Raw genomic sequence first — 57,341 nt, 5'->3', positions numbered from 1 at the left:
CGCGAATTCCGATGGTGAGCTTGCGAACCACTGGTGCAACGTTCTCACCGACCTCAATCGAAACCGGATCTCCAAGGTGCCGCAGGGCGGTTCTTGGAAAGACATCCCGCCGGAACTGCTCCCTGACCGTTTTCGCCGCGTGCGCCTGACCGACTACGCGACACTCTATGGTCGGCTGCACGAGGCTTCGCCTGCCTACACCATTTCTGCCGGCTTCGGGAACGTTACTTCTGGCTGCTTCACGCATCCGCTGCATGATAGACCCCTCTCGGTCAGAGAAGGCGCGCGTCTTCAGGGTTTCCCGGACAGCTTCGAATTCACGGGGCCGCGCGGGAAGCAATACAAGCAGGTTGGCAACGCTGTCCCGCCGTTCTTCATGGCCAAGCTCATTCCGCACCTGCTGCATGGCGCCGAAGGGGTGAAGGCGAGGATTGATAAAGACGCGCTGGCTCAGGGCAAGAAGCTACCTAAGATGGTCAAGCGCTTCATGGGCAAGAAGAACGAGTCTGAGCGTGCCCGAGACGGCTACGGCGCCGGAACGTACTGGCCAGTTGGCTGGGGCGAGCCGATTGCGGCCGACGCTGTCGCTGCCAATGGATATCGATTGAGCGAGATGCCGCTACGGTTTCGTCGCGATGAATGGCGCGCTTCGCGCGACAAGTTCGCCGATCAGGATCTTGTTGCCGTATTCGAGGAGCAGCAGCGCCGCGGCATCGTACCCGCCGGTGTGGTTGCGTTGCCCCTGACTCGGGAAGGCGCTGTTGACGCTATCGATCGGGCCATCGTCCAGCTTCTCGCCATCGTCGGATCGAAGCCGGGGCAGATCGAACTAGACATTCCCGTCCGCTATCTCCGGGCCCGCCTGAAGCTTCTACACGACCAGCTTTCCGAACGGCGCGTCTCGAGCCTTCCGCCGCTGGCAATGCCGGAGGTTGGCGCTGCCGTTCTCCTTGGAAGCGACGAGGGGACGTTCCGCCTTGCGCGGCTGACCTTCGAGGACACGGACATGTCGGATGCGTCGCTCAGGGCTCCGCATCTTGTGCTCCACCCCGAGCCGCCACGCCAGAAGGCCAGGGGCAAGTCTGCGGAGGACGAACTGCGCTACCGATAGGGTATCGGGGCAGGCTTCGGTTGGGGATCTGAAGGTGGGGGCGAAAGAAGATTGAGAAGTTTCGAGGCGGAATGCATCGAAAGGTATTTTCTGGCTCCGGGCAGCACCGGTCCGATCGGCAGCGTCTACGTCGCCGATGACGATCTCCTTGACATCTTCGGGGTGACCGATCTCGATGTGGCTCGCAAGCGGCTCATTCAAAACCTTCCGCACATCGACATCCTCAAGGCTCGCTTTTCCGGCGAAATGGCACCCCTGAAGGGCAAAGCGCCGGACTATGTGAGGATCCTGGTATTCCTCTGCTGGATGCAGACGACCAGGATGAGGCATGAGGAGGATCGAGATTTCCGCGACGACCTTCTTGCAAAGCAGCTTAACGAGCACTTCACCGGGTTCCCGATGAACGGCCTCGACCTGATGTGGTTTCACCTGAAGGAGTTCCTCTGGCGGGAACACCACATTGATCTTGCTCTGCCCGAACACGTTCCCAGCCACATCAGCCGGATTGGTCGCACGCTTCAGATGGCCTTTCCAACTTGGCGGCACAAGAATGAATTGCGAAGGGTAAGGGATCTCATTCCTCCGGGGAATCTTCTCGATCCCCTCACCGTTGCCAACAGGTTTCAGACATCGAAGATGCGCGGCGAGACGATGCAGTCGTTCGTGTACAACTTCGCGAAATTCGATGAGGCGCGGAAACGCGGCGTGCGCGAATATGTGGGAACACCCTTCTGGCAGGCCTGGTACTCGATCGTGGCCGACCTGGCTGCGCTCGAGCACATCGAGGTTGCAGAGGGCGATTTCGGGGAACATGAGCTTTTCAGGGTCTCGCCGCTCGGTGTCCGCGTGGCGATTTCAACCCCGGAGGAGGCGCTTACTTTCATTCCCAAGGCTGTTGAAAAGCTCGTCCGGAGCGGGATCGTTTTCCTGGAAAATCTAGGCTTCGGTAGATACCGGGCAGGAAAAGCGGAATCCAACTTCCTCCTGATGAAGAGATCGAAGCTCTCTGAATGCGACTCCGATGCCATCCGATCCGTTGCCGGACTGAACGCCGACTGGGTTGTGGCGAGCTTCAAAAACCAGCTCGGAGGCGGGGTCCAGGCGGCAGGCGCGCCGAGGGAGTTCGGCTGGCGGGACGGCATCAGCGTTGGCGGGGTTGGCGGCGCCTACCTTGGACGCACACCTTTGGCTCCGATTATCTCAGGCCCGGTTCCGGCGGCCATCCGGGTCGAGAAGAACGGCAAGACGATCGACATGGCTCGGCGCGATGACGGCCTGTCGTTCAAGGACGGGATCCACTCGGGGCTGTTCGTTGCCCGCAGCCACCGGGAAAGCCGCGAAATCCTGCTCGTCCCGAGGGCGAACGAGGTCGGCGAAATCCGCCGTCTTTCCTTCGACTTCTCAAGGGAGATCTCCGAGGACGAGTTCCACCACGACACGGTGCCATCGACTGTCTCCACCGTCGAGGAGTGGAGCGGCAACCGTGTCCCCCCCTGCGATGCGCTGGTGACGATCGGCGAAGCGCTCTACGAACGGTCGGCACGGGGGCTTGCGGTCTCCGAAGCCATCGAAATCATCCTGAGAGGCATGCCGGAGGACGACCGTCCGTCCGAATGGGATCTCCTTCGCTCCTTCTCCGATGCCGGCTGGCTGGAGATGACCCTTCTGCGCCATTTCCCCGTGCGCCGGATACTTCAGAACCCGCTTATGGCCGAGAGCGTGGGGTCGGACCTCGTCAGGATCAGTGGCCCCACGCCGATCGCTGTGCTCGAACGACTCCATGCCGCAGGGGGAGCGGCCGGGGCCAAAGTCGAGACATGGAACGGCCTGTCGAAATGGTCGCTGCCCCGATATGCCGTCAGATGTCCGAACGAGCGCGTGCGCCGCGATTTCATCGAAAGGATGGCCATCGCTGAAAAGCCCACACCCAAATTGGCTGTCGCCGATGTAGGCGACCCCGACGGAGTGCACGGCTACGAGGTGATCGGCAGGCTGGACGAGGAACGCGGCTTCTTCGCTGTCCGCTATGACGACAAGGTTGAAGATGGTCTCTACCGACTCGAGAGGAAGGAATCGCGCAACCCCTTTCTCTACCGCTCTGTCATCGTCGGAAAGCCTGTGAAGACCTACGTCTCCCCGTCCGTGGCGATACTGTCCCACCATCTGCGCGCCGGCGGCCCATTGTTCTTCCAACCAGACGGCATCCTGCAGGCAAGGAGGCCCCGCGTCCTCCTGCCGTCGAGCTGGGCGAGATGGGCATCGGACAGGGTCCTGTGCAACGCCGCTCCAGGGACTTCCAAAGATGGGTGGCGATACCAGTATGCCATCGGGGCCTCCTCTCTTTCGGCTCTCTGCCGCCTCGTGTCCGTCACGGACAAAGAGCAGGACGACGGGGAAGAGGAAGCGCACGGCATCAGGTGGATCGACAGGTTTCTCGCATCGGCCTCCAACAGGGGTCGTGCGATCCATGACAGCAGAACACGGACGACGCGGATCGCACGCGTGATGGCCGAAAAGAGATAGAAGATGTCAGTATCAGGCAAGACGGTCTACAGGGTGAAGCAGGTGCTCGCGCACGACGTCGCGATCATCGTTGAAGTGAAGAATGGAGAAGCTCAAAGTGGCAAGCTGAAAGAAACCCGCGACAGCAGGATAGTGCTGCGCGGCGTAGGTTCCTTCTGGCTGGTCACGGGCGAGAAGGAACAGAAACTGATCGTGCAGAAGGACGATGTCTCCGTTCCGGCGTTCGCAGGCGGCATATCGACCATGGCGTCCAGAATCCGCGGCTCCGTCTTCGAGCTTCCGAAGCTCGGCAATGACATTTCAGGCCCGGGGAAGCTCGATGCCGTGGCGTTCGCGACCGTTACGAAGCTCGATGTCGGCTACAGCCCGCACGACGGCAGCTTTGGGGAAATGGTTTCCGCTCTTTCGGAAGGCTCGCTTCAGGTTCCGCTAGGCTCGTCTGTTTCAGCGATTGAGGTGCAGTCCGGGCGCTGGCTGACATCGGGGTTCGAAGCACACCACGCCTCGGGGCGCTACAAACTGGGCCAGCAGTCCTTGCGGTCGGTTGCCACGTCCGCGCTCAGGAACAGCCCCGAAACCATGAAGCTTGGGAACGGTCTTGTCGTGTTCGTCTCCCCACCCAAATGGTCGGAGCCGATGGACACGGATCTGCGGTCGGAGGAGGAGATCCGCGAGGCTGTGGAGCGTTGGCTCTCCAGGTCGAAGGAAGCGCTGAGCCTTCCCGGCGGCGCGGGTTCGATGCAGCCTGCAGAACTTCTCCGCCTGCTGGCCGCCAGAGCCATCAGCGATGAGGAGAAGGGTGATCTGGCATCGATAGCGGCGCGTCTGTCTGAGCGCAGCGAGCTCGCCGACATCCTGCCTGAAATCCTGGGACGCGATCCCGCGTACTTGAACAGGCTCGCAGGCTTCGAGCAGACGGAGAAGGCGCGCCTGCGATCCGAGCTGGAAGAGCGGATCCGCAAGGAGACGGAGGTGGAGAGCGCAAAGCTGGCGGCTCTTCGAATCGAAGTGTCGGACGCGGAATCGAAGCTGGCCACGTTCTCCCACCGGGAGGCGCTGCTCAGGGCCGAGACCGAGAAGCACGAGGAAACGCTGCGAAGCCTGCTCGCGAGCGCAGCGGAAGAAATAAGAAGCGAATCCTCCCGCGAAACTGCAGCCATCCGCGACGAAGTCACGCGCCTGCGGGATGACATAAGACATATCACTACCGCCGCTCCCGCGTCCGCAGAGCCAGTTGCCCCTGTGTCTGTTGTGGTCGAACAGACCAAGGAGGCGGTTCCGGCAGCCCCTCGGCTGCTGCCTCTCGCCTCGGAAGAGGAGAGGAAAGAAATCCTGTACGAGCTTGCAGTCGCAACAGGGCTGACGCTTGCCGATGTTGCCGCCGTCGTCGCGACATGCACAGATGTTGTCCCAGTGCTGCTCGGTCCCGATTCTGCTGCGGGTGCGGTCGACATTGCAACGGCTCTTGCCGGAGACGACGCCGCCATCGTCTTTTGCGACCCCACCAAGATCTCCCTGGCCGATCTCCTGAACGACGAGCATTCCGGTCTCAGGACGACCATCGAGAAGGCGAGGGAGCGTCCCGCGGTGCTGTTTGCCGCGGCCTTGTGCAGCATTACTAGCGGTCCATGCGAATACTGGCTTCCCCAGATGATCGAAATGAGGAGGGTCGGGCGTCTTCCGCGCAACCTTGCGTTCGTTGCAAGCGCGGGCGCCGACGGCCTCCGGGTTCCGATCCCTGATTCCACGTTGCGGCACCTGTTCCCGCTGAAGCCCTCGAAGACACCCCGTTCCGGATCCGCGAAGTTCCAGGGTTTCTGGCCGGTGACGAATCTGGATCAGGAGAGGGTCCGCCAAGCGGTTGCGATTCTCGTAGACCGCGAGGTGAAGAGTTCTGCCATGCAAACCGTGGCGCGGGCGCTCGCACGGACCCCGTCGTGGATCAAGGGAACCGAGGCAATCGACGTCTTCCTGAAGCAGGTGGACTGGCTCGCAGCGACTGCCGCGGGCAGCGAGCACGAATACGACGAATATTTCATAAATATGGAGGGCTGAAGAATGTTTGATCCGATTGGCGGCTTTAACCGAATGATCGACCAATTCCTAGCGTACCTGGACACGGCGTACCGGATCGATGATCCGCGCATGTCGGCGATGAGGAGGGAGCTTCTTTCCACGCCGGGCCAGCTCGCCCTCGACCCGATCTTCGAGGCCGTCGCACGCTACAAGCCCGTCAGCTATGGGCTGGAAGGGCTGATCGACGATCCTGAAGGCCGCCTGCCTCATTTCTCGCGGAAGGAGCGGCAGGCCTTCGCCGAACTCGCGCTCTCCGGCCTCTTTGATCGGAAGGATAAATCGAGCACCGAGTTCAAGGGCGCGTACGCTCCCTATCTCCATCAGGTGCAGATGCTGGAAAAAGGCGCAAGAGACGGAACGCCCGGCATCGTCACATCGGGAACGGGTTCCGGCAAGACGGAATCGTTCATGCTCCCAATCCTCGCCCAGCTCGCGAAGGAGGCGACGAAATGGCCCGCCCCGCTGCAGCCTGTCGATGACACCTGGCTGGACGAGGGCCAGAAGTTCCGGCTTCATCGCAGGAACGAGCATCCCGACAGGCCGAAGGCGGTCCGCGCGCTCATCCTGTATCCGCTGAACGCCCTCGTCGAGGATCAGATGGTGCGTCTCCGAAAAGCGCTCGATTCCGACGATGCGCAAGACGTGATGGCGCGCCACTTCAACGGGAACCGCATCTTCTTCGGAAGATACACGGGCAAGTCCCCAGCCAAGGGTTTCCTCGAGCATCCTCGCAAGAGCAAGGATCCGTCCTGGAAGGCGCGAAACAATCGCGAGCGGAAAGAACTGCGTACCGGTCTTCGGCGCTATCAGTCGATCCAGAACCGATTGGCTACTGATGTCGATCCGGATCTGCGTTACATCTTCCCCACGACTGACGGGGCCGAACTGATATCCCGCTGGGACATGCAGGATACCCCGCCGGACATCCTCGTCACCAACCAGTCGATCCTCAATGCGATGCTGGTTCGCGAATTCGACGATCCGATCCTGACCGACACGCGCGCGTGGCTGATGGAAAACGAAGACGCGCGCTTCTATCTCGTGCTCGACGAGCTGCACCTCATACGCGGATCCGCAGGTGCTGAAATGGCAGGAATGCTCAAGATCCTTCTCGAGCGGCTCGGCCTGACCGACCCGGTCCACGCCTACAAGCTTCGGGTTCTTGCATCTTCCGCATCGCTCCCGATGGACAAGGAGAACGCCGAAGCCAGCATCGCCTATCTCAAGAACATGTTCGGCGACGCGGGGACTGCGGGGACCGACGATCTCGACGCGGCCTGGAAAAACAGCGTCGTCACGGGCGAACCGATCGAGGTCAAGCGTCCCGAGAACATGCCTACCCGCGATAGCCTCTCTACCTTGGCACGCGCGTTGGACGCCGTCGACTACCGCCGCAATCCCCGCGATCTTGTCGACCACTTCCTCTCCGCTGCAGCGAGCATTCCCGGATCGGCCGGGAAGACCCCTGCGGCCATGCTGGAAGCGGCAACAGTCTGCGCTGCGGCGATGCTGGACTATGCGCTCCAGGATCCCGCCAAACTCGGCTCCAAACGCCCGCGCACGGTCGATGACATCGGAAATGTTCTGTTTGAGGCTGCGGATAGAGACGCGGTTCGAGGACTGTTGGCTCTCAGGGCCATCCCGGATCTTCCAGGGCCCGATCACAAAACCCCGGTTCTGTCAGCCGAACTCGTGCCCGACCCAGCCATCGTCGCATCGCTGCCGGGCTTCAGGATGCACTGCTTCGTCCGCAACATCGAAGGGCTGTTTGCATCGATTCACCGGGAGGATGACGGCACTGTCGTATGGGGAACCCCCAGCATCGAACGCGGACAAACCTATGACGGAGAAAGCGACGACGAGGGGCGCAAGCGTCTCTTCGAGTTGCTCTACTGCGAAGCATGCGGCGACCTATATCTGGGCGGCAAGCGGGGGGAACGCGTTCCCGGCTCATCGAGCAGAGTTTCGCTGCTTCCGGCGCCGCAGGAACTTGAAAAGCTCCCGGAGAGTGCTTCATCGCTCCGCTTCGAGGATGCCAGCTTTCTCGAATTCGCCCTGTTCTGGCCGAGTCTCGGTCAGCCTGAGACGGAAATCCGCACGGGGAGAACACCCTACGGATGGGCGAAGGGCTACCTCAACCCCCGGACCGGGGTGGTGAGCCAGAACGAGGAGCCGGGCGACGTTCCCGGATATCTCATGCTGTGGTCCGGCACCGACGGCTTCCATCAGCGCAAGATCGAGGACGACGGCACCGCGGTTCCGTTCTGCTGCGCCAAGTGCGGCACGGACTATTCCGGCCGATACCGACAGGCGAACTCAACGAGGCGCGAAGGCCGCCTGTCGCCGATCCGAAGCTTCAGAACAGGTTTTGCGAAGACCTCCCAGCTCCTCGCAACCGAACTGGTTGCGTCCCTGAAGGCTCAGGGTGGCGACGGCAAGCTGGTCGCCTTCTCAGACAGCCGCGAGGATGCGGCTAACCTCGCACTCGAGGTCGAGGTCCAGCATCAGCGCGATCTGCGGCGCGAGATCCTTATTGCCGCTGCGACGCGCATCGCCGCCGACCATACGTTCACTCCGGACGATGAAGCCGAGTACAAGCGGCTCAAGCAGGAAATCATCGAGCTGACGATGGCCGACAAGGAGACCGAGCATCTCCAGCAGCGCTACAAGGCTCTTCAGAAAAGGCAGGCCTCCGCCGGACAGCCGCCGAGCGTCCCGCTGACAGAACTCTTCGAGTTCGAGCGCTCCAAGGCGGGGAACCTCACGCGACCAATCCTGACCCAGCTTATGAAGCTCGGATCCACGCCCGTCGAGGGAGCGGACACCAAGCTCTCGCGCATCAACAAGCGCCACGCGTGGTACGAGTTCTTCGAAAGGGATGGAAGCGATCAGATATCGTGGAAGCACGATGTTCCTGAAGAACAGCTCAAGCTCATCCGCAAGGCGCGAGAAAAGGTTCAGGACGAGCAGCCACCGGATGCCACGGACCTGCTTTTCAGCAAGACCTACTTCGCGCTTGAGGAGACCGGACTTGGATGGCCGAGCTTCTACGGCCCCGAGGAATATACGCCTGAGAAGTCGCGCGACGATGCCATGCTCCGGATATTCGCCGATGCCTACCGGATTACGCCGAACAGATTTCAGGAGGATCCGCGCAACGCCTGGAGGAACGCCTTCGACATGCTCGGACGTGGCGACAACAAGCTCCGGCGACTGATGTCGCGACTCACGCAGCATCCGGAAAAGGAATGCGACGACTTCCTCGAAAAGCTCCGCACGACGCTGCGCCAGCCACGCGGCGACGGTTCGATCGACATCAGCATGCTCTATTTCCGTGCTGCCGATCCGGCCGCTGCCGCCTGGCGCTGCGTCCTCTGCGGGCGTGTACACCTTCATACGGGGTTCGGCAGATGCACGCGATGCGGAACGGCGCTGACCCGGCCCGAAGACCTGACCGCAGGCAAAATCGCCGGGGAGAACTTCCTCGGCCGCCGTGTGCAGCGTGCGATCACGAACGGCGAGGATCATTTCAGGCTCAAATGCGAGGAGCTGACGGGCCAGACAAGCGATCCGGCCGAACGCTTGCAGCAGTTCAAGGGCGTCTTCGTCAAGGAGGACGACGAGAGTGACGAGGACTTCCGCTGGCGAAAGCTTTTTGAAACTTCCGACCTCCTCTCCGTCACGACGACAATGGAAGTGGGCGTGGACATCGGTTCTCTGCAGGCGGTCTATCAGGGCAACATGCCGCCACAGCGCTTCAACTACCAGCAGCGCGTGGGCCGCGCCGGCCGCCGCGGGCAGGCGTTCTCGACCGTCCTGACCGTCTGCCGCAGCAAGAGCCACGACATCCACTATTTCCACAATCCGATCGAGATCACAGGATCGGCTCCGCCGCCGCCATTCATCACGACGGGTCTGAAGGACATCCCGTCGCGGCTTCTCCGCAAGTTCTGGCTGGTCGAGGCGTTCCGTCTGCTCTGCAGGGAGGCTGGGAACACATGGGCTGGCGACGATGTCGTTCCCGGCGACATTCACGGTGAATTCCTGTACTGCCGCGAATATTTCCGAGACGACATGGACTGGCGAGATCGGCTGGCTGACGCACTCCAACGGACCGAAGATCGGCGCACCCGTCTGGCAACGATCCTTGCAGACGCTTCCAAATGCAAGGTGGACGAGATCCTGAATGCGGTGTCAGTGCATACCGTCCTCGAGGACATCGAGAGCCTCCGGGAGGAGTTCAGCCAGCAGGCAGTGGGAATCGCGGCGGCGCTCGCAGAACGCGGGCTGGTTCCACTCTACGGGATGCCCACGAGGTCGCGAAATCTTTACGTGGAACTGAAAAAGGCCGGAAAGGGGAACTTCGAGGCCGAGTGGGACACAATCGACCGCGACCAGGACATGGCGATCTTCGACTTCGCCCCTGGAAGCGTCCGCACGCGTGAGAAGCTGCGCCACCTGTGCGTCGGATTCACAGGAAGCCTGCTTCCTCCAGACCAGTTCGCCTCCGATCTCACCGGCCCCGTAAGTCCGCTCTCCGACTGGAGGAAGGATGACTTCGACCTCAGGTTCTGCGGAAAATGCGGCGCATGGAGCAGGGGAACCGCACACACCACAAACTGCCCGTCATGCGACGAAGTTCTGTCCGACACTCCCATTCATTGCATCACGCCTGCGGCGTATCGGACCGTACTCGAGCCATCCGCCGAAAGCCTCAGGTCGAAGGTTGGCCAGCGCATGACCCTCGCCAGCCTGGGCAAGCCTGACGCGCAGAAGACGGATGCCAACCTCAGTGTCAACTTCGCTGAACAGTCCGAGATCTTCCTCGTCAACCCCGGCTTCCGGGACGACAACAACTTCACTGGGTTCGAAGTACAGGAGGCCATCGACAACGATGCCCAGCGCATATGGTGGTGGAGAGACAAGCCAATGCTGAAGTTGGCTGGACAGGCTATCGCAACGGATGTCCTCGCGGCCGACCAGGGAGGCCGCTACAGGGCCGTCGACGAGCCTCCGGTCAGCGCGTGGCTAGCCTCCACCAAGGTCACCAACTCGCTTCAGATCGGGCCCGTCAAGCTCAATCCGAACCTGCGCCTGCTCGACATGGACATCGGCCTGTCGATGAAGCGGCGCGAACCCAGTCGCACGAGCGTCCGTGCCGCTGCGATCTCCGCGACGGAGATACTCGTCCAGCGCGCCGCCCTGGACCTCGACATCGCCCCCGAGGAGTTCGACGCGCTCGCGCCGAACATCATGGTCTCGCCGAGCGGGGAACGCCTGCCGTATCTTCAGATATCGGACGCGCTTCCGAATGGCTCCGGCTTCTGCCGACACCTTCTGGGCGATAGCACTATCCCAGTCTCCGCCCTCATTCACAGCATCCTCGATAAGGAAGGAGAATGGCCGAGAACGGATGTCGCCGACGCAGAGCACATGAAGCGGTGCGGCTCCTCCTGCTATAGGTGCCTGCAACGGTACAACAACAGGAACTTCCACGGTCTGCTCGACTGGAGGCTTGGGCTTTCCTACCTGCGGGCGATGGTCGATCCCTGCTACGAGTGCGGGATCGACGGGGACTATGGCCACTTCGAACTCAGCGATTGGTCGGCGATGGCCATGGACCTTGCGCGGCAGACCAAGACGTTCATCCCTGGCAACACTGTATCGAGTGTCAAGGGGAGGCCGGACATTCCAATCTTCTCCCTCAATGAGCAAAACAGCCGATGGGGCGTTGTCATTCACCCCTTATGGAACAGGGAGCGGTTGTTCAACCTGCTGGGCCTCGACCAAAACCATGTTCCCGTCGACAGCTTCGAACTGTCGCGACGTCCGCTGTACGCCCTCGAGCGTGCCCGCGCCTAGGCGTGGTGACAGTTTCGTTGTTTATACTCTTCGATGGTCGAAACGATCTTCCTCACTATCGCTTCGACCGCCTCATGCTCCCAGAATCGAAGAATTGTCCAGCCGATCTCGGCAAGGTGCTCGCGCACCCGCCTGTCACGCGCGCGGTTGCGTTCGATCTTCTCCATCCAGAAGGCGGTGTTCTTCTTCACCGATGGCGGATGGATATCGCACCCGTGCCAGAAGCAGCCATCGAGAAAGACGGCGATTTTTAGTTTAGGCAGGGCGATGTCGCATGTGATACGCTTCATTCCGGGAACGGGATGATGAACTCGATAGCGAATCCCTTTCGCGTAGAGCTGCGATCTGATCGAAACCTCGAATAGATTGTCCCGCCCTCGCGTGCGCTGCATGCGTCGACGGACAGATGGCGTTGCCTCGAGATCCATGCGTTATCCATAGCCAATCTCGGTGGCGGGATGATGGCGGGGCGCGTGCGCGGAACACCGGCCACGTTGGACGCCGTCGTATGTCCATGGCGCAGTGCGTGCGCCTTCGGCAAGCGGACGAGAGACTGTGGCGCAGATACGCGGCGATTTGGGTGCCAACGCTGGCGTACGCGAATAGATTCCCGAGATCGCGCGAGTGATCGCGCGTGGAGTCCTTTGTGGTTGTTGCGCCACCCGAATCTTCGGACATGCTTCCCTAGGGTGCAGCGTGCGCCAGTCCCATCGGAGCAAGTGTCCGGCTCCTCCCCGCTCGACTGAGGACACTTACCTTTGCACGCGTTGTCGCGGGCACAAGGATAGCGACACTCCTCTCGCAAACACCCTCCGAAGCGCTACTTGTCCTCGTTGTCGAAAACCCGCCTTTTCAGCGCCTCCCTGCGTTTTCCCTGGGACACGACCTTGCGTCCGACCTGAGCCGGTTCGTAGCCAGCCCTTGAGAGCGCCTCGCCAAACGTTTCGTTGTAGTCGGCCGTATCTCTCAACCTCCCGTGGTCGCAGGGTTTGGCCGTCTCGTCCTTACCACCGCGTGGCATGTCTGCCCCCTTTCAAACAGTAGCTAACGAGTGAACAATCTTTTGCCTAGAGCTGGCGGTGCGGCGGGCGAGCGGCTGGGGGCGCGTAGCCCGGGATGAGCAGGCGGTCGCCTCCAGCAAGAGGTGCATGTAACCTCACACGGCCTTCGGAAGATTCATTGTCGCCGCCTCGTACGTTCGCGCGCCTCCCGCAATTCTTCGACAAGACGTTCCAACCTCCGGATCGAACCACCCGTCCAAAAGTTCGCCAAGGCGTCCAACTCGAATCCTTCAAGGGGAGTCGCCCAGCGCGGATCGTGACCCGTCTCGATGTACCGCCGCTGCAGGATTCGCGGAGCGATCAGTGGTAAATGATCGGCTCCTGGAAGGGGAAAACTAAGGATTCTGCACCTGTCCCGCAAAGCCGCCGGAATCGGCTCCAGCGAGTTCGCCGTCATCAGCCAAGACACGTGCGACAGATCGCAGTGGGCCTGAAGGTAGGGATCATGCCAGCGGCGCGATGTCTCAGGTTCGAACAGTCCGATCAGCACGTCGTGCACGTTCCCATTGCGGCGGCCTGTACCGATCTTCTCGATCTCATCGAGAATGACGACTGGTCCGGCGCATTCGTGTCGACACACGGCCATCACCGCAAGGCTAGGTTCGCCCGAGGACCATCTCCGGGCCGTTCCGCCGATGGCGCTATCGCTCAAGCCTCCACAAGAAATAAGTTCATAGGGCACGCCAAGTTCCTCCGTCAATCTCCTGGCGAATCGTGTCTTGCCACTTCCGGGTGCTCCGAGCAGGATGATCGGCCTCAGGTGCACATTTGGCCGACTACTGCTGAGGCCCTCAAGCACAGCGTCAACAACCGTCACCGCATAGGGGAATTCTGCGATCAGTCGCCTCCGAACAACGGGGAGCTCGGGCATACGGCGCAGTGGCAACGGGCGTTGTTTGAATTTCGCAAATTCCTTCGCCACTCTCTTTCCATCGACCGTCGTGTCATTACCGATGCCGCGGATAATGACCACCCCATCAGTCGCTTGCGTTTCGTGCCCTAGTGGCTCTTCCTCCCACGTTTCTACCGCAAGGCCTATCGGTGACGAATCCTTAACTTCCGGCTCATCGACCATTGATGACGTGATCAAATTTTTAAAGTGCAGTTCGTAGGCCTGAACTTCCGGCTCGAACCACTTCGCTGACCTTTGAACAGAGAGGCCTGCTCGTCGGCGCCAGTCGAGTACATGGGATTGTGCCGCCCAACCAAGCGAACGCCAAAGGAGGCCTCGGCTCTCCGCAGGAGATCGATCCCTAGAAGCGAGATGCGCGATTTCACCGGAGATTAGAGCTGTTGCTTGGCCGTCGCCAAAGAAGGCCCGATAGAACCGGCATCGCAGGCGGCACTCTTCGACCGGTAAACCTTGGGTATCATCGATGAGATCGAGAGCAGCCTCCACGGCAAGCACGCTGTCCTCACTCGGCTCTACGGCTAACTCATCCAGGCTAGTGGCGAGCAATGCGAGACCAGTCCGCTTGCGTTTTTTAACTCGACCTGCCAGTCGGCCGGAATATTCCCGGATGTCTTCAGTCAGGTCCTCGCGGAAGAACGCCATCCCTCGAAGCAGTTCCTCGGCGGTCGGCAAATGCAACCCGGCGATTGCCGCCTTTTGTCGGCGCTGAAAATGGCGGTCTACTGATGGCGGTTCATCTGTCACGGGACACCCTCTCGAACCTGGTCGTCGAGCACTGAGAAGCAGTTGCTGTGCTGCATGGAAGTGTCGTGCGGTGGAACATCCGATCGCGAGAAGGTTCCTTGCAGGCACTCTCTCTCGGATCGACGTCGCCGGTGTTGGAAATAATCGAAAACTGAGGGCTGTCGGTTGTCCCGTTCATACTCGTCCAGTTCCGGCCGGATGCCCAAGGCGATACCAACGGTTGACCGTACGCGCGATGCCGGCCTCTGTGTCCATATACATAAGCTGACTGGTCATGATTTCACGACCGTCGCCCTGAGAAGGATGGCCGAAGACGTACCCGGAGAGGCAGGCGGTCCTGCGCGAATACATTTGATGAGCTTCGAGGATGGGAGCGATGTGAAGGGCGAGTGCCCCGACCGACCCAGCTTCAACCGCACGTAGATCAGCGGAAAGCCTCTGCGCATCTTCCGCGCTTAAGTACGTGAACTTCATCGGAATCACTTCCTCCTGCGATTCGTGGCCTTAAACAGGCCGAGAGATTCTATCGATCCCATCGCTATTACTGGCGATGCAATCGCGTTTTTTTGCGATTCGCTCGCTATTGTCAACATTTATTTGCGAAGCGAAGCTTTTGGTGACACCAAGGCGGAATGAGGCCGCCGTCACGAATCCTTGCTGTCGCACGACTTATGCTCGGGCAAACTCAGTCCGAGGTGGCGGAGCATTCCGGTATAAGTCCTCGCACGATCTATATGATCGAAAAGGGTTCCGCCGGCATCGCGAGCGTCGAAAAGCTGGTTCGCCACTACGGGAAATGCGGCGTCGCGTTTCTTCAGCCGACTGGGGCAGAAGGATGGGGTATCCGAGCAAGCTTTGTGATCGGATCTTATGATGATGAGCGACCTGAGTAACTGACACTGCTGAGACCGCGAGTCTCAAAGCCCCTTCCTCCGGTCGGGGTCCAGAGCGGCTTCGCCGGAAATGACGGCCTGTCGGCCGACTTCTTTTGTCACTTTGACGACAAGACCTCGTCCGCTGCGAAGTAGGCTCCGCTCCTCGGCCTTGTCTTCTAAGCGGAATGCGTGCTGTTCGATCGCCTAGGGGCGATCGGCACGCATACTTCATTTAAATGGGGATTGACTGTCGACCTCTTCCTATCCTTTGAGCGAATTCGCCCGCCCTCCTGCATACAAAATCACAAACGTGGCATTTGCTCGCATTTCGACCTGCCGATCGCCCTTGCCCTGATGGCCGCCCTCGGCGCCATTCCCGCCGATGCGCTGTCGGATTTTGTCGTCGTCGGCGAGCTCAATCTCGACGGCACGATCGCCGCCATATCAGGCGCGCTGCCGGCTGCGATCGGCGCCAATGCGCTCGGCAAGGGGCTGATCTGCCCGGCCGAAAGCGGCGCCGAAGCCGCCTGGGCGGGCGCCGAAGTCGATATTCTCGCCCCGCGCAGCCTGATCGCCCTCGCCAATCATTTCCGCGGCACGCAGGTCCTGTCTCGGCCGGAAGCGTCGATCCGCGCCAATGCCGCAAACCTGCCGGATCTTGCCGAGATCAAGGGCCAGGAAAGCGCCAAGCGGGCGCTCGAGGTGGCCGCGGCCGGCGGTCATAATCTGCTGATGGTCGGTCCTCCGGGCTCCGGCAAGTCGATGCTGGCGGCAAGACTGCCGTCGATCCTGCCGCCGCTTTCGGCCGCCGAGCTGCTGGAGGTGTCGATGGTCCATTCGATCGCCGGCCAGCTCTCCGGCGGCAAGCTTTCCGATCGTAGGCCCTTCCGCACCCCGCATCATTCCGCCACCATGGCCGCCCTCGTCGGCGGCGGCCTGCGCGCCCGTCCGGGCGAAGCCTCGCTTGCCCATCACGGCGTGCTCTTTCTCGACGAGTTTCCCGAATTCACGCCGCAGGCGCTCGATGCGCTGCGCCAGCCGCTCGAAGGCGGCGAATGCGTCATTGCGCGCGCCAATCACCGCGTCTCCTATCCGGCGAAATTCCAGCTGATCGCGGCGATGAACCCCTGCCGCTGCGGCATGGCCGGCGAGCCCGGCCATACCTGTGCCCGCGGCCCGCGCTGCATGAGCGATTACCAGGCCCGCATCTCCGGCCCGTTGATGGATCGCATCGATATCCGCATCGACGTGCCGGCCGTCTCCGCTGCCGATCTGATCCGGCCGATGGCCGCCGAAACCAGCGCCGACGTCGCCCGCCGCGTCGCCCGCGCCCGCGAAATCCAACAGGAGCGCTTCGAAAGCACTGGCGCAAAGGGCATCGGCACGAATGCCCGCTGCTCCACCGCGATGATCGAGAAACTGGCCGAGCCCGATGCTAGCGGCCTGCAGCTGCTGCGCGACGCCGCCGAGAAGATGAAATTCTCCGCCCGCGGTTACCACCGCGTGCTGAAGGTCGCCCGCACACTGGCCGACCTCGACGGCAAGTCGACCGTCGGCCGCATCCATCTCGCGGAAGCGATCTCTTACAGGATCGCGGGTGAGAGGTTGACGGCGGCTGCGTAAAAAAAGGGGCAATTGTCGGATTGTTTGACAAGGCGGTTGCCAAAAGCCGCGAGCGCGTGCAGGCCGCCCTCGGCGCCATTCCCGCCGATGCCCTGTCGGACTTTGTCGTCGTCGGCGAACTCAACCTCGACGGAACGATCGCCGCCATCTCAGGCGCGCTGCCGGCTGCGATCGGCGCCAATGCGCTCGGCAAGGGGCTGATCTGCCCGGCCGAAAGCGGCGCCGAAGCCGCCTGGGCGGGTTCGGACGGCGATATCCTGGCACCCCGCAGCCTGATCGCCCTTGCCAATCATTTCCGCGGCACGCGGGTCCTATCTCGGCCGGAGGCGTCGATCCGCGCCAATGCCACAAACCTGCCGGATCTTGCCGAGATCAAGGGCCAGGAAAGCGCCAAGCGGGCGCTCGAGGTGGCGGCCGCCGGCGGCCATAACCTCTTAAGATCGGGGTCGATTAATTTGACTCTCAGCCGAGGGGTCCCCCCTGCTTGCCCTCTAAAACCCTCTACGCATCAAAATCCAATTTATATGAATTTGAGATTTTCATTTGGGAAGATCATGCCTGTGGTCCCATAGATCCAGTCTAAGGTGTTTGCCAGTTGCCTCGTAATGTCTCCAATCTTTCAGACGTTCAATACCTTCGCCTCGGGTCACACCATTCCGCGCCAGAAACGCCTCGACCTCATCCGGTGAGGGAGTGGAGCCGATGTCTACGTTAGGAAATTCGGAGATAAAACTGGTGTACGCAACTACCTCATTCTGAGTTGGATCAACCGTTAGCGCCTGTGCGACCCAGTGATAATAGTCGAAGATGTCGAAATCCCGTTGAGTGGAGAGAACGCTCTTGACCCGTTCATCAGAGACACCAATTGCCCTTAATTCCTGCTCGATGCTGGTGATGAATTCGCGCTTCTGTCTCGACGACAATCCAAGCATGCGGTTACTCATCGAAATCTGTTCTACGCCGATCCGACCAAATAGCTCGGCTATCCGTTGCAACTGAGTTACCGTAGCCTCGGCTTCGCGCAGTTTCTTTTCAAGAGCCGCCTGAACGCCGGTAGCGCCGAAAGTCAGGTTTGTTATGTCATCGAGCCTTGTGGCGAGAACCGTGAACACAAAGATCACTGCCACCGTGATAAACCGGCCCTCGTCTGCGCCTGTAAAAACGAGATACAGGAAGAATACAAAGAGGACCGCCGACGCAATAATGCTCCGGCTCGAACGGCGTCTTTCATCGCTCACCTTCAAATCGAATCAACATAATCACGGCAGTCTAGCGGGCATCGCCATCCACTTGATACGGTTCTACAACTTTTCTGTGCAATACTCTGTTTAACAAATGGAGATTCATATGAAGATCGTTGTGCTCGCGTTACTCGGTGTAGTTGCCGGTGGAACGTCCGACGCCTTTGCTGGCGATGTATTTGCGTGCCGGAAGATTGCTGACGGGAAAGACCGGCTCTACTGCTACGACGAACTATTTGGAGCGCCCTCGGGTTCTGCAAAGCAAAGTGCGGAAGGTGCCGAGATTTCGTGGACTGATCTTCAAGTCGATTACAACGAAATGAAGGGGAAAACCGTCACCACGAGCGGAAAATTCTTGTTCATGGGAGAGCAGGGACTGCTCTACGACCGTCAAATGGGAATGACAGCATTCTTCGTGAATGTGCAAAAACTTCCGCGCGATCAGCGTAGCCTTCTGTATTCGAACTGCGGAACTGGGTGTGACGTCCGCCTCACCGGAAAAGTTGAGGAGATCATGATGCAACGAAACCGCGACCAGGGTCACTCTCGACTGACGACGGCCGAATCGAGATCGACAACAACCGCGTGGAACGAACTGATCTACCACGGAACTTCTCATCCGACTGCGATTAGAGGCTCTGCGGTTTTGGATACACGTCACGGCGTAAAAAGAAGGGGCGCCGAAAGCGCCCCGATGCTCTGCAAGATAAATAACCGGAAAGTGACCCGCCAAAAGCCCTGCCTCAGCTCCCCAACCCCTCGAACAGCGCTGTCGAGAGATAGCGTTCGGCGAAGGAGGGGATGATGATGACGATGTTCTTGCCGGTGTTCTCGGGACGGATGCCGACCTTGATGGCGGCCGTTAGTGCCGCACCCGAGGAGATGCCGACCGGCACGCCTTCGAGCCGGGCGACCAGGCGCGCCTGTTCGAAAGCCTCGTCGTTGGTCACCGTGACGACCTCGTCATAGATGCCGGTATCGAGGATTTTTGGCGCGAAGCCGGCGCCGATGCCCTGGATCTTGTGCGGGCCGGGATTGCCGCCGGAGAGGATCGGCGAATCGGCCGGCTCGACGGCGATGATCTTGATCTCGGGCTTACGGCTTTTCAGCACCTGTCCGACGCCGGTGATCGTGCCGCCGGTGCCGATGCCGGAGACGACGATATCGACCGTGCCGTCGGTATCGTTCCAGATTTCCTCGGCCGTCGTCTTGCGGTGGATCTCGGGATTGGCAGGGTTTTCGAACTGCTGTGGAATGACGGCATCGGGAAGCGACGCCGCCAGTTCCTCGGCCTTGGCGATGGCGCCCTTCATGCCCTTTGGCCCCTCGGTCAGCACCAGCTCGGCGCCGAGCAGCGCCAGCATCTTGCGGCGCTCGACCGACATCGTCTCCGGCATGGTGAGGATCAGCCGATAGCCCTTGGCGGCGGCGGCAAAGGCGAGCGCGATGCCGGTATTGCCGGAGGTCGGCTCGATCAGCACCGTCTTGCCGGGGGTGATCTTGCCTTGCGCTTCGAGGCCCTCGATCATCGCGACGCCGATACGGTCCTTCACGGATGCGATCGGGTTGAAGAATTCGAGCTTGCCGATCAGGTTCGCCACGACGCCTTTTTCCCGCGCCAGCTTGTCGAAGCGCACGAGCGGCGTGTCGCCGATGGTCTCGGTGATCGAGGAATAGATGCGGCCGCGGCCGGGCTTGTGCGACATGGGTGCTCTCCCTTTGAAATCCTGCTCCTGAAATCGAGGGGGAGAATAGGGTCAAAGGCCCGTCTAGGCCAGACCGCGTTCGACTTGGAGAGGCGATCAGGAGAGAAAAAAACCTTTGAAAACCGTTTCTTGCCGAATGTTTATTTCAGGCCGCCCGCGTAGCGATGAAGGCGGCCGTGCCGGCGAGGATGCCGGCGGCAACCCGGTTCAGCGCCTGCAAGGCCCGCGGCTGCTTCAGCATCGTGCGAGCCCGCGAGGCAAGCAGCATATAGGGCACGAGCACGACGATCAGCACCACAAAGGTGGTGGTCAGCAGGAGCGCATAGTCGCGCAGGCCGATATTGCCGATATCGATCAGCGTCGGCACCAAGGCGACATAGAAGAGCATCGTCTTCGGATTGCCGAGCGTCACCAGCAGGCCGGAGAGGAAGGACATGCCGATATTGGTGGATTTCCGCGCCGCGATATCCTGCGGCAACAGCCCTGCCGTCCAGAGTTTCCACGCGATGTAGCCGAGATAGAGGACGCCGGCGATCTTGATGGCGATGAACACCTCGGTGAAGGTTTGCGCCACGAAGGCAAGGCCGAGAATGACCGCTGTCAGATAGGCCATGTCGCCGAGCACCAGGCCGAGGCCCATGAAGAAGGTCTCGCGGAAATTCGAGCCGAGCGCGCGTGCGACAATCGCAGTGATCCCCGGTCCCGGAATGGCTGCGGCGATGAACAGTGCTCCGGCATAGGTCAGCAAGGCGGCAAGGCTCATGATGCGCTCCCTTCTTTTTCCTCGCTGTTTTATATCCGGTGCCTGCAACCATCAATCCGCCGGCGTTGATGGATGAATCACCGGCAGAAATGCGTGGCCGTATCGGAAAGAATGCCCGGCCGCCGGCTGCCCATGACCTTGAAGAACCGCGAGCCTCCCGTATCTGTTGCGGGGAAGATCTTAGACGGGCACCCATCGTCACCTCGTCTTCATCAAAATGTCGTCGCCGCCGCCCTATCAGGTCCCCAATATCGCTTCGTCACCCCAAGGAGAAAACGGATGTCCCCCACACAGGCCGAGAAGACCAGACTTGCGCCCCTGAAGACCCCTTCGAATCTGCCGACCAATGCCATCACCGATATTTCGGCAGCACTCACCGCGCTGCTCGCCGATGTCTTCGCGCTCTATCTCAAGACCAAGAATTTCCACTGGCACATGTCCGGCCCGCATTTTCGCGATTATCATCTGTTGCTCGACGAACAGGCAGAGCAGATCTTCGCTATGACCGACGACATTGCCGAGCGTGCCCGTAAGATCGGCGGCACGACGCTGCGCTCCATCGGCCAGATCGCCCGCCAGCAGCGCATTTCGGACAATGACGCGGATTTCGTCACGCCCGAGGACATGTTGTCGGAACTGCGCGAGGACAATGCTCAGCTCGTTTCGCTGCTGCGCGAGGTGCATGACCTCTGCGACGAGCATAATGATGTCGCGAGCGCCAGCCTGATCGAGAACTGGATCGATGAGGCCGAGCGCCGCACCTGGTTCCTGTTCGAAACGACGCGCGGGCAGAAATAATATCGGCATCTCCCGGGCGTGCTTGCCATGCCCGGGACATGCCCGGTTCTCAGCTCTCCAGCGCCCGCGGCCGCAGCCACCGCGGCGTCCAGCCGAGATTCATGCCCGCTGCGGCAAGGAGAATGATCGCCGCACCTAATATCTGCATCGGCTGCAGCGCATGGCCGAAGGCCAGCCGGTCGACGAGGATCGCCGCGATCGGATAGATGAAGGAGAGGGCGCCGGTCAAATGCGTCGGCAGCCTCTGGATCGCGCCGTAAAGCAGCACATACATCAGCCCGGTATGGACGACGCCGACGGTCACCAGGATCGCCCAGGACCCAATATCGCCGGGCGGATGGGAAAGGTCCGTCATCGGCGCCAGCATCAGCATGCCGGTTGCGACCTGGATGAGCGCGATCAGATGCGGCGGCGTGCCTTTCAGCCATTTCGCGGCAAGGGCGGCGAGCGCGTAGAAGAAGGCCGCACCGAGCGCCATCAGGATGCCGAGGCCGTAGCTATCGAACGCAGCACCGCCCGCACCGGGTTTCGCCTGGACGATCGCCGTCATGCCGGCGAAGGCGAGCGCCAGCCAGAACAGCTTGGTGGCGGTGATCTTCTCGCCGAGAAAGAGCGCGCCGAGCACGAGCAGCATGAAAGGCTGGGTATTGTAGACCGTCGTCGCGATCGAGATCGTCGCATGCGAATAGGAGGCAAAGAGCAGCAGCCAGTTCAAGACGATGGCGATGCCGCCTAAAATGGCGATGCCGAAGGCGCGCAGCGTGATGATGCCGGGCCGCAGCAGCCCGAGCGCGCCGCAGATGACAAGCAAAGTGAGCGCGCCGAACAGGCAGCGCCAGAAGACCACGCCGCTGACAGGCTGGCCCGACATGACGACGAACCAGCCGATCGTCCCCGAGATCAGCATCGCTGCCGTCATTTCCACCGTGCCTCTTTTGATGTCGCTGCCCATGATTGTCCTCCATTTCGATGGCATAAGAATATTGCGACGAGGGGCGGTTTTATATAAGGATAAAAAGGAAGGTGGCCGATATCGCCTAATCATACGAGGAGAATGACTCGCTGTGGCTAATGATATGCAATCGCTCGACGAAATCGATCAGGCCATTCTGGAGGCGCTGGCCGGCAATGCGCGGATCTCGCTGAAAGAGCTGGCGCAGCAGGTCGGCCTCTCTTCGCCGAGTGCCGCCGAGCGCTTGCGCCGGCTGGAGGAGCGCGGCGTCATCAAGGCCTTCACCATCGATCTCGATCCCGCCGCCGTCGGTTATCCCCTGCAGGCGATCGTGCGCGTGCGTCCGCTGCCGGGGCAGCTGCATATCGTCGAGCGTATCATCCAGGAAATTCCGGAAATCATCGAATGCGACAAGGTGACGGGCGAGGATTGCTTCATTGCCCGCCTGGTCATCCGCTCCATGGCCGACCTCGACGGCATCCTCGACCGGGTCGCCGAAAGAGCGGAGACCAACACCGCGATGATCAAAGCCTCGCCCGTCAAGCGCCGCCTGCCACCGCTGTCACGCCGGAAATAGGAAGATCTAGAATTCCGCCATCGGCGACAGCATCGCCGGAAAATCCGGGGTGGCATCGCCGAGCCCGCGCAGCATCAGCCTCGTGCCGCTTTCCAACGATTTTGGAACACCCTCCCAGCCGAGCCTGTCGGGACGGAAAAGCACCTCGACGAAGGCGGGGGTGATTTCCAGTCCGGCGAGGATCGCGGCAAGCGACGGTATCTCCGCCGCCACGACGTCGAGAAGGCTGAAGCGGCCCGCCTCATCGATCTTCCAGGCGATCACCGCCTGTTTGTCTTCGAGGAAGCTGACACGGATATCGGGATCGAGCTGGGTATTGATCAGAAACATCGCCGCATTGCCTGTGACTGCCAGCGAGGTTGAAACCGGGCTGCGTCCTTTCAGCAGCGATTGCAGCAGGACAAGATCATCCGCATTCGTCGGCAATAGCGACCGGGCGGGTGCGGCGGAAGACGAAGGAGCCGGTGCCGCCCCCTCGTATCGGTGCTGCGGTATCGCGTGAAACCCATAGGGTTCGTAGAGCGACGGCTTGTCGGTATAGAGGATGACGGCTTCAAAGCCCTGCCGTTCGCACCAGTCGAGCGCTTTTACCGTGACGTCGCGATAGAGCCCGCGGCTGCGCCATGGTGGCCGCACTGCACCGGATTGCAGCCCGGCGGCATGGACGAGCCTGCCGTTGAGGACGAAGGGCAGCGCGAAAACTGAGATATTGGCCGCAAGTTCGCCCTCGGCATCGAACCAGCCGAAGGGCATGCTTGTGGGGTCGGGTCCGCCAAGCTGTTGCAGCGGCCCGATATCGATGCCGAAAATATCGTTGAGCAGGCGGACCAGCGCCGCCCAGCCGGCAGGGTCACCGAAATAGTCCTGCCGGAAGGTCAGGCCAGCGCTGTCGAGGCGCTCTGCCATCAGACGCCGGTGGAGCCGAAGCCGCCTGCGCCGCGCATCGTTTCGCTGGCCTCGGTGATCTCCGCCACCCGCGCCTGGGTTACCGGCGCGATCACCATCTGGGCGATGCGCATGCCGCGCGAAATGACGAAGGCTTCCTCGCCGAGATTGACGAGCAGCACCTTCACCTCGCCGCGATAGTCGCTGTCGACGGTGCCCGGCGAATTCAGGCAGGTGATGCCGTTTTTAAAGGCCAGGCCGGAGCGCGGCCGCACCTGTCCCTCGAAACCTTCGGGGATCTCGAAGATGAAGCCGGTCGGCACCAGCGCCCGCTTGCCGGGCAGAAGCGTCAGCGGCGCTGCCTCGTCGACAGCGGCACGCAGGTCCATGCCGGCCGCTCCCTTGCTTTCATAGGCGGGCAGGTCGAGGCCTTCGCCATTGGCTAAGCGGATGAGGTTCAGCATCGGGCGCGTATCGTGATGAATGATCATGGCCCATTACTTTGCGCCCTAAGGCCCGAGGTCAATTGCATTGCCGGGCTTTAATCGCTAGATACGCGGCAATTCCACAGGATTTACAAGTATGGCCGAAAGTCTCGCCGAGGCGGTCTCCCGCCGCCGCACATTCGCTATTATCGCCCACCCGGACGCGGGTAAGACGACGCTCACCGAAAAGCTGCTGCTGTTCGGCGGCGCCATTCAGCTTGCCGGCGAAGTCAAGGCGAAGAAGGATCGCATGCAGACGCGCTCCGACTGGATGAAGATCGAGCGCGAACGCGGCATCTCCGTCGTCACCTCGGTGATGACCTTCGAATATAACGACAATGTCTTCAACATCCTCGACACGCCGGGGCACGAGGATTTCGCCGACGACACCTATCGCACGCTGACCGCCGTCGATGCCGCCGTCATGGTCATCGATGCCGCCAAGGGTATCGAGCCGCGCACGCTGAAGCTTTTCGAAGTCTGCCGCATGCGCGATATCCCGATCATCACCTTCATCAACAAGATGGACCGCGAAAGCCGCGATCCCTTCGAGATCCTCGACGAGGTCGAAGAGAAGCTGGCGCTGGATACGGCGCCGATCACCTGGCCGATCGGCCGCTCGAAGACCTTTTGCGGCTCCTACAATATCGCCGCCAACACGGTGCGCGGTTCGGATACCGAAATCGAGGGAACGCCGGTCAATGGCCCGCAAAGCGTGGCCGGCAGGCTGCCGGAAAACGAGCGCCATGTCTTCATCGAGGAGACGGAGCTGGCGATCGAGGCCTGCCGTCCCTTCGACCGCCAAGCCTTCCTGGAAGGCCATATGACGCCGGTTTTCTTCGGCTCGGCGCTGCGCAATTACGGTGTTCGCGATCTCATCAACGCGCTCGGCGATTTTGCGCCGCCGCCGCGCGACCAGGTCGCCGATACCAGGACCGTGCACGCGACCGACGACAAAATGACGGCCTTCGTCTTCAAGATCCAGGCCAACATGGATCCCAACCACCGCGACCGCATCGCCTTTGCCCGCATCTGCTCCGGCAAGCTCGAGCGCGGCATGAAGGCAAGGCTTGCCCGCACCGGCAAGCAGCTCGGCCTGACGGCGCCGCAATTCTTCTTCGCCTCGCAGCGCCAGCTCGCCGACACCGCCTATGCCGGTGACGTCGTCGGCATTCCGAACCACGGGACGCTCCGGATCGGCGATACGCTGACCGAAGGTGAATCGCTGGTCTTCCAGGGTGTGCCGAACTTCTCGCCGGAAATCCTGCGCCGCGTGCGCCTGGAAGATGCGATGAAGGCGAAGAAGCTGAAGGAAGCCCTGCAGCAGATGGCCGAGGAAGGCGTCGTCCAGCTGTTTTCGCCGGAAGACGGCTCGCCGGCGATCGTCGGCGTCGTCGGCGCCCTGCAGCTCGACGTGTTGAAGGAGCGGCTGATGGCCGAATACGGCCTGCCGGTCTCCTTCGAAATGTCGCGTTTCTCCGTCTGCCGCTGGATCTCGGCCGATCAGCCGGCCGATCTGGAAAAATTCCTCACCGTCAAGCGCGGCGATATCGCCCGCGATCTCGATGGCGACCCGGTCTTCCTCGCCCAGGACGGTTTCTCGCTGCGTTACGAATCCGAGCGCCATCCGGCGATCAAGATGGTCGCGATCAAGGAATATCACGCCGCCAAGGCGGCGTGATCGCTAACCGCCAAGCCGCTCGGCCAGGAAGTCGACGACGGCGCGCACCGCCGGCAGCTGGCCGCGGCGGTGCGGCATCAGGATGGTCGTTTCGATGCTGCCGGCCGTCCATTCCGGCAGCACCCGCACCAGCCGCCCGTCTGCCAGCGCCTTGCGGCAGACGGATGTCGGCAGGCAGGTAATGCCGAGCCCCGACATGGCCATTTCCATCAAGACATAAGGCTCATCCGCAGCCATGACGGATTGTAGCGCAACGAGAACCTCGTCGCCGCCTGAATAAAGCCGCCACTGGTCCTCCGTCAGGCTGGTCATGATCGTCGCATGCTGTGCCAGTTCCTCCGGCCGGCGCGGTTCGCCATGGGCATTCACATAATCCGGCGAGGCGAGAATGTAGAAGGGATGGCTGGCGAGCTTCCGCTGGACCAGCGCCGAATCCGGCAGCGGCCCACGGTGGCTGCGCAGCGCGATGTCGAAACCTTCCTGGACGATATCAACGAAACGGTCCGTCACATGCACGGAGAGCCGGAGCTTCGGATAACGCGCCGCCAGCGCCGGCAGATGCTCCGTCAAGGTAAACTGCGCCGTCGGCACCGAGGCGGTGAGGCGAACGCTGCCGGCGGGTTCGGCCAGATGCCGCCGCACGATGCCTTCGGCCATCTCCGCCTCGATGATCGAGGCCTGGGCATGCTGAAAGAATTCCCGGCCGAGTTCGGTCAGCGCGAAGCTTCGCGACGTGCGCTGGATCAGCCGGACGCCAAGCCGTGCCTCCAGCTCCGCAACCCGCTTGCTCACCGTCGATTTCGGAATGCCGAGATGCCTTGCGGCGGCGGTAAAGCTGCCGCTGTCGACGGCCTGCACGAAAAGATGGAGGTCATTGAGGTTGAAAAGCGCCATCGTCAGCTTCCAGATATGTAGACATTGCGATGCATTTATAGCCTCTACCGCAAGATCGTCCACATCCTCACATTGATCGTGTCCAAACGGGTTCAATTCTGAAAGGAACGATTGATGTCCCCCATATTGTTTTACGGCGTTCCGGAAGGCTGCTCCTTCGGCTCGATCGTCGCGCTGGAATGGTCTGGCCTGCCTTATCGGCTCTGCCGCGTCGAGATGCCGGAAATAGTCTCCAGCGAAGAATACAAGCGGATCAACAGGGTTGGCGAAACGCCGTCGTTGCTGCTCGAAGATGGCAGGGCGATCAGCGAAAGCATGGCGATCTTGCACCATATCGGCGCCCGCGCGATCGGCAGCGGTCTGGGCTTTGCGCAGGGCTCGGCGGATTTCGATCGGCTGAACCAGATGCTCGCCTTTCTCAACACCACCTTCTTCCAGGCCTTCGGCCCACTCTGGTATGCGATCGAGCATCCGCTGGAGCCGCAGAAGCAGGCCCTCACGGCCTACGGCATCGCCGCGGTTGAAAAGGCGCATCATACGCTGGAGCGTCTGCTCGACGGCCGCGAATGGCTTCTCGGCAATGGGCCAAGCCTGGCGGACGCCTATTTCGTCGGCATCGCCCGCTGGAACGACTTCCACAAGGTCGTCGACCGCCGGCAGTTTCCCGGCCTGCATCGCCTCTATGAGCGCATGCAGCAGCAGCCGGCCGTGCGTTTTGCCCATGCGATCGAGCATCGGCAGGACGCGAAAAGCAGCGGCGGTTTCCGCGGTGAGGTCGATCTGGCCGAGGCGCTCGGCCTGTTGAAACAGGCGGCCTGATCGCCGCGGCCGTCGCGCCCCTGCGGTGCGACGGCCGATCTGCCGTCAGCCGGCGGCGATGATCTCGATCTCGACGAGCCAGTCGTCGCGCAGCGTTTCGACGATGATCGCCGTGGTCGGCACGGCGCGGCCGCCAAGCGCCCGAAGACGGGCATTCTGGTTCGCTTCCATAAAGGCGCCGTCGCTGAGATAGCTTGTCAGCCGCACGATATTGTCCACCGTCATATCGGCGGAGGTGAGGATGGCGCGCAGATTGGACCAGATGAGTTCCAATTGCCCTTCCAGATCGGCCGCCGCCATTCCCTGTTGATCGAGACCCATGGTGCCGCTGACGAAGAGCAGCCGGGATGGATGCCTGACCTCCAGCGCATGGATGTAATCAGGGCTCGCTGCATAGATCCCGTTTGCCGGATTGCGCGCGATCATCTCCATGAGTTCTTTCTCCTCCGAATATCCTATTGAAGAATGCCAGTATCGGCGAATATCCTTCGGCAGAAAGGGGAGTTTGCGGAATGGCGAAAAATACAGACGATCTTCGGCAGGGAGGCAGGCAGCAGGCTGTCATCGATGCATTCGACCGAAAAATATTAGCCGCGCTCGCCGCCGACAGCAGCCAGAGCTATGCCAGGCTTGGCGAGGCGGTCGGCCTCTCGGCGCCGGCAGTGCATGAGCGTGTGCGCCGCCTCAAACTATCCGGCGCCATCAAGGGCGTGCATGCCGCGCTGGACGGCGCAGCCCTCGGCAAACCGTTGCTTGCCTTCGTGCATGTGGAGGCGGCCGGCTGGGGCAAGAGCGAGCGGCTGATGCAGGTCCTGCAGTTTCCCGAGGTGGAGGAGATGCATTCGGTCGCGGGCGACGCCAGCGTTCTCTTCAAGGTCCGCACCGCCAGCCCGCAGGCCTTGGAAGCTTTTCTCGCCCAGATCCATGCCGTTCCCGGTGTCACCGGCACCCGCAGCTATATCGCCCTATCCACCTATCTGGAGCGTCCGGTACAGGCCGGCGTCACCGACAGCTGGCCTGATATGCCGCGGGATGTTGAGCCGGCCCCAGCCTAATCCTCGCCTTCGAAGCGCGGAAGCGGTTCGATATTCTCCACCCCGGGCAGGGCCGAGCGGCACCATATCTGCCTTTTCGGCGCCAGCTCCCGCCGCTGGTCGATGCCGCCAACGCGGATGCCGATCGCGCTGCCGTCGCCGTCCGTGCGGTAGAGCGGCGATCCGCAGTTCGGGCAGAAGAATTGCCGGCTGAGACCACCGCTGTCGCCATATTTTGCGTAGCCTCTTGGCTCGCCTGACGTGAGCGTGAAACGTCCCGGCCGCGCCGGCGCTGTGATGCGATAGGCCGAGCCCGTCAGCCGCTGGCAATCGGTGCAATGGCAGATCGACACCCGCTCCGGATCGATCTCCGCCTGATAGCGGATCGCGCCGCAGTGGCATCCTCCGGTAATATGCATCGGCAAATCCCCAAGCATGTCGCGCAAACTGTAGAGCGGTTTAGCGACAAAGACATCGCCACGCTTTAGTCCGCCGGCTGAGCGGCCAAATGTGTGGCGTAGAAGGCCTTTGCATCGGCCGTGAAGGCGGCCCGCTGATCAGCTCTTGTATAGAACATATGCCCGCCGCGATAGAGCTTCAGTCCGACACGACCTCCGGCGAGCGAGAGCGGCAGATGGTCGACCACGTAGCGGCTGACGCCATAAGGCGTCACCAGATCGCTGTAGCCATGTGCGATCAGCAGATGGAAGGCCGGATTCGCGGCGAGCAGCTGCCTGATGTCGTCAGTGGCGCTGGCCTGGAAGCGCGATCCGCCGCCGCGCCCGCCGCCCCATTCCCAGCGCCGGCTGATATCGCCGTCGAGCAGCGAATAGGTCATCTCGGTTCTGAAGCCGAGTTCGTTGCGGGCATAGTCGGCAAAGGCGCCGCCATAGGCGCGGGTGAAACCGTCGAGGATGGCGTCGTCGCCGCGATCGTAATCCGATTCCGGATAGGGATCGGGTGCTGCAAAGGAGGCGTCGTAAGAGCTCATCACCTCGCCGCTGCCCTCATCTGAATGTTTGACGAAGGAACTGCCGAGGAAGCCGCGGTTGCGGGTAACGATATCCTCGGGAATTCCGGTCAATGCGGCGATCCTGCCATAGAAGGCGGCGGCCTCCGCGCCCGTCGGCGGCGGCCCGGCGAGCGTCGTCAGATAGTCACCGAGCGCGAAGGTCTCGGCTGCCTTCTGCTTCTCTTCGTCAAAGGCGTTATGCCGGTCGAGTTCGGCGGCGGCCAGCGACGGCAGCTCCAGCGCTGCGCCGAGCGCGAACTGGTCGGCATTGAACATCAACTGGCCCTCGAGCAAGGGGGAAAGCATCACCGCACCGGCGACGATGATGCCCTGGCTTTCCTGCAGCGCCGAGGCGACCTTGGCGGCGCGAAAGCCGCCATAACTTTCACCGAGAAGATACTTCGGCGAGTTGGAGCGGTTGTTGTGTGCGATATAGAGTGCAATCGCCTTGGCAATGCTCTGGGCGTCGGCACTGACGTTATAATAATTGGAGGCGTCGTCCGCCTTTGCCGTTCGGCTCCAGCCGGTGCCGATCGGATCGATCAACACCAGATCGGTAAAATCGAGCCAGCTTTGCGGGTTGTCGACGAGTTTCGCATTGGCGCCGTCGCGTCCATCCGGCCCGAAATCGAGCACCTTCGGCCCGACCAGCCCGAGATGCAGGAAGGCGGAAGCGGCACCCGGCCCGCCGTTAAAGGCAAAGGTCAGAGGCCGGCTCGCCCCGCTATCCCTTGCCACATAGGCGGTGTAGAAGATCGCGCCGGTCTGCGCTCCGTCCTGGCCGAAGAGATCCAGCGTGCCCGCGGTGGCGGTATAGGCGATCTTCCGGCCACCGATCGTCAGCGCGTGCTCTGTGATGGAATCGGCCGGCAGCAGCTTCAGCACGCCGTCGCGTGCGCCGCTCTGGACATTCGCCCTCGGTGGATCGCTTTCCTGCGCATGGGAAAGGGCAGGCGCCAGCGACGCCATAAATGCGGTGAGCAGAAACAGGGTTCGTATGCGCAAGATGTCTCCTCCGGCGGTCGGGAATGAGAGGCTGAGATAGCGTAACATCCGCGGCCGACGACCGGCATCAAGAGATGGTGATGGACAGGTGAGCGAACGGCTCAGCCGTCCTTTTCGACCGCATGGACATTGATCTCCACCGCCCGGCCGGCCTTCCAGCCATTGATCGCCGCGCCCAGTCCGAGCGCAACGAAGAGGGCGGCGCACCAGGAAAAGCTGCCGGTCCAGCCACGGATGAGGCCGACGATGAGCGGGCCGATGGCGGCGAGCAGGTAACCGACGCATTGCGCCATGCCGGAAAGATGGGCGGCGACATCGGGATCGCACGAGCGCAGCACGATCGTCGTCATGGCCGCCGCGATCAGTCCGCCCTGACCGATGCCCTGCAGCACTGCCCACAGCCAGACGGTCGAGAGCGGCGCGAAGAGCAGACCGAGCAGGGCGATGACGGCGACACCGCAGAGGCTCGCATTGATCAGCCGCTGGTCCCGGCCACGCACCGCGATATGCGGCACGATCAGGCAGGATGCCGCCTGCACCATCACCGACAGCGAAACGATTGCTCCGGCGGTGACGCCGTCGAGCCCGCGTTCGCGCAAGATCGGAACCAGCCAGCCGAAGACGCAATAGGCAAGGGCCGATTGCAGCCCCATGAACAGCGTCACCTGCCAGGCGAGCCGGTCGCGCCAGAGGCCTTCGACGCGAAAGCCGTTCCGTCTTGCCTGTCTGCCGCTGCGAAGAACCTCAGGCAGCCAGAGCAGGCTGACGATCAGGGCGGGCAGCGCCCAGATGGCGAGGGCGCCCTCTAGAGAGCCGCCCAGCCCATGCTCGATCGGCAGCGTCAGCCCGGCGGCACTTGCTGCCCCGGCGCAGAGCGCCATCGTATAGAAGCCGGTCATCAGCGCGGCGCGCCCGGCGAAATCCCGCTTCACCAGCCCCGGCAGCAGCACGTTGCCGACGGCAATGCAGGCGCCGGCAAGGGCCGTGCCGATGAAGAGCAACGGCACGGAGGAAAGCCCGCGCAATGCGGTGCCGAGGGCTAGAAGCAGGAGAACGCCGAGCAGCGTGCGTTCAGTACCGAGGCGCTGGGCAAGACGAGGCGCAAGCGGCGAGAAGGCTCCAAGGCAGACGACCGGAAGCGTCGTCAGCAAGCTGGCGCCAAGGGCGCTCAGGCCGAGCTCCGAGCGGATTTCCGGCAGCAGCGCCGAGGTGCTTGAGAAGACCGGGCGCAGGTTGAAGGCGATCAGCACCAGGCTTGCGCCGAGCAGAAAGCGATCCGCAACTCCCCGCGTCGGCGTTGCCTGCGGCGGCGGAAGGCTGCCGGCCTCGGCGTCGATCAGCAGTTGGTCGGCCGCCTCAAGCGTGCTGACGGCATGGCTGGCAGGCGTGTTCATGACAGGATCATCCGGTCGAGTGCGGCAAGAACCGGTGCCATGAAGCGGCGCACCGCCGCATCCGCCCTGTCGGGATCGCCGGTTTCGATGGCGTCGACGATATCGGCATGCGCCTGCATATCCGGCTCGGGAATGTCCTTGCCGAGCGTCGCCGCGATGGTATCGGCGATCGAGGCCGAGAAGAAATCATAGATCTCGATCATCGCCCGGTTGCCCGAAGCGGCGATGATGGCCTTGTGAAAGGCGAGGTCGCGTTCGATGAAGGCGGCCTGGCTGCCGCCGTCGTAATTGCCGCGTTCGGCAAGCAGCCGGCGAAGCCCGGCAACCGTCTCTGGCGTCTTGCGGATCGCCGTCAGCCGGGCGGCCTCGACGTCGAGCGCTAAACGCGCCTCGAACTGGTCACGCAGGCTGGCGCGCCGCGCCATCGTCAGCGGCCGGCCGGCATCGCTGGTGGCGCGGACATAGGTTCCCGAACCCTGCCTTGTTTCGAGATAACCCTGGGAGACGAGAACACGCACCGCCTCGCGCACCGTGCCGCGGCTGACGGAAAGCATGGCCGAGAGCGAGGCTTCATTCGGCAATTTTTCGCCGACCGCCCAACGTTTGCCGAGAATGTCGCCGCGGATCGCCTCGATCGCCTCATCGGCGAGATTGGTCTTGCTGAGCGCTCTCATCCCACTACTCATAAAGTCATCTGATGACTTTATGAGTAGTGGGATTTCGCTCTTCCGTCAACGCTTGGCGTCAAGACAATACAGCCACAGAGACAATAAAAAAGGGCCGCCTCAGCGACCCTTTCCATGAGTTTGGCCTCAAACTGGCCTGGACTGTCTATGCAGCCCCAGGAAGGCGGGGATTAGAGCGAGGGCTGCCTCGCCTTCGTCACCTCTTCCATGCCCGTTACGAGGTCCGAAATCTCATTAGACATTGGATCACCTTCCTTTCGTTCTGTTGCTGATGACTTAAAGTTAGGCTGATTCTTTCGAGATGCAAGCAAAAATGCACGCATGCCTGCTTTGGGGAACACGGGTGTTCACGAGAGAACACAGTGTTTTGCCGAATTTGAAGAGGCTATACGTCAAGAAACCGTCATGTTTGGCTTGCAAACCGGCCGCGCGTTAAGTTGTTATTAGCTGCGTCGTTCGACAATTTCAGCATTCCCGCCGATGCGGCGGCGGGTTCCGGAGCAAAGAGCCATGTGTCGCTGGGCAGCCTATCGCGGAGACCCTCTCTATCTCGAGGAGCTGGTATCCTCGCCCGCCCACTCGCTGATCGAGCAGTCGCATTGCGCCACCCGCGCCAAGACGGCGACGAATGGCGATGGCTTCGGCATCGCCTGGTATGGCGACAGGCCCGAGCCCGGCCGTTACCGCGATATCCTGCCGGCCTGGTCGGATTGCAATCTGAAGAGCCTAGCACGGCAGATCCGTTCGCCGCTCTTCCTCGCCCATGTCCGCGCTGCCACAGGCGGCGGCACGCGCCGCGACAACTGCCACCCCTTTACCCATGGCACCTGGTCCTTCATGCACAACGGCCAGATCGCAGGTTTCGAACGCCTGCGCCGGCCGATGGAGGCGATGCTCGACGACGAGCTGTTCAATGCCCGCGGCGGCACGACCGATTCCGAGCTGATGTTCCTGCTGGCGCTGCAGTTCGGCCTGCGCGAGGCGCCGGTCGCCGCGATGGCGGAAATGATCGGTGTGATCGAGGACCTGGCCGAAAGCGTCATCGGCTCGATCCTGCTGCGCTTTACCGCCGCCTTCTCCGACGGCAAGACGCTCTATGCGATCCGTTATGCCACAGATCGCAAGGCGCCGACGCTCTACGCCTCACCTGTCGGCGCCGGTTATTGCCTCGTCTCCGAGCCGCTGAACGACGATGGCGATGCCTGGGCGGAAATTCCGGATGGCAGCGCCGTCACTGTCGGCAAAGATGGCATCGACGTCGCCGACTTCCGGCCGGAAAAGCGAAGTGCCGGCAAGCCGCAGCGCCTGGCTATTCCTGCCTGAGCCGCTCGATCAGTGGAGCTGCTTGGCGATCAGCGCCGCGAGCCTTTCGGCAACCTCTTCCTTCGTCAGGTCAGGCCATTGCTCGACGCCGTCGCGGCGAATGAGTTTGACCCTGTTGCGGGTGCCGCCCATGATCCCGGTCGCAGGAGAGACGTCATTGGCGACGATCAGGTCGGCGCCTTTCCGCTCTAGTTTCGCCTTCGCATTGCTTTCCACGTCCTGCGTCTCGGCGGCAAAGCCGATCACCAGCTTCGGCCGCATCGTGTGATGGCCGACGGTTTTCAGGATGTCCGGATTCTCGGTCAGCGCCAGCGTCGGAATGGATTCGCCCGGATGTTTCTTCAGCTTCTGGTCGGCGGCCGAGGCGACGCGCCAGTCCGCCACCGCCGCGACCATCACGGCAATGTCGGCCGGCAGCGCCGCAAGCACGGCGTCGCGCATTTCCTCGGCCCGCTCGACGTGCACGACGGTCACGCCGACGGGATCGGCGATCGTCACCGGCCCGGATACCAGCGTCACCTCCGCCCCGAGCTTTGCCAGGGCTGCGGCGATCGCATGCCCCTGCCGGCCGGAGGAGCGGTTGGCGATGTAGCGTACCGGATCGATCGGCTCATGCGTCGGTCCTGACGTGACAATCGCCTTGCGTCCCTTGAGCGGCTTTTCTCCGTCGTCGAGCATGGTTTCGGCAGCAGCGACGATCTCCAGCGGCTCCGCCATCCGGCCAAGCCCGGCCTCCCGGCTTTCCGCCATCTCGCCGGCCATCGGCCCGACGAAGCGGATGCCGTCGGCTCTGAGCATCGCGGCATTCCGCCGCGTTGCCGGATGCGCCCACATGGCGGGGTTCATCGCCGGTGCGGCCAGCACCGGCCTGTTGGTCGCTAGAAGCAGGGTCGAGGCAAGATCGTCGGCAAGCCCGTTCGCCATCTTCGCCATCAGGTCGGCGGTGGCAGGGGCGATCAGCACGAGGTCGCAGTCGCGCGCCAGCCGGATATGGCCGATATCCTGTTCGTCCTGGCGCGAAAACAGATCGAGGTAGACATGGTCCGCTGCCAGCGCACCGACGGCAAGCGGCGTGACGAATTCCTGGGCGCCTTTGGTCATCACAGGGCGCACGCTCGCGCCGCGCTCGCGCAGCCGGCGGACCAGATCCAGGCTCTTATAGGCTGCGATGCCGCCGGAGATGATGAGGAGGATGCGTTTGCCGCTGAGAGCCATGGCCTTCTACCCGTTGCCTTTTCTGACCGCCCTCGACCCTAAGCCTTTGGCGGAGAACATGCAATCACGCGGGTGACAGGCATCGAAGCTGCTCTAGTCTCCGCCGCACTCGTGGGTCAGAGGTTGCTCATCCCGCCGTCGATGATGAGTTCGCTGCCGACGATATAGGCCGCCTCATCGGAGGCGAGGAAAACGATCGTCTTGGCGACTTCGCCGGGGGTTCCGAAACGGCCGACGGGAATCTGGGACTGGATCTGCGCAGTCATCGCCTCGGATTGGGCTTGCGAAGCGCCGAGCTTGCTGTAGAGCGGCGTGGCGATCGGACCCGGGCTGACGGCGTTGACGCGGATGCCGCGGCCGATGAGTTCGCCCGACAGGGTCTTGGCGAGCGTCAGCAATGCACCCTTCGTCAGCGAGTAGACGCTCGAGTTCGGCATGCCGATATGGGCGTTGATCGAGGTGTTGAGCACGATCGCGGCCTGCTTCGAAAAAATCGGCAGCAGCGACTGAATCAGGAAGAACGGGCCTTTGACGTTGATATCAACCGACTTGTCGAAAGCGGCTTCGCTCCACTGTTCCAGCGGCCCAAATTCGGCGACCCCGGCGTTGACGAAGAGGATGTCGAGCGTCCCGAAAGCCTCTCTCACGCTATCGGCGACGGCCTTCTGGCCGACCGCATTGCCGGCATCGGCCTGGATGACGGTGGCTTTGCCGCCAAGTTCGGCGCGGGCCGCCTCGACGCTTGCCGCGCTGCTGCCGGTAACGACGACGCAGGCGCCCTCGGCGATGAATTGGCGGGCGGTCTCGAGACCGATGCCGCTGGTGCCGCCGGTGATGAGGGCTGTCTTGTTTTGCAGGCGTGACATGAGGACGTTCCTTTGATCGAATTTTGGGCCGCGGCCCGTTGTTGGTGTTGGATGGGAGAATGCTCTGAAAAAAGCGGCGCGATAAGCCGGCGTGTTGAAGGATCGTCAACCCGCAGCGGATAATCGCACCGCGCCGCCTCAGGTGCGGGTGATCGAAGCGCCGCCGTCGACCAGCGCGGCCGTGCCGGTGACGAAGCTCGCATCGTCGGAGGCGAGATAGAGAACCGAGCGGGCGAGTTCTTCGGGTGTTGCGACACGCTTCAGCGCATGCAGATTGGTGATGAAGGCCTGCTTCTCAGGCGTATCGTTCATGTCCCGATACATGTCGGTATCAACCGCACCCGGCAGGATGGCATTGACGCGCATGCCTTGCTGGCCGAATTCGGCGGCAAGCGCCTGCGTCAGGCCGATCAGGCCGGATTTGCTGGCGGCATAGGCGGCAACGCCCGGAAAGGCGAAGCTGTAGCCGACGAAGGTGGAGGTGAAGATCACCGAGCCGCCGCCATTGTCCACCATCGCGCCGATCTGGTGCTTGGCGGCGAGGAAGGAGGCCGTCAGATTGATCGCCAGCGCCTCGCTGAAACCTGCTTCCGAAACGGCGGTGCTCGGACCGGCTTCGCCGAGCGTGCCGGCATTGTTGAAGGCGATGTCGAGCTTGTCGTAATTCGTCACGGCGGCGGCGACCAGCGCCTTGTGATAGTCTTCCGAGCGCACGTCTCCGGCAATGGCGATGGCGTCGCCGCCCTCTGCCTTGATCTCTGCGAGGAGGCTGTCGAGTTCGACCTGGCGGCGGGCGCCGACGACGACCTTGGCGCCCTCGGCAGCGAAGAGCTTTGCCGTGGCCCGGCCGATGCCGGAGCTTGCGCCGGTGACGATCGCAACCTTGTTGTTCAAGCGGTTCATGGTTCCATCTCCTGGACTTGAGGTGAGGCGGCCCCTGCCGCCCCTTTCGTTGAATGGAAGATGGCATTTTCCTTTCGTTCGGATTAGCCTCCAGATCGGGGAACTCGAATTCGGAAAAGCCGAACGATGATCAGGATAGAAGGTATTGCGGCTTTCGTCGCCGTGGTCGAGGCGGGCTCGGTCAGCGAGGCGGCCCGGCGCCTGCGGCTGTCCAAATCCGTCGTCAGCGAAAGGCTGGCGGAACTGGAGAAGTCGCTGGGCGGCATGCTGCTGCACCGAACGACGCGCAAGCTCACTTTGACGGAGGATGGCACGGTCTTCCTGGAGCGCGCCGCGCGCATCGTGCGTGAGATCGAGGAGGCGGCGGCCGATATGGCCGAGCGGCGCGGAACACTATCAGGCCCAATCCGCATCGCCGCCCCCGTCACCTTCGGGCGCATGCATCTCGGCCCGGCGCTCTATCCTTTTCTTGCCGAACATCCCGAGATCGAACTGACCCTCGATATCGATGACCGGCGCGTCGATGCCGCCTCGGACGGTTATGATGCCATCATCCGCAACGGCCCGATCGCCGATAGCCGGCTGGTCGCCTGGAAACTCGGGCGCAGCCGCCGCCTTCTCTGCGCCTCGCCGGATTATCTCGCCCGCCAGGGAATTCCGTCCTCGCTGGCTGATCTCAACAGTCATCGCGGCATCTTCTATACCAATCGCGGCGTTGCCGACTGGCGCTTCCAGACGCCCGACGGTGCGATCGTCGTGCGCGCGAAACTGGCGCTCGGCATCAACAATGGCGATATGCTCCGCGACGCCGCGATTGCCGGGCTCGGCATCGCGCTGCTGCCTGCCTTCATCGCCGGCCCGGCCATCCGCGAGGGCCGGCTTGCCGAAATCGATGTCGGCCACAAGCCGGAGACCGAATTCATCTATATGGCCCATCCCGAGGGGCGAAATCCCTCCGCCAAGCTTCGCGCCATCGCCGATCACCTGAAGAAGAGCTTCGGCGATCCGCCTTATTGGGATCCGGTGGGCTAATTCACGAGTTCAGCAGGCTCATCAGGTTCTCGGTAACCGGCGAGCGGTGTGTTTTCGGGATTGCCAACGCCAGGCGCGCCACGGCCGGCGGTCCCTCGATCGGCCGGTAGACCACACCTTCGAGCTTGATCTGTGAAATCGAGGCCGGCACGATCGAGACGCCGAGATCGGCCGCTACCAGATTGACGACCGAGGAAATCTGCGGCGCCTCCTGCGCCACGGTCAGCTCGAATCCCGCCTTGCGGCAGGCGAGCACGACATCGTCGTAGAGACTCAAGCCCACGAGCCGGGGAAAGAGGATGAAGGGTTCGTCTGCCAGCGCCGCAAGCGGTAGCTTGCTGCGCCGTGCCAAGGGATGGCTGGCGGGCAGGGCAATCACCATCGGCTCATCCGGCAGCCGCCGCAGCCGGATACCGGCGGGATCGTCGAGGCTGGGGCGCATGAAAGTGGTGTCGAGCTCGCCTCCTTCCAGCTTCTGCATCAGCGCCAGCGTATTCATTTCCGTCAGCGACAGCCGCACCTCCGGCCAGCGCGCGCGAAAGCGGCGGATCGTCGTGCTGACCACGGGGTTGAAGGCGGAGGAGGCTGTGAAGCCGAGCGACAGCCAGCCGGTCTCGCCGCGATTGGCGCTTTGCGCCGCAAGCTTCGCCTTTTCCGCCGCTGCCAGCGATGCCTTCGCCTCACCGAGGAAGGCCACGCCCGCCGCCGTCAATTCGGCCCCGTGCGGGACGCGATGAAACAGCGCCGCGCCCACTTCCCTTTCCAGGTCGCGGATCTGCTGGCTGAGCGGCGGCTGCCCGATGCCGAGCTTGCCGGCGGCACGGGTGAAATTGCCTTCTTCCGCCACTGCCAGGAAATATCTCAGGTGCCGCAACTCCATCGCCATCTCCAAAACATATCGAAATCGCCAGTGTCATATATTGGACAAATGGAGCGGCGTTGACTAGATCGGAGGTCGGAAGGATGAACACATGCCGACGTCAGCGCATGCCGCGAATACCGCCGAGACAACCGCGATCCCAGGGCAAAAACACTACCTGATCCGTGGCACCGGCGCCTATCGCCGCGCCAGCCTGGCGCTCTTCCTGTCCGGCTTCTCCACCTTCTCGCTGCTCTATTGCGTGCAGCCGCTGCTGCCGATCTTCTCGCAGCAATTCTCCGTCAGTCCGGCCGAAAGCTCGCTGTCCCTCTCGCTCTCCACCGGTTTCCTCGCGGTCGCGATCGTCTGTGCCGCCGCCGTCTCGGAAGGCCTTGGCCGCCGCAGCCTGATGTCGATATCGCTGGTCGGCGCGGCATTGCTGACCATCGCCACGGCCTTTGCCCCGAACTGGCACCTTCTGCTCGTCATCCGCGCCCTGCAGGGTCTCGTTCTCGGCGGCGTGCCGGCTGTCGCCATGGCCTATCTCGCCGAGGAAATCGATCCGCGCGGCCTTGGCGCCACCATGGGCCTCTATGTCGGCGGCACGGCCTTCGGCGGCATGTCCGGCCGCGTGCTGACCGGTATCTTCGCCGAATATCTCACCTGGCGTCCGGCGCTTTTTCTCATCGGCGCCATCGGTCTTGCCGCCGCGATCGGCTTCATCGCCCTCCTGCCGCCGTCAAGCAATTTCGTCCGCCGGCCGGGCTTCGATCCGCGCTTTCATGCAAAAGCCTGGCTCGGCCATCTCAGCAATCCGGCGCTGCCCTTCATCTTCGCCATCGCTTTCCTGGCGATGGGCTCCTTCGTGACGATCTACAATTATGCCGGTTTCCGCCTCATGGCGCCGCCTTACGACCTCAACCAGACCGAACTCGGACTGATCTTCACCGTCTATCTCTTCGGCATCGGCGCCTCTTCGATCGGCGGTCTGCTCGGAGACCGGATCGGGCACTTTTCCGTGCTTCTCTTCGGTCTGGTACTCACCGCCGCCGGCAGCGCGCTGACGCTCGCAGCCTCTCTCCCGATCATCATCCTCGGTATAACAGTGCTGACGACCGGCTTCTTCATGAGCCATTCCATCGCCAGCGGCCTTGTCGGCAGACTGGCCCATGGCACCAAAGGCCACGCCTCGTCGCTCTATATGCTCGCCTATTATGTCGGCTCCAGCCTCATGGGTTCGGCGGGCGGCTGGTTCTTCGCTGTTGAAGGCTGGGCCGCCGTCGTTATCTTCACGCTTGCCATGCTGGCGCTGGCCTTTGCTTCCGCCTGTTTTGCCCAGCACCTCGCGAGGAGAAAAGCATGATCCGCATAGACCGCCTCGACCATCTCGTGCTGACCGTCGCCGATATCGCCATCACCTGCGATTTCTATTCCCGCATCCTCGGCATGTCGGTCGAAACCTTTGCAGAGGGCCGCAAGGCGCTGAAATTCGGCGGCCAGAAGATCAACCTGCACCAGGCCGGTCACGAATACGATCCCAAGGCGAGACATCCCACATCCGGCTCCGGCGACCTCTGCTTCATCGCCGAGACACCGCTTGCCGACGTCTTCGCTGATCTACAGGCCGCGGGCGTTGCGATCGAAGAGGGTCCCGTCGAGCGCACCGGTGCGACCGGACGTCTGCGCTCGGTCTATTTCAGAGACCCCGACGGCAACCTCCTCGAAGTCTCCAATCTGATCGCCTGACGCGCTGCTCGGCTCCAGCCGATCCGTCGAAGATTTGCGGGTGTTTGCCCAGTTTTGCGACGAGACGATCGTTGCCCTTCATCATTTGGAATGACGGCACTCGCGTCAACCGGCTACTTCATTTGAAGAAGCCCAGTTTGGATCACTCCTGCCCAGCAGGCTGTTCTTCCACCGCTGTTGCAAAATCGGCATCGACCGGACCGGCCAGGTCGGCAAGCCAGTCCCAATCATCGGAAATCGGCTCGAGAATGATCGCACGCCCCTGCCGTCGAATGGCGACGCTGTCGCCGTCGAAACGGAATTCCTTGGGGAGCAGGACGGCTTGAGAACACCCCGACCAGAAGATCTTTGCTGTTTCCATGTCATGACTCCCGATGAGATGTGACAACGATATACAGCAATTTTTGATCAACCAAGCCGGATATAGGGCACGTCCTTCTTCGCCACCTCGTCCAGCGCCTCCTCATAACCGGCATCGGCGTAACGCATGACGCCAAGCGCCGTATCGTTGGTCAACGCATGGTCGAGCCGTTCGTCGGCGGCATCCGTGCCGTCGGCGATGACGGTGACGCCGCAGCTCGTCATATAGCCCGCATAACCGCCGCCGCCGGAATGGATGACGACCAGATCGGCCATCGACGAGCAGAGCATCATCGCATCGATCAGCGGCCAGTCGGCGATCGCATCCGAGCCGTCCTTCATCCCCTCAGTCATGATATTCGGATGCGCCATGGCGCCGGCGTCGAGATGGTCGCGGGAGAAGGCGACCGGGCCTTTGAGTTCGCCGCTCGCAACCAGCGCGTTGACGCGCCTTGCGAGTGCCGTGCGTTCGCCGTGGCCGAGCCAGGCGATGCGGGCCGGCAGCCCTTCGAAGGGCACATGCTCGCGCGCCAGCCGGATCCAGTTGGTTATGATCTTGTTGTCGGGGAACATCTCGAGCAGCAGGTCGTCAATCCGGGCGATATCGCTCTCCTCGCCCGATAGCGCCATCCAGCGGAATGGGCCGATCGCCCGGGCAAACAGCGGCCTGAGATAGGCTTCGGTGAAGATCGGAATGTCGAAGGCATTGGCGACGCCGCCCTCTTTCGCCTGTGTGCGGATCAGGTTGCCGTTGTCGAAGACTTCCGAGCCGCGCTTCTGGAATTCCAGCATCGCCGTCACATGGTCTACGATCGAGGCGCGGCTTGCCGCCATCAATTGCCCCTGGCCGTCGTCACGCAGGCCCTTGACCTGGTCGAGGCTCATGCCCTTCGGCACGTAACCGTAGACGAGGTCATGCGCCGAGGTCTGGTCGGTGACGATATCGGGCACGATGCCGCGCCGGGCGATCTCGGGATAGACTTCCGCCGCATTGCCGACGAGCCCGACGGAAAGCGCCCGCTTATCCTTCACCGCCGCATCGATCATCTGAAGGGCGGTGTCGAGATCGGGCGCGATTTCCTGGAGATAACCGATCTGCTGGCGCTTGCGGGCCCGCTCCGGATCGATGTCGACACAGAGGATCGCAGCCCCCGCCATGCGGCCGGCGAGCGGCTGCGCTCCGCCCATGCCGCCAAGACCGGCCGTTAGCACGAACCGGCCGAGGAGATCGCCGCCGAAGCGCCGCTCGGCAATGCGCATGAAGATCTCGTACGTGCCCTGGATGACGCCTTGGCTGCCGATATATTGCCAGGCGCCGGCCGTCAGCCCGCCCCAGCAGATCAGTCCCTTGCGCTGCAGCTCGTAGAACACTTCGGCCTTTGCCCATTGCCCGACGATATTGCAGTTCGCCATGATGACGAGCGGCGCCTTGGCATGCGTTCGAACGAGCCCGATCGGCTTGCCGGACTGGATGAGCAGCGTCTGGTTCTCTTCCATCTCGGTCAGCGCCTTGACGATGCCTCTGTGCGCCGCCCAGTTGCGGGCCGCCTTGCCGAGCGCGGCATAGACGATCAGATTGTCGGGATCCTCACCGACGGAGAGCACGTTTTCGAGCAGCCGCAGCAGCGCCTCCTGCCGCCAGCCTTTGGCCCGCAGTTCCGGCCCGCCGGGAATCGGAAATTTCGGATGACGTGGATTGGCCTTCGGCATCGTGGGTTCCTCGTTTTTCTATTTGCTCGGCAGCGATTCCACATAGGCAAGTGCTGCATCGAGCAGACGCCGTCTCAGAGCATCGTCGCCGTAAACTTCGGCATTGCCGCGCACCCAGCCATGCATCACCCGCTCGCCCGACAGCATCTGGATCACGCCCGGCAGAGCCAGCGCCCAGCCGTCATCGCCCTTGCCGAGGCGGATCAGCATGCCGTCATGGCGCGCGCAGCAGAGAAGATTGCCATTCAGCATGAAGGCCCAGCCGCCGAACATGGATTTTTCGGCAAGGCCCGGCCGATCGCCGAGTTCCTCACGCATCAGTTCTTCGAGGCCGGGATCGCGCGCCACGGGCTCAGGCCTTCGTCGCCAGTGCATAACGTGCGATCTCGATCCCCATCGCCGTTTCGACGACGGGATAGACGGTCGGATCGAGCACGCTTGCCGACAGCGGAATGATCTCCATCGGCACATGCAGGATGAAGACATGCATGCCCTCCTGTAGCTGGCCGACGCTAAGCGGCTCGCCCTCCGGTGAAAGCGTGGTGATGACGGCGGGGAAAGTCGCTAGCCGCCCGCCACCCGCGTCGTCCACCGCCATATATTCGTTCATCACATGCAGCGTCACCGATGTTCCGCCCGAGCCGACGATGATCGTGCCAATGTCGAAGGCTTCCTTGGTGTAGACGACGTCCTTGCGGGTGATGACGCCTTCGGCAAGGATATGGCCACCCGTCGTCTTGCAGATCGCGTCGATGACGGCAGATCCGCCGCGCTTCTCCGCCGCGATGATCGCTTCGCCGAGCGCAAGCGCCATCGAGATGCCGCCGAGTGCCGCATGGGTGCGGACATAGGAGGCTCGGAGCGGATTACGGCAGCTGGCAATGAAGCCGCCGGATTGGTCGGCCGCAGCCCGCAGCACCGGCGAGATCTTCGCCGTCGCACCCTTCACCACCAGTTCGATATAACGGTTTTCGGCCCGATTGCCGCCGACAGCGGTCTGGATCATCGGCTCGGGCGATCCGGCCATGCCGATCGAGCCCATGTCGCCCGTCGGATGTGCGCGGATATCGCCGACGGCGTCGACCACCTTGGTGCCGAGGATCGCCGATGGCAGCCAGCCGTTCAGCGTCGAGGACTTGCCGTTCTGGCCGATGATCAGCCCGGACAGCCTTTCGCCCAGCGTCTCCTGCAGCAATTGCACCGCCTTCACATAGTCGATGCCCTGCATTTCCCAGGGGGTGGTGGAGGCCGGTGCGCCGATCGCGGCCGCGGTTGCGATCCACTCCTCGTCCTTCAGCTCGTCGATCGAGACCAGCTCCGGCTTGCCGACATTGACAGCGGCAAGCCCGAGCATCCGGCCGTGATCGGCCCAGCCGCCGCCGCCGGATGCATAGACGGAGCCGCCCTTGACGGCAGCTTCCACGTCCTTCTCAACGAGTATGCGTCCCATTCGCCCTCTCCTGATTCAAGCCCTTGTCCATTTCGCGCACCGCTTCGAAAAGCACGGCGGCGCCAAGCGCGATATCGTCATTGTCAGCCCATTCGTCGGCCGAATGGCTGCGGCCTTCCCGGCAAGGCACGAAGATCATCGCCGCCGGCGCCACCTTGGCGATCCAGGCCGTGTCGTGCCCTGCGCCGGAGGCCATGCGCTGGTGTTTCGCGCCGACCCGCTCGCAGGCAGCCTCCAACGTCGACAGCAGCCCGGCATCGCCAGGCGTCGGTAGATTGTCGGATACCCGGTTCGGCGTCTTGATCGTCACGCTGTAGGCGCCTGCCAGCTTTTCGACATGGCCGTCGAGCCAGCGGCAGAAAGCCTCCATGTCGGCGCGGATTTCCGCGCGCCCATCGATCAGCAGCGCCACCTTCGACGGCACGACATTGGCGGCATTCGGCTCGATGCGGAATTCGCCAACCGTTGCTGCAAAATGGCCCGGTGTTTTGGCAAGCTCTGCGGCGGCGTTGCGGATGTCGAGCACCAGCTGCGATGCCGCCACCAGCGCATCCGCCCGCCGGTCCATCGGCGTCGTGCCGGCATGGTCGGCCCGCCCTTCGACGGTGATCTCGATGCGGGTGATGCCCGAGATCGCGGTGACGATGCCGATATCCTCTTTTTCAGCTTCGAGCACCGGGCCTTGTTCGATATGAAGCTCCAGAAAGCCCGCTATGTCGGGCCTGTTCTGCTGCATCAGCACATCGGGTCTGCCGCCGACCTGGGCGATGCCTTCGGCCAGGTCGCGCCCGTCGCTGACGCGCGAAAGCCAGGCCTCCGGCAACTGGCCGGTCATGCCGCGGCTGCCGATGCAGGACACGCCGAAGATGCTGACCTCCTCGGCGAGGAAATCGACGATTTCGAGATCGTGATCGAGCTCGATATTCTGGTCAACAAGCGCCCGCGCCACCTCCAGCGCCGAGATGACGCCGGCAATACCGTCGAAGCGGCCGCCATCCGGCACCGTGTCGGAATGCGAGCCGACCATGATCGTGCCGAGCCACGGTTTCCGGCCTGTCCGCCGGCCGATCAGATTGCCGGCGGCATCGATCCGCGTTTCCAGCCCCGCCGCCTTCATCCGCGCTTCGATATAGGCCCGCCCGTCGAGAAAGAGCGGCGAGAAGGCCCGTCGCGTCCAGGGATGCCCCGGCTCGGTGATCCCGGCCAGCGTATCGATATCGTCAGCGATCCGGCCGGCATTGACGGGAAGATTGCGGCTCATGTTTCAGCTCCCGCAATGACCTGGCGCGGCAGCGGCCGTACGAAGCGGCCGTTGCCGGGCTCGGCCAGCACTTTTCCGCCCTCGGCGATCTTTTCGCCCCTGAGATAGGTGGCGGAAACCGTCCAGGGCAGGCGGATGCCGTTATAGGGGCTCCAGCCGACGACGTTGTTGCCGCTCGCTGCGGCATCATAGACGCTGTCGCGCGGCTCGAGCACGGTGATATCCGCATCCTTGCCCGGGGTCAGCGCGCCCTTGATATGGTCGAGCCGGAAATGCTTCGCCGGGTTTTCCGCCATCAGCCTGGCTGCCCATGTCAAAGGAATGCCGCGTTCTGTAGCGCCTTTGACGAAAAGCGGCACCATCACCTCGAGACCGGGAACGCCGGAGGCGTTGGCGAGCATGTCGGGATTGGTCTTGCGGTTTTCCGACCAGCTGACGTGATCGGTCGAGACCAGCCAGACATCGCCGTCGGCTACCTTCCGCCAGAGCGTCTCCACCTCGGCGCGCGGCCGCACGGGTGGATTGATCTTCGCCTTGCCGCCGAGGCGCTTCACGTCGTCTTCCTCGTCGAGCGTCAGGTAGTGGATGCAGCATTCCACCGTCGCCGCAAAGCCGTCGCGGCGATAGGCGCGCGCAATATCGTAGCCGCGCCCGAGCGAGCAGTGCACCACATGCGCCGGGCAGCCGGTATGAGCACCCGTCTCGAAGATCGTATGCATCGCCAGCAGCTCGGTGATCGGCGGCCGCGACAGGCCGTGCGCCCGCCAATCAGAGATGCCGCTCGCCTTCACCTGCTCCATGTAAGTTCGCACCGCCTCGTCGTCTTCATTGTGCACGCCCGCCGTCAGTCCCGTCGGGGCGATCGCCGCAAAGCAGGCGTCGAGCAGGGCCGGCGGAATGCGCGGAAAGCGCTTGGGGTCGGTGCCGAAGGTCGAAAACTTGAAGGCTGCGACGCCTGCCTCCACCATTTCACGGATCCGCGCCGGGCCTTCTTCCGGATCGATGGTGCCATAAAGCGCGAAATCGACCCGCGCCTGCGGACCGGCATGATCGATCTTCCGCTTCACCGCCGCTGCCGAGCAGACGAGATTGCCCTCGTCATAGGGCATGTCGACGATTGTTGTCACCCCGCCGGCCGCTGCCGATCGTGTCGACCAGAGGAAATCCTCCTGGTCTTTCTGGGAAAGCGAATGCACCTGCGCGTCGATCGCACCGGGCAGGATCAGCGCTTTTCCGAGCAGGTGCCGTTCGCGGCCCGCAGGCGGCACGCCGAGGCCGACTTCGGCGATTTTGCCGTCGCGCACGGCGACATAGCCCTCTTCGACAATGCGGTCCGGCAGCACCACTGTGCCCTGCAGAACGAGATCGAAGTCCATGCTGCTTCCTCCGTAACTGGAAATCAGACTGCTGCCGGCTCGTGATGGGTCAGCCGTTCCTCGATGCGCTCCAGCGAGCCGAGGGCGAAGAAATCGTCGAAGGAGGCGATCGGAACCTGCTCGGTCAGCTTCGTAACGAATTCGTCCGAACCAAGTTCCTCCTCGATCGCCTCCACTTCAGCCGAAAGCGGCCGGTCGACCGTATAGAAATCCGCATGTTTGCGCACGACCGCGTAGAGCATGGCGGCGACACCCTTTGGTTCATCGCCGAGAATATCGATCGCCTGGGCCGACAGCAGCGCCTCGAGTGCTGCGAGGCGCTTCAGCGCCCGCATCTGCCGGTCGAAGCGTTCGATGACGAGCGGCAGGAAGGCCGCCTCATCCTCGAGCCCGGCTGCGACGACCAGCGACTGGGCCGACACGGGATTGGACATCGACAGGACGCGCGAGAAGATCTCGCCGGCAAGTTTGATGATCGGCCCGAAACCGGTGGCAATCCGCCCCGGCGGCACCAGATTGACCGGCAGGTCGCGCCGCTGGCCATTGCCGAGAATGACGCAGCGGTTGAAGGCGTTGCGCGCCGCATGCGCCATGCACAGCGCTGCCGATTCGAGCAGGATCGTCACATCGAGCGGCAGCGAGCCGCCTGACGTCATCACCCGGCCTTCGACCACGACGGGATTGTCGTCCGAGCGCCCGGTGGCGGCAAGGATCTTGTGGCCGGTCGATAAGAGGTTTTCGATCACCGCGCCGAACACCTGGGCGATCATGCGCAGGCTGAGCGGATCCTGCACATGCGTGGCCACAGGCCAGTTCCATTCGTCGGAGGCATTGCAGAGCCAGGCGCCGATCAGCGCTTCGCGCGCCGTTCCGACATGCCGGACCGCCTTCCAGGGATCGCGGGAAGCGCCAAGCGCGCCGGCTGCCATCATCGCCGTCGCCAGCAGGACGCGGATCGAGGCCGCGGCGTTGCGCGTCGTTTCCGCTGCCGAGGCAAAACTCACCGCATTGATGCTGAGCGAAGCGAGGCTGTCGCGCGGCGCCATCCGCATCGGTTCCAGCCCGGCCGCCTGGAAAGCCTCGGCCGCCTGCATCCGGTTGCCGCGATAGATCGCTTCGCCGACGCCGGTCAGCACTGCGCCGATCTGTCCCATCAGGCCGATATCCGCACAGCCGATCGAGCCGGTACGGCGCACGACCGGGATGAGATCAGCTTCGAGCATCCTGATATAGGCTTGGATCAGCTCCGGCGTGCAACCGACCTGGCCAGTCAGCGCCGTATTGATACGGATCGCCATGGCATTGCGCACGATATTGCAGGAAAAGGGGGTGCCTGTGCCGAAATGATGGGCGCGCACCAGGCCGAGATTGAAGGTGTCGAGTTCGTCGGCCGACCACTCCACATCCTTCATGGCGCCGACGCCTGTCGTCGAGCCGTAGACCGGCATGCCGGAGGCAATGGCATCCTCGACGATCTCGCGGGCGATCGCTATGCGGGCCATGCCTGTCGCCGAAGCGGAAATCGCAGCCTTGCCCGCACCAATCGTTACCATCTCGGCAAAACCGAGCGGTCGTCCGGAAAGTTCGATGCCAAGGCGTTCGTGCTTCATGTGCCTATCTCCTTAAAAGTGAGACTAAGCGAGCCCTCCGTCATATGGGATATCCCAAATGCCGAACACAGCATGTTTTTGGCAGGCGGTCAGCTCAGCATCCAGGCAATATAGAGAAGCGTCAATGCGATGACCCACAAAGCAATCTTGGCCGAGCGGTTGTGCCGCGCTTCGGCCTTGCCGATCGCATCCGCCGTCTCAGCATCGAAACGCAAACCGTGCTCGCTCATGTGCAGAAGCTGGTGGTGGAATTTTTCGGTTTTTGCCGCGATTTCCGGTACGGCCTCGGCGAGCTTGACCGCCGCCTTCAGGCCGTCCTTGATATCGGTGGCGATCCGCTTCGGCCCGAGATTGGTACGGATCCAGTCACCGACGACAGGCTCGGAGGCTTTCCACATGTTGAAGCGCGGATTGAGCATGCGCGACACGCCTTCGACCACGACCATGGTCTTCTGCAGCATCACCAGCTCCGGCCGCGTCGCCATGTCGAAGAGTTCGGTCACTTCGAACAGCAGCGTCAGCAGCTTGCCCATCGAGATCGTCTCGGCCGGCTGCCCATGGATCGGCTCGCCGATCGCCCGGATCGCCTGGGCGAAGCTCTCGACATTGTGGTGGCCGGGCACATAGCCGGCCTCGAAATGCACCTCGGCGACGCGGATATAGTCGCGGGTGATGAAGCCATAGAGGATTTCGGCGAGGAACCGCCGCTCCTTCTTGCCCAGCCGCCCGACGATGCCCATGTCGACGGCGACGATCATGCCGCCCGCATCGACGAAGAGATTGCCCGGATGCATGTCGGCATGGAAGAAGCCGTCGCGCAGAGTGTGGCGCAGGAACGACTGGATCAGCGTATCGGCAAGCAGGTTGAGATCGTGGCCCGCAGCGCGCAGGCCCTCGACGTCGGACATCCGCGTGCCGTCGATCCACTCCATGGTGATGACGTCGCGCCCGGTGCGCTCCCAGTCGACCTTCGGCACGCGGAAACCCGGGTCCTTTTCGGTATTTTCGGCGATCTCGGAAAGAGCGGCCGCTTCCAGGCGAAGATCCATCTCCACCTTCGTCGTCTGCTCCAGCGTCTTCGTCACCTCGACCGGCCGCAGCCGCCGGCTGGATGGCAGGAAACGCTCCTGCAGATGGGCAACGAGATACATTGCCTCGATGTCATGGGCAAAGCGCTGGCGCACGCCGGGCCGCACGATCTTGACGGCGACCTTCTTCCGGCCTTCGGCGCTATCGACCTCGGCCGGATGCACCTGCGCGATCGAGGCGGCGGCGATCGGATCGCCGAAGCTCGCATAGAGCTCGCTGATCGGCCGTCCGAGCGAGCCTTCGATATTGGCCTTGGCGGCTGCCGAGGGAAAGAAGGCCATCCGGTCCTGAAGCTGCGACAGGTCATTGGCGAATTCGACGCCGACGACATCCGGCCGCGTCGCCAGGAACTGCCCGATCTTGACATAGGAGGGACCGAGCCGCTCGACCGCCTGGGCCAAACGGTCGCTGCGCTTTTGATGCCGCGCCTTGCTTCGCTCGAAAATCGTGACGAAGGATTTGGCGAGCGCGACCGGAGGCGGCAACCCTTCGGAAGGAAGGGCTGACACGACACCCTCACGCACGAGCACCCAGCCGACGCGCCAAAGGCGGAAATATGCGCCGAAAGTACTCATGTTCTGCTTGATTCTCGCGCGACGCTATTCGAAAACCGCTCTACACTTTTCGGCGTCATGCGTCAGAGCTTCCAGCCGGAATGGAGTGCGGCGATGCCGCCGGTATAATTGGTGAAGGTGACGCGCGAAAAGCCGGCCTGGCGGATCATTGCCGCGAAATTCTCCTGGTTCGGGAACTTGCGGATCGATTCCACCAGATATTGGTAGGGTTCGGCATCGCCGGTGATCGCCTTGCCGAACTGCGGAATGGCGTTGAACGACCAGGCGTCGTAGATCTTGTCGAGAAGCGGCATATCGACTTCGGAAAATTCCAGCACCAGCAACCGTCCGCCGCGCTTCAAGACGCGATAGGCCTCAGACAGCGCCGCATCGATCCTCGGCACGTTGCGAATGCCGAAGGCGATCGTATAGGCGTCGAAGCTGCCTGCCTCGAAAGGCAGTTCCTCGGCATTCGCCTCGACGAAGGTGAGATTGCCGGAAAGCTTCTTCTTTTCCGCCCGCTCGGCGCCGACGCCGAGCATCGAACCGTTGATGTCGAGCACCGTGGCATGCGCCTGTCTGCCCGACGCCTCGACGATGCGGAAGGCGATATCACCAGTGCCGCCGGCAACGTCGAGCACCTTGTAGCCAGCCTCCTTGCGCGGGTTCAGCGCCGAGATCATCGCATCCTTCCAGACGCGGTGCATGCCCATCGACATGACGTCGTTCATGATGTCGTAGCGCTTGGCGACCTTGTGGAACACCTGGTTGACCAGGCCCTGCTTCTGGCCGTCAGGCACCTCGCGGAAGCCGTAGGAGGTCTCCATACCGCCATCGGCGGAAGTGCGGCTTTCTGACATCAGACTGCTCCGTTCCTGAAGATTCGGGCGCGACGGCCATAGCGAAAGACCGCGCGCGACGTTATCTATGGGCCGCGTTTTCCGCGGCACACTGGCGCTATAGCGCACATCGTCGTCGGTTGAAACACGTTAGAGATAGATGGGTTAAGATGCCGGAATTGCCAGAAGTCGAAACGGTGAAACGCGGCCTGACGCCGGCGATGGAGGGCACGCGCGTCACCAGGCTGGAGCTGCGCCGCGGCGATCTGCGCTTCCCCTTTCCCGATGCTTTCGCGGACAGGGTTTCCGGCCGCACCATCGTCAGCCTTGGCCGTCGCGCCAAATATCTGCTGGTCGATCTCGACGACGGCAACACGCTGATTTCGCATCTCGGCATGTCCGGTTCCTTCCGAATTGAGGAGGGCCACATCGAGGAGGGGGCTGCCTCCGGCATGCCGGGCGAATTCCACCATGCCCGCTCGAAGGACGAGAAGCACGATCACGTCGTCTTCCATCTGCAAGCGGCCAGCGGCCCCCGCCGCGTCGTCTATAACGATCCGCGCCGTTTCGGCTTCATGGATATGGTGGGACGCGCCGATCTCGCCGCCCATCCCTTTTTCCGCGATCTCGGCCCGGAGCCGACGGGAAACGAGCTCAGCGCCGCCTATCTGGCCGAACGCTTTCGGGACAAGGCGCAGCCGCTGAAGAGCGCGCTGCTTGACCAGAAGAATATTGCCGGCCTCGGCAATATATATGTCTGCGAAGCGCTTTGGCGCTCGCATCTTTCGCCGATCCGCGCCGCCGGCACGCTGGTGACGGCGACTGGCCGGCCGAAGGCGCAGCTCGAGCTGCTCGTCGCCTCGATCCGCGACGTCATCGCCGATGCGATCGCCGCCGGCGGATCGTCGCTGCGCGACCATATCCAGACCGACGGATCGCTCGGCTATTTCCAGCATTCCTTCTCCGTCTATGATTGCGAAAGTCAGGCTTGCCGCACGCCCGGCTGCGGCGGTACGGTCGGCCGCATCGTCCAGGCGGGTCGCTCCACCTTCTATTGCGCCACCTGCCAGAAGTAAGCCTGCCAGAAGCAAGAGTGAGAAACCGGGAGAACAGCATGGCCTATGAGACCCTGATTGTCGAAACCCGAGGCAATGTCGGCCTCGTCACGCTGAACCGCCCGCAGGCGCTGAACGCGCTGAACTCCACCGTCCTGAAGGAGCTGAGAGAGGCCTATGCCGCCTTCCACGCCGACGAGACGGTCGGGGCGATCGTGCTGACCGGTTCCGAGCGCGCCTTTGCCGCCGGCGCCGATATCAAGGAGATGAAGCCGCTTGAGTTCGCCGATATCTATAAGAGTGATTTCATCAGCGGCTGGGATGAGGTCGCTAAGGCCCGCAAGCCGGTGATCGCTGCCGTCAGCGGCTTTGCGCTCGGCGGCGGCTGCGAGCTCGCCATGATGTGCGATTTCATCATCGCCTCGGAGACGGCGAAGTTCGGCCAGCCGGAAATCACCCTCGGCGTCATTCCCGGCATGGGCGGCTCGCAGCGGCTGACGCACGCCGTCGGCAAGGCGAAGGCGATGGATCTCATCCTGACCGGCCGGATGATGGATGCGGCGGAAGCCGAACGATCGGGACTCGTTTCGCGTGTGGTGGCGCCCGATCGCCTGCTCGACGAGGCTTTTGCCGCAGCCGAAAAGATCGCTTCGCTTTCGCGCCCCTCGGTGATGATGGCCAAGGAGGCGGTCAACCGCGCATTCGAGACGACGCTGGAGGAGGGATTGCGTTTCGAGCGCCGCCTGTTTCACAGTCTCTTTGCCACGGAAGACCAGAAAGAAGGCATGGCGGCCTTCGTCGAGAAGCGCAAACCTGCTTTTACGCACCGTTGAATGCTTTTAGGCGCTTGCCGGTAGTAAAGCTTGAAAATCCGCGTTGACGTGGGCCGGCTTTAGAGTTATATGCCCGCCCACGGTTCGGAAAGCCGGTTTGGTTTTCCGCGATTGCTCCCGCATTGCTGGATTTTGTGGCCGCAGGGCCCGCGGTAATGGCGGAGTTTGTTCGAATTCTTGAGAGAGGCATCCATGGCCAATACAACTTCGGCGAAAAAAGCGACCCGCAAGATCGCCCGCCGTACCGACGTCAATAAGGCTCGTCGCTCGCGCGTTCGTACTTTCGTTCGCCAGGTCGAAGAGGCCATCGCATCCGGTGACGCCGCCAAGGCGAAGGAAGCTTTCCTGGCGGCTCAGCCCGAGCTTGCCCGCGCCGCCAGCAAGGGCGTGCTGCATTCCAACACGGCATCGCGCAAGGTCTCGCGCCTGGCCGCTCGTGTGAAGGCTCTTTCGGTCACCACGACCGCGTAATCTTCCGTTAAGGACTTCTTCTTTATGATTAGCCCGGTAATTTTACCGGGCTTTTTCGATTCAACCGATCAGCCCCTGCATGGTTAATCTCACGACTGTTTCGTGTCAGCGCCATGACAGGAAAAAGCGTTTTGAAACAATGGCTTGCGCAAGGATGCTTTTACACTGCGCGACTCTGCCCCCAGCTTCCGGGACCATAGGCGAGTCAAGAGGATTTTATTTTTTTTTCTTTCAATGCGTGTCAAAATAGCCCGAACGGGGAATCTCTTTGATTCAACTGCGATTCTTTTTTGACGCTGGTGTGACGCCCGAAAAGGGCAGCCGGAGTCAATGGCCGCTTGTTAATTTTGCGTAAAATTCATCGTTGATATTGCCTTTTGATCCTGCCTAAATGGCTTTCAACAGAGGGCGCGGACATCACCTGCAGAGGCTCGGTTTTAACTGCCACGTCGGCAGGGCGATGAGTTTGTGCCTTTTGTTACGGAGCCCTGCGCTTCCGTTTTTTCAAGCACTCGACGGATTTGGGCCGTAACGTGGCTGTTACGGAGCGGGGATGTTTTGTGCCTTCAGTGGCCACACGTTTAAGGCGAGGCCGCCGGAGAAGGTTAAAGTAATATTGCGTTCGGGCTGGTTGGCCGAAAACGAGGTTCGACTGCCAGCCTGACACGGAAAGCCGATGAAGGTTGCCGCATGATTGCGGCCCCTGCAACGGAGTTCTGCGTCGGTCCCATTGAGGGACCAGTGTTTTGAGTGAACCGGCAGGCGAGCGGCTCATGAGGATCCGTCAGCCCGCCAAAGCGGGGAATGATCGGGCGGCTGTTTTAGCGGATGCCGCCCGGTGGAATTGAAAGGCGGCATTATGCAGATGAATACGATGACGACGGGCGGGCTCGACAATGGGGATGCGGCACCGCAAGCGTTCGGCTCCATTCGCCTCGAAGCGGGCGAAGCAAAGGCGGAAATGAAGCAGAGCGTTTTGTTTGAGCGCGTTAGCGCGCGCTTGAAGGCCCAGGTCGGTCCTGACGTCTATGCCAGCTGGTTTGCCAGGCTGAAGCTGCATTCGGTATCGAAGAGCGTGGTTCGCCTTTCGGTTCCTACGACCTTCCTGAAGTCGTGGATCAACAATCGTTATCTCGATCTCATCACCGGTCTGTTCCAGGCCGAGGATCCGGAAATTCTGAAAATCGAAGTCCTGGTGCGCACGGCAACGCGCCACGGCACCAAGGCGCTCGATGAGGCGGTCGCGCCGGAACCAGCCGCCCCCGCGCAGATGCGCCGCCCGACAAGCGCGCAGCCGGCCGGTCAGGCCGTCCAGCAGGCGGTTTCGGCTGTTGCCGCCGCAAGGCCAGCAAGCTTTGGCTCGCCGCTCTTCGGTTCGCCGCTCGATAGCCGCTTCACCTTCGACACCTTCGTCGAAGGCAGCTCGAACCGGGTCGCACTTGCGGCTGCAAAGACGATTGCGGAAGCTGGTCAGGGCGCCGTGCGCTTCAACCCGCTCTTCATCCATTCGTCCGTCGGCCTCGGCAAGACCCACCTGCTGCAGGCGGTCGCCAATGCAGCAGTGCAGAACCCCAGGGCTCTGCGCGTCGTCTATCTGACGGCCGAATATTTCATGTGGCGTTTCGCCACCGCGATCCGCGACAATGATGCGCTGACACTGAAGGATTCGCTGCGCAACATCGATCTCTTGATCATCGACGACATGCAGTTCCTGCAGGGCAAGATGATCCAGCATGAATTCTGCCATCTCCTGAACATGCTGCTCGACAGCGCCAAGCAGGTCGTCGTTGCCGCCGACCGTGCGCCCTGGGAGCTGGAGTCGCTCGACCCCCGCGTTCGCTCGCGCCTGCAGGGCGGTGTGGCGATCGAATTCGACGCGCCGGATTACGAGATGCGTCTCGAAATCCTCAAGCGTCGCCTGGCTGTCGCCCGGCTCGAAGATCCGTCGCTCGAAATTCCGGCCGAACTGCTCCAGCATGTCGCCCGCAACGTCACGGCCAGCGGCCGCGAACTCGAAGGCGCCTTCAACCAGCTGGTCTTCCGCCGCTCCTTCGAGCCGAACCTGTCGATCGAACGCGTCGACGAACTGCTCGCCCATCTGGTCGGCTCCGGCGAGCCGCGCCGTGTGCGCATCGAGGATATCCAGCGCATCGTCGCAAGGCACTACAACGTTTCGCGCCAGGAACTGGTGTCGAACCGCCGCACCCGCGTCATCGTCAAGCCGCGCCAGATCGCCATGTATCTGTCGAAGACGCTGACGCCGCGCTCCTTCCCGGAGATCGGCCGCCGGTTCGGCGGACGCGATCACACGACCGTGCTGCATGCGGTGCGCAAGATCGAGGAGCTGATTTCGGGAGACACCAAGCTTTCGCACGAAGTCGAGCTTCTGAAGCGCCTGATCAACGAATAATCGACTAAAGCGCGTCGCGATCTTTCAGATTCGCTTGTCGCGCTTTAGGTCTTTGTTTTTACGCATGTCGTTGTCGCAAAACCGCTGCACACTTTTGCGCGACATGCTTTAGTTTTTCCGAAAAATCCACGGCCGGAAGCGATTCCGGCCGTTTTCCTTTATAAGTTTTTTATTCTATATCTCCCGCGCATGACGTGCATGTCAAAGACTGAAGGGCCAAAACGGCGCATGGGAGGAATGAATGAGTTTTGAAAAGATCGCCGTTCTCGGCCTGGGCAAGGTCGGACGGCTGGCGGCGACGCTGTTGCATGAAGGCGGCTTCGAGGTCATCGGGGTCGACGCGCAATTGCCGCTGAGCGACGTCCCCTTCAAGTGCCGCACCGGCGATATCTCCGACCCGCAGGTGATCGGCGAATTGCTCTCGAGTGTCGAGGCGGTGCTCTCCTGTCTGCCCTATCATTTGAACATCGAATTGGCGCGCGCCGCCCACCTTGCCGGCATCCATTATTTCGATCTGACCGAAGACGTTCCCACAACCAATTTCATCATCGAGCTGTCGAAGACCGCCCGCGGCCTGATGGCGCCGCAATGCGGCCTGGCGCCGGGTTTCGTCGGCATCGTCGGCGCAAGCCTGGCCGACGGCTTCGATCGCTGCCGGTCGATCCGCATGCGCGTCGGCGCCTTGCCGCAGCATCCGACCGGGCTGCTCGGCTATGCCTTCAACTGGTCGCCTGAGGGCGTCGTCAACGAATATCTGAACGACTGCGAGGTCATTGAGGGCGGTGTGCGCAAGCTCGTCTCGCCGATGGAATGGCACGAGACCGTCTATGTCGGCGGTGTGAAGCTCGAAGCCTTCACGACGTCGGGCGGACTTGGCACCATGTGCGATACCATGCTCGGCAAGATCGACAATCTCGATTACAAGACCATGCGTTATCCCGGCCATATGGAGTTGATGAACTTCTTCTTCCACGAGCTTTTGATGCGCGACAAGCGCAAGCTCGCCGGCGAGATCCTGACCAATGCCAAGCCGCCGGTTGAAGACGATGTCGTCTATGTCCATGTCGCCGCCGAAGGCACCGAGAATGGCAGCCTGCGCCGCAAGGAGTTCGTGCGCGCCTATTACCCGATCGAGATTGCCGGGGCGCGCCGCACGGCGATCGCCTGGACGACGTCAGCCTCCGTCGTCGCCGTCATCGAGATGGTCCGCGACGGCCTGCTGCCGGCGACCGGCTTCCTGCACCAGGAGCATATTCCGCTGGAGATGTTTTTGAAGACACCGACCGGCAGCCTCTTCAAGGCGGGTGCCACCAGCCACGGCTGAGACATGCCTTCTTGCGCGGCGGTGATGTTCAATGTCGCCGCGCTGCAAATCCACGCACCGTATGGGTGTCAGCAGGCGAGATCGGCGACGACGGAATCGAGGATCAGCATGCCGGACGGCGTGCAGCGCAGGCGTGAATTGCCGATCCGCTCGATGAATTTGTGTTCGAGCAGGAATTCCTCGCGTTTCGGGTCGAGGTCGCGGCCCGAAAGCTGCTGCCAGCGGGCAAGATCGACGCCTTCTCTGAGCCGCAGCCCCATCAGCAGCAATTCGTCGGACTGTTCCTCGAAGCCGAGCCGCTCCTCGTCGAGAATGCCGTGCCCGTCGCGCTCGAC

At 62.2% G+C, this 57,341-nt stretch carries 50 protein-coding genes and 2 pseudogenes (2 of these 52 running past the window's edge); 22 read left to right on the top strand and 30 right to left on the bottom strand.

Annotated elements, in window-relative coordinates:
• The 4 genes in view from OIU37_RS17685 to OIU37_RS17670 are tightly spaced (at most 51 nt apart) and all read left to right on the top strand, a layout consistent with a single transcriptional unit that may run on beyond the window.
• Positions 1-1,111 carry the 3' portion of a DNA cytosine methyltransferase gene (locus OIU37_RS17685; protein ID WP_264258180.1) on the top strand. 746 nt of this gene lie to the left of the window's left edge, so only the last 1,111 of its 1,857 coding nucleotides appear in the window; the start codon falls outside the window, past its left edge; it ends in the stop codon at positions 1,109-1,111.
• Between the two features lie 51 nt (positions 1,112-1,162).
• Entirely contained in the window at positions 1,163-3,634 is a 2,472-nt protein-coding gene (locus OIU37_RS17680; protein ID WP_264258179.1) for a hypothetical protein, read from the top strand.
• A gap of 3 nt (positions 3,635-3,637) precedes the next feature.
• Positions 3,638-5,689, top strand: coding sequence for a hypothetical protein (locus OIU37_RS17675; protein ID WP_264258178.1), 2,052 nt, complete (start codon positions 3,638-3,640; stop codon positions 5,687-5,689).
• A gap of 3 nt (positions 5,690-5,692) precedes the next feature.
• Entirely contained in the window at positions 5,693-11,572 is a 5,880-nt protein-coding gene (locus OIU37_RS17670; protein WP_264258177.1) for a DEAD/DEAH box helicase, read from the top strand.
• On the opposite strand, the gene OIU37_RS17665 is transcribed toward OIU37_RS17670, so the two are convergent.
• The 4 genes from OIU37_RS17665 to OIU37_RS17650 all read right to left on the bottom strand — a co-directional run bounded on the left by OIU37_RS17665 (position 11,569) and on the right by OIU37_RS17650 (position 14,764).
• Positions 11,569-12,000 carry a very short patch repair endonuclease gene (locus tag OIU37_RS17665; RefSeq protein WP_264258176.1) on the bottom strand — a complete coding sequence of 144 codons (432 nt, stop codon included), beginning with the start codon at positions 11,998-12,000 and terminating at the stop codon, positions 11,569-11,571. The two genes, OIU37_RS17670 and OIU37_RS17665, sit on opposite strands and share 4 nt — an antisense overlap.
• A gap of 392 nt (positions 12,001-12,392) precedes the next feature.
• A complete protein-coding gene (locus OIU37_RS17660) occupies positions 12,393-12,593 on the bottom strand; it encodes a hypothetical protein (RefSeq protein WP_264258175.1) in 201 nt (66 codons plus the stop codon).
• Between the two features lie 155 nt (positions 12,594-12,748).
• Positions 12,749-14,290 carry an AAA family ATPase gene (locus tag OIU37_RS17655; protein ID WP_264258174.1) on the bottom strand — a complete coding sequence of 514 codons (1,542 nt, stop codon included), beginning with the start codon at positions 14,288-14,290 and terminating at the stop codon, positions 12,749-12,751.
• Between the two features lie 174 nt (positions 14,291-14,464).
• Positions 14,465-14,764, bottom strand: coding sequence for a DUF6634 family protein (locus OIU37_RS17650; RefSeq protein WP_264258173.1), 300 nt, complete (start codon positions 14,762-14,764; stop codon positions 14,465-14,467).
• A gap of 158 nt (positions 14,765-14,922) precedes the next feature.
• On the opposite strand from OIU37_RS17650, the gene OIU37_RS17645 reads away from it, so the two are divergent.
• The 3 genes and pseudogenes from OIU37_RS17645 to OIU37_RS17635 form a co-directional block, all read left to right on the top strand.
• Positions 14,923-15,183 (top strand): helix-turn-helix transcriptional regulator, encoded by a 261-nt coding sequence (locus tag OIU37_RS17645; protein WP_372353417.1) that lies wholly within the window; start codon positions 14,923-14,925, stop codon positions 15,181-15,183.
• 303 nt (positions 15,184-15,486) lie between these two features.
• Positions 15,487-16,788 (top strand): annotated as a pseudogene (locus OIU37_RS17640) (YifB family Mg chelatase-like AAA ATPase); the annotation flags it as partial.
• An 11-nt stretch (positions 16,789-16,799) separates the two neighbouring features.
• Positions 16,800-17,234, top strand: a pseudogene (locus tag OIU37_RS17635) (magnesium chelatase domain-containing protein); the annotation flags it as partial.
• A 93-nt stretch (positions 17,235-17,327) separates the two neighbouring features.
• On the opposite strand, the gene OIU37_RS17630 reads toward OIU37_RS17635, so the two are convergent.
• A complete protein-coding gene (locus tag OIU37_RS17630; RefSeq protein WP_264258172.1) occupies positions 17,328-18,026 on the bottom strand; it encodes a hypothetical protein in 699 nt (232 codons plus the stop codon).
• Positions 18,027-18,135: 109 nt separating this feature from the next.
• Between OIU37_RS17630 and OIU37_RS17625 the strand changes: the two genes are divergently transcribed.
• A complete protein-coding gene (locus tag OIU37_RS17625; RefSeq protein WP_264258171.1) occupies positions 18,136-18,834 on the top strand; it encodes a hypothetical protein in 699 nt (232 codons plus the stop codon).
• Here the strand turns inward: OIU37_RS17625 and cysK are convergent.
• Positions 18,773-19,735, bottom strand: a complete 963-nt coding sequence (cysK, locus tag OIU37_RS17620) for a cysteine synthase A (protein WP_240604237.1) — start codon at positions 19,733-19,735, stop codon at positions 18,773-18,775. The genes OIU37_RS17625 and cysK overlap by 62 nt on opposite strands.
• Positions 19,736-19,880: 145 nt before the next feature.
• Positions 19,881-20,498: a LysE family translocator gene (locus OIU37_RS17615; protein WP_182208953.1), complete on the bottom strand. Its 618-nt coding sequence runs from the start codon at positions 20,496-20,498 to the stop codon at positions 19,881-19,883.
• A gap of 279 nt (positions 20,499-20,777) precedes the next feature.
• Between OIU37_RS17615 and OIU37_RS17610 the strand changes: the two genes are divergently transcribed.
• Positions 20,778-21,296: a Dps family protein gene (locus OIU37_RS17610; protein ID WP_264258170.1), complete on the top strand. Its 519-nt coding sequence runs from the start codon at positions 20,778-20,780 to the stop codon at positions 21,294-21,296.
• 49 nt (positions 21,297-21,345) lie between these two features.
• Here OIU37_RS17610 and OIU37_RS17605 read toward each other — a convergent pair whose 3' ends face one another.
• A complete protein-coding gene (locus tag OIU37_RS17605) occupies positions 21,346-22,248 on the bottom strand; it encodes a DMT family transporter (protein ID WP_264258169.1) in 903 nt (300 codons plus the stop codon).
• A 112-nt stretch (positions 22,249-22,360) separates the two neighbouring features.
• Here OIU37_RS17605 and OIU37_RS17600 point away from each other — a divergent pair, with 112 nt between their 5' ends.
• Positions 22,361-22,825: an Lrp/AsnC family transcriptional regulator gene (locus tag OIU37_RS17600; RefSeq protein ID WP_264258168.1), complete on the top strand. Its 465-nt coding sequence runs from the start codon at positions 22,361-22,363 to the stop codon at positions 22,823-22,825.
• 6 nt (positions 22,826-22,831) lie between these two features.
• Here the strand turns inward: OIU37_RS17600 and OIU37_RS17595 are convergent, their stop codons facing one another.
• A complete protein-coding gene (locus OIU37_RS17595; protein ID WP_264258167.1) occupies positions 22,832-23,731 on the bottom strand; it encodes a GNAT family N-acetyltransferase in 900 nt (299 codons plus the stop codon).
• A complete protein-coding gene (gene dut / locus OIU37_RS17590) occupies positions 23,731-24,201 on the bottom strand; it encodes a dUTP diphosphatase (protein ID WP_264258166.1) in 471 nt (156 codons plus the stop codon). Before dut ends, OIU37_RS17595 begins: the two co-directional genes overlap by 1 nt.
• A gap of 91 nt (positions 24,202-24,292) precedes the next feature.
• Here dut and OIU37_RS17585 point away from each other — a divergent pair, with 91 nt between their 5' ends.
• Positions 24,293-25,876 carry a peptide chain release factor 3 gene (locus OIU37_RS17585; protein ID WP_264258165.1) on the top strand — a complete coding sequence of 528 codons (1,584 nt, stop codon included), beginning with the start codon at positions 24,293-24,295 and terminating at the stop codon, positions 25,874-25,876.
• Positions 25,877-25,879: 3 nt separating this feature from the next.
• On the opposite strand, the gene OIU37_RS17580 is transcribed toward OIU37_RS17585, so the two are convergent.
• On the bottom strand, positions 25,880-26,770 hold the full coding sequence (locus OIU37_RS17580) for a LysR family transcriptional regulator (protein ID WP_264258164.1): 891 nt from the start codon (positions 26,768-26,770) through the stop codon (positions 25,880-25,882).
• A 114-nt stretch (positions 26,771-26,884) separates the two neighbouring features.
• Between OIU37_RS17580 and OIU37_RS17575 the strand changes: the two genes are divergently transcribed.
• Complete coding sequence (locus OIU37_RS17575; RefSeq protein ID WP_264258163.1) at positions 26,885-27,589, top strand: glutathione S-transferase family protein; 705 nt, start codon at positions 26,885-26,887, stop codon at positions 27,587-27,589.
• 45 nt (positions 27,590-27,634) lie between these two features.
• Here the strand turns inward: OIU37_RS17575 and OIU37_RS17570 are convergent, their stop codons facing one another.
• Complete coding sequence (locus tag OIU37_RS17570; protein WP_264258162.1) at positions 27,635-28,021, bottom strand: RidA family protein; 387 nt, start codon at positions 28,019-28,021, stop codon at positions 27,635-27,637.
• Between the two features lie 26 nt (positions 28,022-28,047).
• Here OIU37_RS17570 and OIU37_RS17565 point away from each other — a divergent pair, with 26 nt between their 5' ends.
• On the top strand, positions 28,048-28,644 hold the full coding sequence (locus OIU37_RS17565) for an Lrp/AsnC family transcriptional regulator (protein WP_264258161.1): 597 nt from the start codon (positions 28,048-28,050) through the stop codon (positions 28,642-28,644).
• Here the strand turns inward: OIU37_RS17565 and OIU37_RS17560 are convergent.
• The 4 genes from OIU37_RS17560 to OIU37_RS17545 form a co-directional block, all read right to left on the bottom strand.
• Positions 28,641-29,042, bottom strand: coding sequence for a GFA family protein (locus tag OIU37_RS17560; protein WP_264258160.1), 402 nt, complete (start codon positions 29,040-29,042; stop codon positions 28,641-28,643). The genes OIU37_RS17565 and OIU37_RS17560 overlap by 4 nt on opposite strands.
• Positions 29,043-29,107: 65 nt before the next feature.
• Positions 29,108-30,640, bottom strand: coding sequence for a S10 family peptidase (locus OIU37_RS17555; RefSeq protein ID WP_168307987.1), 1,533 nt, complete (start codon positions 30,638-30,640; stop codon positions 29,108-29,110).
• A gap of 101 nt (positions 30,641-30,741) precedes the next feature.
• A complete protein-coding gene (locus tag OIU37_RS17550) occupies positions 30,742-32,034 on the bottom strand; it encodes an MFS transporter (protein WP_264258159.1) in 1,293 nt (430 codons plus the stop codon).
• Positions 32,031-32,708 (bottom strand): FadR/GntR family transcriptional regulator, encoded by a 678-nt coding sequence (locus OIU37_RS17545; protein WP_168314637.1) that lies wholly within the window; start codon positions 32,706-32,708, stop codon positions 32,031-32,033. The genes OIU37_RS17550 and OIU37_RS17545 overlap by 4 nt, the downstream gene beginning before the upstream one ends.
• Positions 32,709-33,230: 522 nt before the next feature.
• Between OIU37_RS17545 and OIU37_RS17540 the strand changes: the two genes are divergently transcribed.
• Complete coding sequence (locus OIU37_RS17540; protein ID WP_264258158.1) at positions 33,231-34,043, top strand: class II glutamine amidotransferase; 813 nt, start codon at positions 33,231-33,233, stop codon at positions 34,041-34,043.
• A gap of 9 nt (positions 34,044-34,052) precedes the next feature.
• Here OIU37_RS17540 and coaBC read toward each other — a convergent pair whose 3' ends face one another.
• The 3 genes from coaBC to OIU37_RS17525 form a co-directional block, all read right to left on the bottom strand.
• Positions 34,053-35,258, bottom strand: a complete 1,206-nt coding sequence (gene coaBC, locus OIU37_RS17535) for a bifunctional phosphopantothenoylcysteine decarboxylase/phosphopantothenate--cysteine ligase CoaBC (RefSeq protein WP_264258157.1) — start codon at positions 35,256-35,258, stop codon at positions 34,053-34,055.
• A gap of 116 nt (positions 35,259-35,374) precedes the next feature.
• Positions 35,375-36,124, bottom strand: a complete 750-nt coding sequence (locus OIU37_RS17530; RefSeq protein WP_264258156.1) for an SDR family oxidoreductase — start codon at positions 36,122-36,124, stop codon at positions 35,375-35,377.
• A gap of 138 nt (positions 36,125-36,262) precedes the next feature.
• Positions 36,263-37,027 carry an SDR family oxidoreductase gene (locus OIU37_RS17525; protein ID WP_264258155.1) on the bottom strand — a complete coding sequence of 255 codons (765 nt, stop codon included), beginning with the start codon at positions 37,025-37,027 and terminating at the stop codon, positions 36,263-36,265.
• Between the two features lie 126 nt (positions 37,028-37,153).
• Here OIU37_RS17525 and OIU37_RS17520 point away from each other — a divergent pair, with 126 nt between their 5' ends.
• Complete coding sequence (locus tag OIU37_RS17520; protein WP_264258154.1) at positions 37,154-38,059, top strand: LysR family transcriptional regulator; 906 nt, start codon at positions 37,154-37,156, stop codon at positions 38,057-38,059.
• 1 nt (position 38,060) lies between these two features.
• On the opposite strand, the gene OIU37_RS17515 is transcribed toward OIU37_RS17520, so the two are convergent.
• The gene (locus OIU37_RS17515; RefSeq protein ID WP_264258153.1) at positions 38,061-38,939 is read right to left on the bottom strand and encodes a LysR family transcriptional regulator; all 879 of its coding nucleotides are present in this window, start codon (positions 38,937-38,939) and stop codon (positions 38,061-38,063) included.
• Between the two features lie 91 nt (positions 38,940-39,030).
• Here OIU37_RS17515 and OIU37_RS17510 point away from each other — a divergent pair, with 91 nt between their 5' ends.
• Positions 39,031-40,281: an MFS transporter gene (locus OIU37_RS17510; RefSeq protein ID WP_264258152.1), complete on the top strand. Its 1,251-nt coding sequence runs from the start codon at positions 39,031-39,033 to the stop codon at positions 40,279-40,281.
• Positions 40,278-40,664, top strand: coding sequence for a VOC family protein (locus OIU37_RS17505; protein ID WP_264258151.1), 387 nt, complete (start codon positions 40,278-40,280; stop codon positions 40,662-40,664). The genes OIU37_RS17510 and OIU37_RS17505 overlap by 4 nt, the downstream gene beginning before the upstream one ends.
• Positions 40,665-40,806: 142 nt before the next feature.
• On the opposite strand, the gene OIU37_RS17500 is transcribed toward OIU37_RS17505, so the two are convergent.
• The 9 genes from OIU37_RS17500 to ubiE all read right to left on the bottom strand — a co-directional run bounded on the left by OIU37_RS17500 (position 40,807) and on the right by ubiE (position 50,934).
• Positions 40,807-41,025 (bottom strand): antitoxin, encoded by a 219-nt coding sequence (locus OIU37_RS17500; RefSeq protein ID WP_181293681.1) that lies wholly within the window; start codon positions 41,023-41,025, stop codon positions 40,807-40,809.
• A 47-nt stretch (positions 41,026-41,072) separates the two neighbouring features.
• Positions 41,073-42,734 carry a urocanate hydratase gene (locus tag OIU37_RS17495; protein WP_264258150.1) on the bottom strand — a complete coding sequence of 554 codons (1,662 nt, stop codon included), beginning with the start codon at positions 42,732-42,734 and terminating at the stop codon, positions 41,073-41,075.
• Between the two features lie 18 nt (positions 42,735-42,752).
• Positions 42,753-43,082 carry a TfoX/Sxy family protein gene (locus tag OIU37_RS17490; RefSeq protein WP_138388356.1) on the bottom strand — a complete coding sequence of 110 codons (330 nt, stop codon included), beginning with the start codon at positions 43,080-43,082 and terminating at the stop codon, positions 42,753-42,755.
• A 4-nt stretch (positions 43,083-43,086) separates the two neighbouring features.
• Positions 43,087-44,184, bottom strand: a complete 1,098-nt coding sequence (locus tag OIU37_RS17485) for a DUF917 domain-containing protein (RefSeq protein ID WP_264258149.1) — start codon at positions 44,182-44,184, stop codon at positions 43,087-43,089.
• Positions 44,165-45,445 (bottom strand): Zn-dependent hydrolase, encoded by a 1,281-nt coding sequence (locus tag OIU37_RS17480; RefSeq protein ID WP_264258148.1) that lies wholly within the window; start codon positions 45,443-45,445, stop codon positions 44,165-44,167. Before OIU37_RS17480 ends, OIU37_RS17485 begins: the two co-directional genes overlap by 20 nt.
• Positions 45,442-46,821, bottom strand: a complete 1,380-nt coding sequence (locus OIU37_RS17475; RefSeq protein ID WP_264258147.1) for a dihydroorotase family protein — start codon at positions 46,819-46,821, stop codon at positions 45,442-45,444. Before OIU37_RS17475 ends, OIU37_RS17480 begins: the two co-directional genes overlap by 4 nt.
• Positions 46,822-46,844: 23 nt before the next feature.
• Entirely contained in the window at positions 46,845-48,431 is a 1,587-nt protein-coding gene (locus OIU37_RS17470) for an aromatic amino acid lyase (RefSeq protein WP_182208927.1), read from the bottom strand.
• Between the two features lie 89 nt (positions 48,432-48,520).
• On the bottom strand, positions 48,521-50,095 hold the full coding sequence (gene ubiB / locus OIU37_RS17465; RefSeq protein WP_264258146.1) for a 2-polyprenylphenol 6-hydroxylase: 1,575 nt from the start codon (positions 50,093-50,095) through the stop codon (positions 48,521-48,523).
• Between the two features lie 62 nt (positions 50,096-50,157).
• Positions 50,158-50,934, bottom strand: a complete 777-nt coding sequence (gene ubiE / locus OIU37_RS17460) for a bifunctional demethylmenaquinone methyltransferase/2-methoxy-6-polyprenyl-1,4-benzoquinol methylase UbiE (RefSeq protein WP_180693978.1) — start codon at positions 50,932-50,934, stop codon at positions 50,158-50,160.
• 149 nt (positions 50,935-51,083) lie between these two features.
• Between ubiE and mutM the strand changes: the two genes are divergently transcribed.
• The 5 genes from mutM (at position 51,084) to OIU37_RS17435 (ending at position 57,006) form a co-directional block, all read left to right on the top strand.
• The gene (gene mutM, locus OIU37_RS17455; protein WP_264258145.1) at positions 51,084-51,989 is read left to right on the top strand and encodes a bifunctional DNA-formamidopyrimidine glycosylase/DNA-(apurinic or apyrimidinic site) lyase; all 906 of its coding nucleotides are present in this window, start codon (positions 51,084-51,086) and stop codon (positions 51,987-51,989) included.
• 38 nt (positions 51,990-52,027) lie between these two features.
• Entirely contained in the window at positions 52,028-52,801 is a 774-nt protein-coding gene (locus OIU37_RS17450) for an enoyl-CoA hydratase (RefSeq protein ID WP_180693976.1), read from the top strand.
• Positions 52,802-52,993: 192 nt separating this feature from the next.
• On the top strand, positions 52,994-53,272 hold the full coding sequence (gene rpsT, locus OIU37_RS17445) for a 30S ribosomal protein S20 (RefSeq protein ID WP_003544819.1): 279 nt from the start codon (positions 52,994-52,996) through the stop codon (positions 53,270-53,272).
• Positions 53,273-54,131: 859 nt separating this feature from the next.
• Entirely contained in the window at positions 54,132-55,682 is a 1,551-nt protein-coding gene (gene dnaA / locus OIU37_RS17440; protein WP_180693975.1) for a chromosomal replication initiator protein DnaA, read from the top strand.
• A 241-nt stretch (positions 55,683-55,923) separates the two neighbouring features.
• Entirely contained in the window at positions 55,924-57,006 is a 1,083-nt protein-coding gene (locus OIU37_RS17435; protein WP_180693974.1) for a saccharopine dehydrogenase family protein, read from the top strand.
• A 68-nt stretch (positions 57,007-57,074) separates the two neighbouring features.
• Here the strand turns inward: OIU37_RS17435 and hemW are convergent, their stop codons facing one another.
• Positions 57,075-57,341, bottom strand: the 3' portion of a protein-coding gene (hemW, locus tag OIU37_RS17430; RefSeq protein WP_180693973.1) for a radical SAM family heme chaperone HemW. 936 nt of this gene lie beyond the right edge of the window; the window shows 267 of its 1,203 coding nt (coding positions 937-1,203); its start codon lies beyond the right edge, outside the window — the gene reads right to left on this strand; it ends in the stop codon at positions 57,075-57,077.

This window comes from Rhizobium sp. BT-226, assembly GCF_025847085.2.
GTDB classification, from domain to species: Bacteria; Pseudomonadota; Alphaproteobacteria; order Rhizobiales; family Rhizobiaceae; genus Rhizobium; species Rhizobium sophorae.
This window is presented reverse-complemented; position numbering and strand designations above follow the sequence as displayed.

Coding starts and splice junctions, on each gene's coding strand:
- OIU37_RS17675 (WP_264258178.1), top strand. CDS start 3,638: ATGTCAGTATCAGGCAAGACGGTCTACAGGGTGAAGCAGGTGCTCGCG.
- OIU37_RS17670 (WP_264258177.1), top strand. CDS start 5,693: ATGTTTGATCCGATTGGCGGCTTTAACCGAATGATCGACCAATTCCTA.
- OIU37_RS17665 (WP_264258176.1), bottom strand. CDS start 12,000: ATGGATCTCGAGGCAACGCCATCTGTCCGTCGACGCATGCAGCGCACG.
- OIU37_RS17660 (WP_264258175.1), bottom strand. CDS start 12,593: ATGCCACGCGGTGGTAAGGACGAGACGGCCAAACCCTGCGACCACGGG.
- OIU37_RS17650 (WP_264258173.1), bottom strand. CDS start 14,764: ATGAAGTTCACGTACTTAAGCGCGGAAGATGCGCAGAGGCTTTCCGCT.
- OIU37_RS17645 (WP_372353417.1), top strand. CDS start 14,923: ATGAGGCCGCCGTCACGAATCCTTGCTGTCGCACGACTTATGCTCGGG.
- OIU37_RS17625 (WP_264258171.1), top strand. CDS start 18,136: ATGAAGATCGTTGTGCTCGCGTTACTCGGTGTAGTTGCCGGTGGAACG.
- cysK (WP_240604237.1), bottom strand. CDS start 19,735: ATGTCGCACAAGCCCGGCCGCGGCCGCATCTATTCCTCGATCACCGAG.
- OIU37_RS17615 (WP_182208953.1), bottom strand. CDS start 20,498: ATGAGCCTTGCCGCCTTGCTGACCTATGCCGGAGCACTGTTCATCGCC.
- OIU37_RS17610 (WP_264258170.1), top strand. CDS start 20,778: ATGTCCCCCACACAGGCCGAGAAGACCAGACTTGCGCCCCTGAAGACC.
- OIU37_RS17605 (WP_264258169.1), bottom strand. CDS start 22,248: ATGGGCAGCGACATCAAAAGAGGCACGGTGGAAATGACGGCAGCGATG.
- OIU37_RS17595 (WP_264258167.1), bottom strand. CDS start 23,731: ATGGCAGAGCGCCTCGACAGCGCTGGCCTGACCTTCCGGCAGGACTAT.
- dut (WP_264258166.1), bottom strand. CDS start 24,201: ATGATCATTCATCACGATACGCGCCCGATGCTGAACCTCATCCGCTTA.
- OIU37_RS17585 (WP_264258165.1), top strand. CDS start 24,293: ATGGCCGAAAGTCTCGCCGAGGCGGTCTCCCGCCGCCGCACATTCGCT.
- OIU37_RS17580 (WP_264258164.1), bottom strand. CDS start 26,770: ATGGCGCTTTTCAACCTCAATGACCTCCATCTTTTCGTGCAGGCCGTC.
- OIU37_RS17575 (WP_264258163.1), top strand. CDS start 26,885: ATGTCCCCCATATTGTTTTACGGCGTTCCGGAAGGCTGCTCCTTCGGC.
- OIU37_RS17570 (WP_264258162.1), bottom strand. CDS start 28,021: ATGGAGATGATCGCGCGCAATCCGGCAAACGGGATCTATGCAGCGAGC.
- OIU37_RS17560 (WP_264258160.1), bottom strand. CDS start 29,042: ATGCATATTACCGGAGGATGCCACTGCGGCGCGATCCGCTATCAGGCG.
- OIU37_RS17550 (WP_264258159.1), bottom strand. CDS start 32,034: ATGAACACGCCTGCCAGCCATGCCGTCAGCACGCTTGAGGCGGCCGAC.
- OIU37_RS17545 (WP_168314637.1), bottom strand. CDS start 32,708: ATGAGAGCGCTCAGCAAGACCAATCTCGCCGATGAGGCGATCGAGGCG.
- OIU37_RS17540 (WP_264258158.1), top strand. CDS start 33,231: ATGTGTCGCTGGGCAGCCTATCGCGGAGACCCTCTCTATCTCGAGGAG.
- coaBC (WP_264258157.1), bottom strand. CDS start 35,258: ATGGCTCTCAGCGGCAAACGCATCCTCCTCATCATCTCCGGCGGCATC.
- OIU37_RS17530 (WP_264258156.1), bottom strand. CDS start 36,124: ATGTCACGCCTGCAAAACAAGACAGCCCTCATCACCGGCGGCACCAGC.
- OIU37_RS17525 (WP_264258155.1), bottom strand. CDS start 37,027: ATGAACCGCTTGAACAACAAGGTTGCGATCGTCACCGGCGCAAGCTCC.
- OIU37_RS17520 (WP_264258154.1), top strand. CDS start 37,154: ATGATCAGGATAGAAGGTATTGCGGCTTTCGTCGCCGTGGTCGAGGCG.
- OIU37_RS17515 (WP_264258153.1), bottom strand. CDS start 38,939: ATGGAGTTGCGGCACCTGAGATATTTCCTGGCAGTGGCGGAAGAAGGC.
- OIU37_RS17510 (WP_264258152.1), top strand. CDS start 39,031: ATGCCGACGTCAGCGCATGCCGCGAATACCGCCGAGACAACCGCGATC.
- OIU37_RS17505 (WP_264258151.1), top strand. CDS start 40,278: ATGATCCGCATAGACCGCCTCGACCATCTCGTGCTGACCGTCGCCGAT.
- OIU37_RS17500 (WP_181293681.1), bottom strand. CDS start 41,025: ATGGAAACAGCAAAGATCTTCTGGTCGGGGTGTTCTCAAGCCGTCCTG.
- OIU37_RS17495 (WP_264258150.1), bottom strand. CDS start 42,734: ATGCCGAAGGCCAATCCACGTCATCCGAAATTTCCGATTCCCGGCGGG.
- OIU37_RS17485 (WP_264258149.1), bottom strand. CDS start 44,184: ATGGGACGCATACTCGTTGAGAAGGACGTGGAAGCTGCCGTCAAGGGC.
- OIU37_RS17480 (WP_264258148.1), bottom strand. CDS start 45,445: ATGAGCCGCAATCTTCCCGTCAATGCCGGCCGGATCGCTGACGATATC.
- OIU37_RS17475 (WP_264258147.1), bottom strand. CDS start 46,821: ATGGACTTCGATCTCGTTCTGCAGGGCACAGTGGTGCTGCCGGACCGC.
- OIU37_RS17470 (WP_182208927.1), bottom strand. CDS start 48,431: ATGAAGCACGAACGCCTTGGCATCGAACTTTCCGGACGACCGCTCGGT.
- ubiB (WP_264258146.1), bottom strand. CDS start 50,095: ATGAGTACTTTCGGCGCATATTTCCGCCTTTGGCGCGTCGGCTGGGTG.
- ubiE (WP_180693978.1), bottom strand. CDS start 50,934: ATGTCAGAAAGCCGCACTTCCGCCGATGGCGGTATGGAGACCTCCTAC.
- mutM (WP_264258145.1), top strand. CDS start 51,084: ATGCCGGAATTGCCAGAAGTCGAAACGGTGAAACGCGGCCTGACGCCG.
- OIU37_RS17450 (WP_180693976.1), top strand. CDS start 52,028: ATGGCCTATGAGACCCTGATTGTCGAAACCCGAGGCAATGTCGGCCTC.
- rpsT (WP_003544819.1), top strand. CDS start 52,994: ATGGCCAATACAACTTCGGCGAAAAAAGCGACCCGCAAGATCGCCCGC.
- dnaA (WP_180693975.1), top strand. CDS start 54,132: ATGCAGATGAATACGATGACGACGGGCGGGCTCGACAATGGGGATGCG.
- OIU37_RS17435 (WP_180693974.1), top strand. CDS start 55,924: ATGAGTTTTGAAAAGATCGCCGTTCTCGGCCTGGGCAAGGTCGGACGG.